The organism is Citreicella sp. C3M06, from assembly GCF_018860705.1.
Classification (GTDB): domain Bacteria; phylum Pseudomonadota; class Alphaproteobacteria; order Rhodobacterales; family Rhodobacteraceae; genus Salipiger.
On the sequence record NZ_JAHKQA010000048.1, the window covers coordinates 56,309 to 113,364 of the forward strand.

Genomic DNA, 57,056 nt, shown 5'->3' on the forward strand with positions numbered 1-57,056 from the left:
GCGCAAGATCATCATCGACGGGGCCGAAATCGAGGTCGACCCCGCCATGACGCTGATCCAGGCCTGCGAAGAAGCCGGGATCGAAGTGCCGCGCTTTTGCTATCACGAGCGCCTGTCGATCGCGGGCAACTGCCGCATGTGCCTTGTCGAGGTGGTGGGCGGACCGCCCAAGCCCGCGGCAAGCTGCGCCATGCAGGTGCGCGATCTGCGCCCCGGCCCGGAAGGCGCGCCGCCGGTGATCAAGACGAACTCGCCGATGGTCAAGAAGGCCCGCGAAGGGGTGATGGAGTTTCTGCTCATCAACCACCCGCTCGACTGCCCGATCTGCGATCAGGGCGGCGAGTGCGATCTTCAGGATCAGGCCGTCGCTTACGGCGTTGATTTCTCGCGCTTCCGCGAGGCGAAGCGGGCGTCGGACGATCTTGATCTTGGGCCGCTGGTCGAAACCCACATGACGCGCTGCATTTCCTGCACCCGCTGCGTGCGCTTCACCACCGAGGTTGCCGGGATTTCCCAGATGGGTCAGACCGGGCGCGGCGAAGATGCCGAGATCACCAGCTACCTGAACCAGACGCTGGATTCCAACATTCAGGGCAACATCATCGATCTGTGCCCGGTGGGCGCGCTGGTGTCCAAACCCTATGCCTTTACCGCCCGCCCGTGGGAGCTCACCAAGACCGAATCCATCGATGTGATGGATGCGCTTGGCTCGAACATCCGCGTCGATACAAAGGGGCGCGAAGTCATGCGCTTCCTGCCGCGCAACCATGATGGCATCAACGAGGAGTGGCTGTCGGACAAGTCGCGTTTCGTCTGGGACGGTCTGCGCCGCCAGCGGCTCGACAAGCCGTATATCCGCAAGAATGGCAAGCTCACCCCGGCGACATGGCCCGAGGCGCTGGCGCTGGTTGCCGACAAGCTCAGAGGCGCGTCCAAGGTGGCTGGCCTTGTCGGCGATCTGGCCCCGGTCGAGGCGATCTATTCGCTGAAGATGCTCCTCGACGGGCTGGGCGGCAGCATTGAATGCCGCACCGATGGCGCAAAGCTGCCTGCCGGCAACCGTTCGGGATATGTCGGCACCGCCAGCATCGAAGATCTTGACCATGCGGCCTTCATCCAGCTGATCGGCACCAACCCGCGCGAGGAAGCGCCGGTGCTCAATGCCCGGATCCGCAAGGCGTGGCTGGCCGGGGCCCGGATCGGGCTGGTCGGCGAGGCGGTCGATCTGACCTATGACTACGCCCATGTCGGCACCGACCGCGCGGCGCTGTCCTCGCTGCTGGACGCGGATCACGGCGCGGTGCTGGACGCACCGTCGGTGGTCATCGTCGGGCAGGGGGCGTTGCAGGAAGCCGATGGCGCGGCGGTTCTGGCTGCGGCGATGCAGCTGGCGAGCGATACGCACAGCAAGCTGATGGTGCTGCACACCGCTGCCAGCCGCGTCGGGGCGCTGGACGTTGGCGCTGTCACCGAGGGCGGCTTGCCTGCCGCCATCGAGGGCGCGGATGTGATCTGGTCGCTGGGCGCGGACGAAGTGGAAATCGCTGGGGGCGCAAGCAGCGACGCGGTCGCGCAGGACGAGGGCGCCTTTGTGATCTATCAGGGCAGCCATGGCGACCGGGGCGCACACCGCGCCGATGTCATCCTGCCGGGCGCGGCCTATACCGAGGAAAACGGCCTGTTCGTGAACACCGAAGGCCGCCCGCAGCTGGCGATGCGCGCCTGTTTCGCGCCGGGTGAGGCCAAGGAAAACTGGGCGATCCTGCGGGCGCTGTCTGCCGAAATCGGCGCGACTCTGCCGTGGGACAGTCTGGCGCAGCTGCGCCAGAAGCTGGTGGCGGAAGTGCCGCATCTTGGCAAGATCGACGAGGTGGCGCAAAACGACTGGACGCCGACCGAGACTGGCAGCCTTGGTGAGGCCTCGTTCCGCTACGCGATCAGGGATCACTGGCTGACCAACCCGATCGCCCGCTCGAGCGTGCTGATGGCAGAGCTGTCGGCGAACCAGAAAGCCCGTTGTAGCGCGCCGCTGGCGGCAGAATGAACCGGATGCGTCTCCTCCCCTTTGCGGCGCTGGTCGTGCTTTCAGGCTGCGAGGCAAGCTCGCGGCAGGAAATGCCGTTCATGCCGCAATATGAGGGGGTCGAGACGCGGCTTCTGGACGGGGATCTGGTAAGTTTCCTCGTGCAAATGCGCGGCGCCCGCGATACCGGCGACGTCGAGGATTATGCGAATTGCGTCGCGGCGCAATACGCGCTTATTCGCGGATATGGATTCGCCCGGCATCTGCGCACGAATGTGGCGCAAGAGGGTGGTCTCTGGCGCGGAGATGCTGTTTACACGATCTCGGCGGCGCTGCCCCGAGGGCTCAAGACCATCGACGCCGAAGTCGTCGCTCTGGCCTGTGCCGAGAACGGAATACCGATGGTGTGAGGGACACTTGATGGCAAATTTCTTTGCAACCCCATTCGGGACATTCGTGATCATCCTCGCCCAGTGCGTGGCCGTGCTGGCATTCGTGATGATCTCGCTGCTGTTCCTGGTCTATGGCGACCGAAAGATCTGGGCCGCCGTGCAGATGCGCCGGGGCCCCAACGTGGTCGGGATCTTCGGGATCCTGCAATCGGTGGCGGACGCGCTCAAGTATGTGCTCAAGGAAGTGGTGATCCCGGCGGGCTCTGACAAGGCCGTGTTCATCATGGCGCCGCTGGTTTCCTTTGTCTGCGCGATGATCGCATGGGCGGTGATCCCGTTCAACGAGGGCTGGGTTCTGGCCGATATCAACGTCGCCATCCTGTATGTCTTCGCGATTTCCTCGCTTGAGGTTTACGGCGTGATCATGGGGGGCTGGGCGTCGAACTCGAAATACCCGTTCCTCGGCTCGCTGCGCTCGGCGGCGCAGATGATCTCTTATGAGGTCAGCATCGGTCTGATCATCATCGGCGTGATCATCTCCACCGGGTCGATGAATTTCAGCGCCATCGTGCAGGCGCAGGACACCGGCTGGGGGTTCTTTGGCTGGTACTGGCTGCCGCATTTTCCGATGGTGTTTTTGTTCTTCATCTCGGCGCTGGCCGAAACCAACCGCCCGCCCTTCGACCTTCCCGAAGCGGAATCCGAACTGGTCGCGGGCTATCAGGTGGAATATTCGGCAACGCCCTTCCTGCTGTTCATGGCGGGCGAATACATCGCCATCTTCCTGATGTGCGCGCTGACCTCGCTGCTGTTCTTCGGCGGCTGGCTGTCGCCGATCCCCGGCCTGCCGGATGGCGTGCTGTGGATGGTCGGCAAGATGGCGTTCTTTTTCTTCCTCTTCGCGATGGTGAAGGCGATCACCCCGCGCTACCGCTACGACCAGCTGATGCGGCTTGGCTGGAAGGTGTTCCTTCCGTTCAGCCTCGTCTGGGTGGTCTTTACCGCATTTGCCGCAAGGTTCGACTGGTTCTGGGGGCTGTTCGCCCGCTGGACGACCGGAGTATAAAGCATGACCCAGATCGATTATGGCCGCGCCGCGAAATACTTCCTGCTGGTGGATTTCATCAAGGGTTTCGGCCTTGGACTGAAGTATTTCTTCGCGCCCAAGCCGACGCTGAACTACCCGCATGAAAAGGGCTATCTCTCGCCCCGGTTCCGCGGCGAACATGCGCTGCGCCGTTATCCCAACGGCGAGGAACGCTGCATCGCCTGCAAGCTGTGCGAGGCGATTTGCCCGGCGCAGGCCATCACCATCGACGCCGAGCCGCGCGACGATGGCTCGCGCCGCACCACGCGCTATGACATCGACATGACGAAATGCATCTACTGCGGCTTCTGTCAGGAAGCCTGCCCGGTGGATGCCATCGTCGAAGGTCCGAATTTCGAGTTTTCCACCGAGACCCGCGAAGAGCTGTTCTACGACAAGACCAAGCTGCTGGAAAACGGCGACCGCTGGGAAGCCGAAATCGCGCGGAACCTTGAACTGGATGCGCCTTACCGATGAGCCAGGGGGAGTTGCAGATGGCGCTGTCTGGCGGGATGCCCGCCATGGTCAACGCGCTCGACGCGGCGATTGAGGTCTGCAAGACCGAGGAGGACGGGGCATGAGCGACGCCAAGACACCATTCGAACTGATGATGCAGCAGGCGCAGGAAATGGCCAAGGCCTTCAACCCTGCACTCGAGAACTTTTCGCCCAAGGGCTATGAAAAGCTCTGGCCGACCATGCCCAAGGACATGATGGAGTTCTGGTTCGGCAAGGGCATGTCGAAAGACGGGCTGGATGCCAAGACCCGGTTGATGCTGACGCTGGCGGGGCTGACCATGCAGGGCGCGCAGGCCGACACCCCGGTGCGCATGACCGTGCGCCACCTGATCGAGGCGGGCGCCACCAAGGACGAGATCGCCGAGACCATCGCGCATATGTCGATGTTTGCCGGCATACCCGCCATGACCCGCGCCATGGAGCTGGCGCGCGAGGTCATGGAAGACACAAAGGATGACGAAGCATGATGGTTTTCGCCTTCTACCTGTTTGCCCTCTGCGCCATCGTGGGCGGGCTGTTCACCGTCATCAGCCGCAACCCGGTGCATTCGGTGCTGTGGTTGATCCTCGCCTTTCTCAGCTCGGCCGGGCTGTTCGTGCTGCTGGGCGCGGAATTCGTGGCGATGCTGCTGGTGATCGTCTACGTCGGCGCGGTGGCGGTGCTGTTCCTGTTCGTGGTGATGATGCTGGACGTCGATTTTGCCGAGCTCAAGGCGGGCATGGCGAAATACATGCCTCTGGCGCTGCTGATCGGCCTCGTGTTCCTGATGGAACTGGGCATGGCCTTTGGCGCGTGGGAAACCAGCGAACTGGCCGCCAGCCAGCTGAGCGCACCGGCACCGGCCGGGGTGCAGAACACCGCCGCGCTGGGGATGCTGGTCTATGACCGCTACTTCCTTGCCTTCCAGCTGTCGGGGCTGATCCTGCTGGTTGCGATGATCGGGGCCATCGTGCTGACGCTGCGCCACCGCAAGGATGTGAAACGCCAGAATGTGCTGGCGCAGATGTACCGCGACCCCGCCAAGGCGATGGAGCTGCGCGACGTGAAACCGGGGCAGGGGCTGTAGGCCCTTACCCGACCTGATTAGCGGGGCGACCCGCACGCAAGACCAATCGCCCCGGGGGAACCGGGGCAGGAAGAGGGACAGCGATGAGCAAAGCCAGCTGGACAGCCATCTTTATCGCGGGCATTCGGCCTGCCGTCCTGAGGACGCAGGCCGGGGAGGGCCGCACATGATCGGGCTCGAGCATTACCTTACCGTTGCGGCGGTGCTGTTTGTGATCGGCATCTTCGGGATCTTCCTGAACCGCAAGAACGTGATCATCCTGCTGATGAGCATCGAATTGATCCTGCTGTCGGTGAACATCAATTTCGTCGCCTTCTCGTCCTATCTGGGCGATCTGGCGGGACAGGTGTTCACGCTGTTCGTCCTGACGGTGGCGGCGGCAGAGGCGGCCATCGGGCTTGCGATCCTCGTCTGCTTCTTCCGCAACCGCGGCAGCATCGCCGTGGAAGACGTCAACGTGATGAAAGGCTGACCCGCCATGGTGACGATCATTCTCTTCGCGCCGCTGGTGGGCGCGCTTCTCGCTGGCTTCGGCTGGAGGCTGATGGGCGAGAAAGCCGCGCAGTGGACCACCACGGGCCTGTTGTTCCTTGCGGCCTTGCTGTCCTGGGTGACCTTCCTCACCCTTGGCGATGCCTACACCGTCACGCTGTTCCGCTTCATTGAATCGGGCACGCTCAGCACCGACTGGGCGATCCGGGTCGACCGGCTGACGGCGATCATGCTGATCGTGGTCACCACGGTCTCGGCGCTCGTGCATCTGTATAGCTTCGGCTACATGGCGCATGACCCGCAGTTCGAGCACACGCCTTACCGGGCGCGCTTTTTCGCGTATCTGTCGCTGTTCACCTTCGCCATGCTGTCACTGGTGACGGCGGACAATCTTGTGCAGATGTTCTTTGGCTGGGAAGGCGTGGGCCTCGCGTCCTATCTGCTGATCGGCTTTTACTACAAGAAGCCAAGCGCCAATGCCGCCGCGATCAAGGCTTTTGTGGTCAACCGGGTTGGCGACTTCGGCTTTGCGCTGGGGATCTTCGGGCTGTTCTACCTGACCGACAGCATCCAGTTCGACACCATCTTCAACGAGGTGCCCCGCATTGCGGAAACCCAGCTGCATTTCCTGTGGCGTGACTGGAACGCCGCGAATCTGCTGGCTTTCCTGCTGTTCATCGGCGCGATGGGCAAATCGGCGCAGCTGTTCCTGCACACATGGCTGCCCGATGCGATGGAAGGTCCGACGCCGGTGTCGGCGCTGATCCACGCGGCCACCATGGTGACGGCGGGGGTTTTCCTTGTCTGCCGCATGTCGCCGCTGATGGAATTCGCACCGCAGGCGACGGCCTTCATCACCTTCCTTGGCGCAACCACGGCATTCTTTGCCGCCACGGTCGGCCTTGTGCAGAATGACATCAAGCGGGTGATCGCCTATTCGACCTGCTCGCAGCTGGGCTACATGTTCGTGGCGGCGGGCGTCGGGGTCTATTCGGTGGCGATGTTCCACCTGCTGACCCACGCTTTCTTCAAGGCGATGCTGTTCCTTGGCGCTGGCTCGGTGATCCACGCCATGCATCACGAGCAGGACATGCGCAACTACGGCGCGCTCAAGCACAAGATCCCGATGACCTATTGGGCGATGATGATCGGCACACTGGCGATCACCGGCGTCGGCATTCCGCTGACCGGCTGGTTCGGCTTTGCTGGCTTCGTGTCCAAGGATGCGATCATCGAAAGCGCATGGGCGGGCACCGGCGGCGGCTATGCCTTCTGGATGCTGGTCGTTGCGGCGCTGTTCACAAGCTTCTACAGCTGGCGGCTGATGTTCCTGACCTTCTTCGGCAAGGCGCGCGGCGACAAGCACACCCATGACCATGCGCATGAATCGCCCAAGGTCATGCTGATCCCGCTGGGGGTTCTGGCGATCGGCGCGGTGTTCTCGGGGATGGTGTTCTACTCGGTGTTTTTCGGCAACCACGACAAGGTGCTGAGCTTCTTTGGAATGCCCGCGCATCACGCCGAAGCCTCTGAAAGCCACGGCGAACCTGTGGTGGACGATCATGCGGCTGACACTGCAACCGAAGACCATGGCACTGCAACGGCAGAGGGCCACGCAGCCACGGGGCTGGAGTATGGTGCGATCTACATGTCGCCCGAGAACAACGTCATGGATGAGGCGCACCACGCCCCGGTCTGGGTCAAGCTCTCGCCCTTTGTAGCCATGGTTATCGGTTTCGCCGTCGCTTACCTGTTCTACATCGTGAACCCGACGCTGCCGCGCCGGCTCGCCGAGAACCAGCGCCCGCTGTACCTGTTCCTGCTGAACAAATGGTATTTCGACGAGGCTTATGACTTCCTCTTCGTCCGGCCGCTGCGGGCGCTTGGGCGGATCTTCTGGAAACGTGGCGATGGCAATGTCATCGACGGCTCGATCAACGGGATCGCCATGGGGATCATACCCTTCTTTACCAAACTGGCGGGGCGCGCACAGTCCGGCTACATCTTCACCTATGCCTTTGCCATGGTGATCGGGATCGCGATCCTGGTGACCTGGATGTCGATCCTCGGAGGGGCCCACTGATGGACAACCTTCTTTCCATCGTTACCTTCCTGCCCGCGCTGGCGGCGCTGATCCTCGCGCTGTTCCTGCGCGGCGCAGACGAGGCGGCGCAGAACAACGCCAAGTGGCTCGCGATGATCGCGACCTCGGCCACCTTCCTGATCTCGCTGTTCATCCTCTTCCAGTTCGACAGCTCGAACACCGGCTTCCAGATGGTCGAGCAGGGCGAGTGGATCATGGGGATGCAGTACAAGATGGGCGTGGATGGCATTTCGGTGCTGTTCGTCATGCTCACCACCTTCATGATGCCGCTGACCATCCTCGCGTCCTGGGGCGTGAAGAGCCGCGTCAAGGAATACATGATCGCCTTCCTGCTGCTGGAAACGCTGATGCTCGGCGTGTTCATGGCGCTGGATCTGGTGCTGTTCTACCTGTTCTTCGAGGCCGGCTTGATCCCGATGTTCCTGATCATCGGCATCTGGGGCGGGGCGAACCGCATCTATGCCTCGTTCAAGTTCTTCCTCTACACCTTCCTCGGCTCGGTGCTGATGCTGGTCGCGATGGTGGCGATGTACGCCGACGCCGGAACCACTGACATCCCGATGCTGCTGGCGCATGAATTCAGCTTTGCCAGCTTTGACGTGCTGGGAATTCACGTCGTCGGCGGCTTGCAGACCATGCTGTGGCTGGCGTTCTTTGCCAGCTTCGCGGTCAAGATGCCGATGTGGCCGGTGCACACCTGGCTGCCCGATGCGCACGTTCAGGCGCCGACCGCCGGGTCGGTGGTGCTGGCGGCGATCCTGCTGAAGATGGGCGGCTATGGCTTCCTGCGCTTTTCGCTGCCGATGTTCCCAATCGGCTCCGAGGTGCTGGCGCCGCTGGTGTTCTGGATGAGCGCCATCGCCATCGTCTACACCTCGCTGGTGGCGCTGGTGCAGGAAGACATGAAGAAGCTGATCGCCTATTCGTCGGTGGCGCATATGGGCTACGTCACCATGGGCATCTTTGCCGCCAACCAGCAGGGCGTCGACGGGGCGATCTTTCAGATGCTCAGCCACGGCTTCATCTCTGGCGCGCTGTTCCTTTGTGTGGGCGTGATCTACGACCGGATGCACACCCGCGAGATCGACGCCTATGGCGGCCTTGTGAACCGGATGCCGGCCTATGCGCTGATCTTCATGTTCTTCACCATGTCCAATGTCGGCCTGCCGGGCACTTCGGGCTTTGTCGGGGAATTCCTGACGCTGATGGGGATCTTTCAGGTCAACACATGGGTGGCGATGGTCGCGGCTTCGGGGGTGATCTTTTCGGCGGCCTATGCGCTGTATCTGTATCGCCGCGTGGTGATGGGCGATCTGATCAAGGAAAGCCTCAAGACCATTCAAGACATGACAACGCGCGAGCGCTGGATCTTTGCGCCGCTCGTGGTCATGACGCTGTGGCTTGGGGTCTACCCGGCGGCGGCGCTGGACATCATCGGGCCCTCGGTTGAGGCGCTTGTCGGAAATTATGAAACGGCCGTGGCGGCCGCCGATCTTGGCGGACCCGCAGTTGCCGAAGCCAATCACTGAGGGGGCGGGACATGATCTCGGCTGATCTGAACACCATCCTACCAGAGATCGTGCTGTCGGTCTTTGCCATGCTCGCCCTGCTGGGCGCGGTCTATACCGGCAAGGACAAGATGGCCTCGCTGTTGGTCTGGGCCAGCGCGGCGCTGCTGCTGGTCATGGCGATCTGGATCGGGGCATCGAACGCCCCGGCACAGGCCGGTTTCGGCGGGATGTTCATCGACGATGCCTTCTCGCGTTTTGCCAAGGTGGTGATCCTGCTCTCCGCCTCGGCGGTGCTGGTGATGTCCGAAGGCTACATGAAGCGCTTTGGCATGTTACGCTTCGAATACCCGGTGCTGGTGCTGCTGTCGGTTGTCGGCATGATGGTGATGGTGTCGTCGGGCGATCTGATCACGCTGTACATGGGGCTCGAACTGCAATCGCTGGCGCTGTATGTGGTCGCGGCGCTGCGCCGCGATAGCGAGCGTTCGACCGAGGCGGGCCTGAAGTATTTCGTGCTGGGCGCGCTGTCGTCGGGCCTGCTGCTGTATGGCGCATCGCTGACCTATGGCTATTCGGGCACCACGCTGTTTTCGGGCATCATTGCTGCGGCGCATGGCGATCACCTGTCGGTGGGCCTGCTGATCGGCCTTGTGATGATGCTGTCGGGGCTTGCCTTCAAGGTGTCGGCGGTGCCGTTCCACATGTGGACGCCGGACGTCTACGAGGGCTCGCCGACCCCGGTCACCGCCTTCTTTGCCACCGCGCCCAAGGTGGCGGCGATGGGGTTGCTGGCGCGGCTGATGTTCGACGCTTTCGGCGGTGTGATCTCTGACTGGAGTCAGGTGATCGCGGTGCTCTCGCTGCTGTCGATGTTCCTTGGTTCGATCGCGGCGATCGGTCAGAAGGACATCAAGCGCCTGATGGCCTATTCGTCGATCACCCATATGGGCTTTGCGCTGATGGGCCTTGCCGCGGGCACCGAGCTGGGCGTGCAGGCGATGCTGGTCTACATGGCGATCTATGTCACCATGAACATCGGCGTCTTTGCCTTCATCCTGTCGCTGAGCCGCGACGGCGCGCCGGTGACCGACATCGACTCGCTGGGCCTGTATTCGAAGAAAGAGCCGGGCCGGGCGCTGGCGATGCTGGTACTGCTGTTCAGCCTTGCGGGGGTGCCGCCGCTGGTGGGCTTCTTTGGCAAGCTTTACGTGCTGCGCGCCGCCTATGATGGCGGGCTGGCATGGCTGGCGGTTGCGGGCGTCATTGCCTCGGTGATCGGGGCGTTCTACTACCTGCGCATCGTCTACCTGATGTATTTCGGCGAAGACCGGACAGACAGCATCGACGCGGGCGGCTCGCCCGTGCTGTGGGGGCTGCTGATGGCGTCGGCGCTGATCATGGTGGTTGGCGTGGTGAACCTGTTCGGGGTCGAGGCGGCGGCGTCGATGGCAGCATCGGTGCTGGTGCGCTGAACGGATTGACCAGAGCAATCAGAAGGGCGGCGCGCCATGCTGTGCGCCGCTCTTTTTGAATGGGGCAAGGGCTGCGCTTGCGCGAAGAAGAAAGGCGGGGCGCTTTGAACTGGCCTGCGGGATATGGTCGGCGGGTGCTGGCCGAAGTCGATAGCACCAACCTCGAGGCGCAACGGCTGGCGGGCACGCTGGCGGGGCCGGAATGGATTTGTGCGCTGCGCCAGACTGCCGGGCGCGGGCGGCGCGGGCGGCCATGGGCAAACCCTGAGGGCAATTTTTCCGCAACGCTGGTTCTGATGCCGCGCGAAGAGCCACGGGTGGTTGCCCTGCGCTCTTTCGTGGCGTCGCTGGCGCTGTTCGATGCCTTTGCGGCGGTCACCGGGCGGGTCGACGGGCTGGCGCTGAAATGGCCCAATGACGTGCTGTTGAACGGCGGTAAGGTGGCGGGCATTCTGCTTGAAGGCATGGGCGGGCGCGGCGCGGCGCATCTGGCCATCGGCATCGGCGTGAACCTTGTCGAGGCGCCCGGCGCGCAGCAGGTCGAACCCGGCGCGCTGCGCCCGGTGTCGCTGTTGTCGGAAACCGGCGTGCGGGTGAGTCAGGAAGAATTCCTCAATCCGCTGGCCAGCGCCTTTGCCGCGCATGAGGCGCGCTTTGTGACCTATGGCTTTGCGCCGATCCGCGAGGCATGGCTGTCCCGCGCCGCGCGTCTGGGCGAGATCATCACCGCGCGCACCGGCACCGCCGAGATCACCGGCACATTCGAAACCGTGGACGAGGCGGGAAATCTCGTGCTGAAAACCGCAGCCGGGCGTCAGGCGATCCCGGCGGCCGACGTCTTTTTCTGAAGGGGGCGCAGATGCTTCTGGCCATCGACTGTGGCAACACCAACACTGTGTTCTCGATCTGGGACGGAACCAAGTTCCTCGCCACGTGGCGCACCTCGACCGAGCATCAGCGCACCGCCGATCAATATTACGTCTGGCTGTCGTCGCTGATGGGCTTTCAGAAGATCGATGCCCAGATCACAGACATGATCATCTCGTCGACGGTGCCACGCGTGGTGTTCAACCTGCGGGTGCTGGCGGATCGCTATTTCAACACGCGGCCCTATGTGGTGGGCAAGCCCGATTGCCGCCTGCCGGTGGCGGTGCGGGTCGATACCGGAACGGCAGTGGGGCCGGACCGGCTTGTCAACACCGTGGCGGGGTATGATCTGTATGGCGGCGATCTGATCGTGGTCGATTTCGGCACGGCCACCACCTTTGACGTGGTTGCCAGCGACGGAGCCTATGTCGGCGGCGTGATCGCGCCGGGGGTGAATCTCAGCCTCGAGGCGCTGCATCTTGCCGCCGCCGCGCTTCCGCATGTGGACATTTCACGCCCACAGAGCGTAGTTGGCACCAACACCGTTGCTTGTATGCAATCGGGTATCTTCTGGGGCTATATCGGCCTCGTCCGTGAAATTTGCGACCGCATCAAGGCCGAACGGGCCCGTCCGATGAAGGTCATATCGACAGGTGGGCTGGCACCTCTTTTCCAGCAATCCGAAGATCTCTTCGACGAGTTTGTGGATGAACTCACGATGCATGGTCTCACAGTCATCCACGCATATAACAAGAGGCAGGAGTCCTCATGACAGATCGTATCATTTACCTCCCATTGGGCGGCGCCGGCGAGATCGGCATGAATTGCTATGTCTACGGCTATGGCAAACCGGGCGAAGAGCGGCTGATCGTCGTTGATCTTGGCGTTGCCTTCCCCGATATGGACACGACACCGGGCGTCGACATCATCTTTGCCGACATCGCATGGCTGGTTGCAAATCGCGACCGTATCGAGGCGGTGTTCATCACCCACGCTCACGAAGACCATATCGGTGCCGTCGGCCATTGCTTTGAAAAGCTTGGGGTGCGGATCTACGCGCGGGCGTTTACCGCCAACCTTGCGCGTCAGAAGCTGGCCGAATACGGGCTTGGCGAAGAAACCGTGAAAACCTGCTCGCCCTGGCCCGAGACCACCAAGGTCGGTCCGTTCGAGGTTGGCTTCCTGCCGATCTCGCATTCGATCCCCGAAAGTTCGGGGCTGGTGATCGACACGCCGCAGGGGCGGGTGATCCATTCGGGCGACTTCAAGCTCGACACCAACCCCATCGTCGGCGAGGCCTTCGACCCGGAACTCTGGGCCGAGGTGGCATCCAAGGGCGTCAAGGCGCTGGTCTGCGACAGTACCAACGTGTTCTCGCCCAACCCCGGCCGGTCTGAATCGGAACTGGGCGACAACATCACCGCGCTGGTGGCCAGCGCGCCGCAGATGATGGTGGCAACCACCTTTGCCTCCAACGTGGCGCGGGTGAAAACGCTGGCCGAGGCGGGCGTGCGGGCCGGGCGCTCGGTCTGCCTGTTGGGCCGGGCGATGCGCCGGATGGTCGAGGCGGCGATCGAAACCGGCGTGCTGACCGATTTCCCCAAGGTGATTCAGGTCGAAGACGCGACCCAGATCCCGCGTGAGAACGTCATGCTGATCGTCACCGGCAGCCAAGGCGAGCGGCGCGCCGCCTCGGCGCAGCTGTCGCGGGGCAAATACAACGGCATCGAGCTCAAGGAAGGGGACATGTTCCTGTTCTCGTCCAAGACCATCCCCGGCAACGAGAAGGGCGTGATTCACATCATGAACAACTTCTCGGAAAAGGGGGTCGACGTGGTGGATGACAGCAACGGGCTGTATCACGTGTCGGGCCACGCCAACCGCCCCGATCTGGAACGCCTGCATGACATCGTGCAGCCGCAGATGGTCATCCCGATGCACGGCGAACATCGCCACCTGCGCGAACACGTCAAGCTGGCGCAAGCCAAGGGCCGCGCCGGGGTTCTGGCGGTGAACGGCATGATGATCGACCTGTCGGGCAACACGCCCACCGTCGCCGAATGGATCGACGCGGGGCGCACCTATCTGGATGGCAGCGTGCAGATCGGCGCCATGGATGGCATCGTGCGCGACCGTATCCGCATGGCGTTGAACGGGCATGTTCTGGTGACGGTGATCCTTGACGAGGATGACGAGCCGCTCGGCGAGCCGTGGTGCGAGCTGATGGGCCTGCCCGAGACCGGGCGGAGCAATGCGCCGCTGAATGAGGTGCTCGAGGAAGACCTCAGCCAGTTCCTTGGCCGTGCCAAGGACAAGGTCCTGAGTGACGATGACAAGCTCGAAGAAGGCATGCGCCGCATCGTGCGCAACACCTCCCAGAACGAGATCGGCAAGAAACCCGAAGTCACCATCGTCATCAGCCGTCTGAGCTAAGTCTGCAACAGGCAGATGCCAGGCAAGGGTGCCGCGCTGCGGCATCGTTGCCTTGGCGGCGGCGTGCATTAGATTGCGTCCCATGAAGGTTGATTCCATGGCACAGCTGCCAGCGCTCGACGAGCTGATTGCCTGCCCCTCTTGCGACGCCCTGTATCTCGAGCGCGACGTCGCGCCGGGGGAAACCGCCTCGTGCCTGCGCTGCCACGCGGTGCTCGAGGCGCCGCGGCGCACGGCGATGACCCGGATCATCATGCTGGCGCTGGCGGCGATCATCCTGATGGTCGCGGCGATCTTCTTTCCGTTTCTCGAACTCGAGGTGGCGGGGCGCGCGCATCGTGCCTCGCTGCTGGATACGGTCCGGGCGTTCTCCAGCGGGTTGACGGCGCCGCTGACCGTGGCAATGGCGGCCCTGATCGTGATCCTGCCGCTGACGCGGTTCGGCGCGATCATCTATACGCTGGCGCCGATGGCCTTTGGCAACCACCCTTGGCCCCATGCGCAAAGCGCCTTTCGCATGGCCGAGGCGCTGCGGCCTTGGGCGATGGCCGAGGTGTTTATCGTCGGCGTCGCGGTGGCGCTGGTCAAGGTGGCAGGGCTGGCGCATCTGAGCCTTGGCCCGGCGTTCTGGGCCTTCGTGGGGCTGGTGATCGTCACCGTCCTGAAAGACAACTTCATGAGCAGGCTGACGGTATGGAAAACGCTGGACACGCGCCGCAAATTCTGACCGCGAAAGCGGCCGGGCTGGTGGGCTGCGTGCAATGCGGGCGCGTCCATCGACCGGGGGTGATGGTCTGTGACCGCTGCGGCGCGGCGATCGCGAGTCGCGACACCACCAGCGTGCAACGGGTCTGGGCGTGGCTTTTCGCCGGGCTGGTGGTCTATGTGCCGGCCAACATCTACCCGATGCTGCGCACCACGGTGCTGGGCAAGACCTCTGAAAGCACCATCTTCGGCGGTGTGGTCGATCTGATGCATCATGGATCCTATGGCATCGCCGCAATCGTCTTTTTTGCCTCGATCATCATTCCTTGCTCGAAATTCGCCGCCATCGCCTTTCTTGCGCTGTCCGTACAGCGCAAGGTGCGGATGTCGGCTGGGGCCCGCCACAAGCTTTACGAAGTGGTGGAATTCGTCGGCCGCTGGTCGATGATCGATGTTTTCGTGGTCGCAATCCTCGCCTCGCTGGTGCAGCTTGACTTTGCGGCCTCCATCAATCCCGGCATCGCGGCGGTCAGCTTTGCGGTGTCGGTTGCCTTTACAATGATCTCGGCAGAAAGCTTCGACTCGCGGCTGATCTGGGACGCAGACGAGGACGAACACCATGGCTGAACCACAACCGGCCGAGATGAAGATCGAAGGGCCGAAGCGCTCGTTCTGGCGCAATCTGTCATTGGCATGGCTGGTGCCCATCGGGGCGCTGGCGGTGACCATGGGGGTGGCGTGGCAAAGCTATGCCGAGCGCGGCACCGTGATCGAGATCCGGTTTGAAAATGCCGCCGGTGTGGTCCCCGAAGAGACCACCATCCATTATCGCGACGTGACCGTCGGGCTGGTGGAAAAGGTCGAATTCACCCCCGATCTCAGCTCGGTCGTGGTCACCGCGACGGTGGATGACGTGGTTGCCAGTGGGCTGACCTCGGATGCGCAGTTCTGGGTGGTGCGCCCCGAGGTCAGTGCGTCGGGCATTTCCGGCCTGTCGACGGTGCTCTCGGGTGTCTATATTGAGGCCGGGTTCGACCCCAAGGCCGAGGGTGACAGTGACGCCGTCCGCACCACCAGTTTCGAGGGGCTCGACTCTGCCCCGCTGGTCAAGCCCGGCATGAGAGGCACCCGCATCGTGCTGCGCGCCAAGAGCGGCTCGCAGCTCTCGGCGGGGGCTCCGATCTTTCATCAGGGTATCGAGGTTGGCCGCATCGAAGAGCCGCGCCTGATCGACAGCGGCAACGGCGTGATCGCCGATGCCTTCATCGACTCGCCCTATGACAAGCGGCTGACCACGGCGACCCGGTTCTGGGATACCTCCGGGTTCAACTTCAGCCTCGGTGCCGGCGGTTTCAATTTCTCGGTCGAAAGCCTTGCGTCGCTGATCCGCGGCGGGGTGAGCTTTGGCACGGTGTTCTCGGGCGGCAGCCCGGTGCCGTCGCGCTACGTGTTCGATCTGTTCGACGATGAGCAATCGGCGCAGGACAGCGTCTATTCCGACCTGACCGACAATGCCGTCACGCTCAGCGCCGCCTTTGATCAATCGGTCAGCGGGCTGAGCGTTGGCTCTCCGGTGACCTATAGCGGGCTGCGGGTCGGGCAGGTGCAGGCGCTTGGGGCCTTCATCGACGACAGCAGCGGCGAGCAGGAGGTCAAGCTGCGTGCTTCGATCAGCATTGATCCGCGCGCCTTTGGGCTGGAAAGCGACACGCCGCAGGAAGACACTTTGGATTTCCTTGGCAACGAGATTGCAGACGGTCTGCGCGCCCGGCTTGCCTCTGAAGGGCTGTTCAGCACCGGGCTGATGATCGAGCTGATCACCGTGCCCAATGCCGAGGCGCCCTTTGCCTTTGATGCGGCGGACCCGCAAATCCCGTCGGTGGAATCCAACATCGCCGATCTGACCACCACGGCGCAGGGGGTTTTCAGCCGTATCGACAACCTGCCGATCGAGGAAATGATCGATCAGATCACCGCCACGCTTGGCTCGATCGAGCGCCTAGTGGGCAACGAGGATCTGCAAAAAGTGCCCGGCTCGGTCAACGGGCTGCTGGCTGATGCGCGCGGCGTCATCGGCTCTGAGGGCATCCAGACCCTGCCCGATGAACTAAGCGCCACGGTCAGCGAATTGCGCGGCATCGCCGAAGAGCTGCGCACCGCCGATCTGGTCGGCACCCTGACGCGCGCGCTCGATAGCGCGGCCAACGCGGCGGATACAGTCAACGCCATGGCAGGGGATCTCGAGGGTGCAACCTCGGAAATCCCGACGCTGGTGGCCGAAGCCCGTGCGCTGGTGCAAAAGGCCAACACGCTGCCGCTGGACAGCTTTGTCGCGCAGGCGACAGAGCTGCTGGACAGCGCCGATGCGCTGATCGACAGCGACGACACCCGCGCGTTGCCCGGCGCCTTGGCGCGGGCTCTGGACGAGGCGCAAGGCGCGCTGGCCGAATTGCGTCAGGGCGGCGTGGTCGAGAACACCAATGCGACGCTGGCCTCGGCGCGTGACGCGGCGGCGGCAATCGAGGAAGCGGCGGGCACGCTTCCGGCGCTGTCGCAGCGCATCGGCACGCTGGTTGCGCAAGCCGAGACCACGCTTGGCGGCTACGAAGCCAATTCGGATTTCAACCGCGAGACCGTCAACGCCCTGCGCGAAGTGCGCCAAGCGGCCGAAGCGCTGACCCGGCTTTCAAGACAGATCGAGCGCAACCCCAACTCCCTGCTTTTCGGACGGTGACACATATGCTTCGCTATATCCCCCTTGTGCTGGCGCTGGCCGCCTGCGGAACCGACCAGCGCTATCTGATCGACGCGCCCGAAGTCGCGGGCTCTGCCCGGGTGCGGGTTGCCACGCTTGAAGTGCGAGAGGTGTCGCTTCCGTCTTATGCCGAGGCCTCCGAGATCCTGCTTGAAAGCGCCGATGGCGGGCTGACCCCGGTCAAGAACGCGGTCTGGGCCGACGATCCTGTGCGCGCGGTGACGCTGGCGATTGCCGAGCAGGTCAACGCGCGCTCCTCGGCCACCGCCGCGCCGGAACCGTGGCCGCTGGACGAAGACGCGCAGGCGGCGGTGTCTGTCACCGTGGCCAAGCTGGTGGCGCAGGCCAACGGCAGCCTGCGGATGAGCGGGCAATACGCGATCTCGTCCTATGATCGGATCGTGGCGGAACGCATCGTGCCGTTCAGCATCGTTCAGCCGCTGGCATCGACCGGCCCCAATGACATCGCCGTCGCGACAGGCGCCGCAGTGTCAGAGCTGTCGTCGGACATCATCGCGACGCTAGGCCGCTAGGGCGGCTCAGCCGCGGCTGTCGGGAAGCGAGATATTGGCGACCTGCTCGGCGATCGGATCGGTCGTGAGCGGGTGCCGCTCGTCTTCGTAATCGGTGGTGTCGGTCACCTTTTCCCAACGCCCGCGACGGTAGACTTCAAGCGCGCCGAACTGCGCCTTGTAGCCCATCTTGCTCGATCCGGGCACCCAGTAGCCAAGGTAGACATAGGGCAGCCCCGCCTCGCGCGCGATGGCGATGTGATCGAGGATCATCCATGTGCCAAGGCTCCTTTTCTGCAGGTCGGGTTCGTAGAACGAATAGACCATCGACACACCGTCATCCAGAACGTCGGTCAGGCAGACGGCCTTGAGCGGGCCGTCCTCGCCATGGGTGTATTCCACGACGCGGCTGCGGATCGGCGTTTCCTCGATCATCGCGGCAAATTCAAAGATATCCATGTCGGCCATGCCGCCATCGGCGTGCCGCGCGTCGAGATAGCGGCGGAACAGCGCATATTGATCCTCGGTCGCCCAGGGACTGGAGGCGCGGCGATGCAGAGTGTCGTTGCGCTTTAGCGTGCGGCGCTGGCTTTTGGTCGGCTCGAATTGCCGCACGTCGATCCGTGCCGACAGGCAGGCGCTGCAATCGGAACAGGAGGGCCGGTACAGAACGTTCTGCGACCGTCGAAACCCCTGTTTCGACAGGCTGTCGTTCAGTTTCTCTGCCGTATCGCCCTGCAATGCCGTGAACAGCTTACGTTCCATCCGACCAGACAGGTACGGACAGGGTTGCGGGGCCGTGACGTAGAACTGAGGCGCGAGCGGTAGAGAATGGCGCATGGGCGTTCCGTTTCAGATTCCGTTACGGACGGTAGCAACGAATCGCAAGACCGCCAAGCCCCCGAAAAGGGGTGCTTGCGGACCCGGCATTGCTACGGCTTACTGTTATCGAAAGTCCTGAACGGATGATTTGCAAGCCCCGAGTTTGCTTTCTCACGGGGCTTTGCAGCCTGTCCGGCTTATGCACGCTTGTTGAGCGCGACGGTGCCAAGCACGAGGTCGGTCAGGCCCTGACCACGTTCGGTCGCGATCATGCAGACGATCGAGATCAGTTGCAGCGGCGCGATGGAGACCGAAACCGTATAGCCGACGGTGTGCATCAGCGCCTGCCCGAAATCGAGCCGCTCGCCGCGCCAGTCGCGAAATTCGATCGCCATGACGCGCATGCCCCATGTGGCAGAGCCGTTTGCGATGGTGGCCACCCGGTAGCCGAAGCTGATCACCATCCAGATCGCAAAAAAGATAAACGCCCCGAGAAACGCGGTGAACAGCAGCGCCACAAGCACCAGCGCCGCGACGATGATCGTATCGATCACCCAGGCCAGCCCGCGCTTGATTGCAACGCTGTCGTAAAACCCGCGCTGGGTCACCGGGTCGGGAAGGTGGGAGCGGCGGCTGTCGGCGTACATCTGCGGTCTATCCCTCTTTGTCGGAAAGAACATGGCCCCTGTGGTGGGGCCATGCAAGGTTGGCAATCAGGCGTCTTGCGCACTGTCTTCTCGTGCGGCGCGGGCCTTGCCGGCGCGGTCGTCCATGAACTGGTCGAACTCGGCCTTGTCACGGGCTTCACGCAGACGCTGAAGGAAATCCTCGAAGCTTTTCTGCTCGTCTTCGAGACGCCGCAGCGTGTCTTCCTTGTAGGCGTCAAAGGCGGCGTTGCCCGACGAGCGCATGGCGCTCATGCCAGAGGAATAGCGCGCGGCGTAGCGGCTGGCGTGGCGGGATTTGCGGCAGGCAGAGGAGAACATGCGATTGCTCCAGATCATGTAGGCAAGAAGAAACAGGCCGATTGGCCAGAAGAAGATGAAGCCGAGCACCATGGCGACGATCCAAGCGGGCTTGCCGCGGTCGTCCAGCCAGGCCTCGGAGCGGCGCAGCCAGCCGGGGTTCCGGCTTTGGGCGGCGTATTCCTGTGCGGCGGCGGTCATGGGCGTTATCCTTTGTCTCTTGGCGTTGATGTGAATGCCTTTCACATGACTAGAGATCGGGATGCCGGGGCCTGCTTGCAAGGGGCTATGTGAATGTTTTTTACATTTACTTTTTGATGCGTTTTAAATCAGTGGCTTAGAAGGGAATGGGCCGCTGTTCCTCGATCGCTTCCATGGCGAAATAGGATGTCACCGTCTCCAGTTCGATCTCTTCGATCAGGCGTTTGTAGACCAGATCATAGCTGTTCATGTCATGGGTGATGATCTTGAGAAGATAGTCGTAATCGCCGCCGATGCGGAAAAAATCGATGACATCGGGAATGGTCGAGACATGGCTGCGAAAGCGTTTCAGCCAATCTGCCGAATGGTGCCGCGTCTTGATCATCACGAAGACAACCAGCCCCGCGCCAAGCTGCGCGCGATCCAGCACCACGGTATGGTTGCGGATCACCCCGGCGGCGTCCAGCGCCTTGAGCCGGCGCCAGCAGGCATTTTGCGACAGGCCGACGCGGTCGGACAGGGCGCGTTGCGACTGCGATGCGTCGCGTTGCAGCTCCGCAAGGATGCGGCGGTCTATATGATCTATCTTTAATGTCATTGTGTGGTCATACGATAGAATAATCCGAGTGTTAAGGGGTCAAATAGGGGAAGTTTTTTGATTATGCTGTGGCATGATGTGCCGAACAGCAGATTTGCAGGACACCACGCCATGGCCCCCCTCGACGACTTCGCCCATTCGCTTGACCGCCCGGATCTACCGGAGTGGCTGCAGGCCGGGCTGATCGGAGACAACGCCACCATCGACGGCCCGTTCGGACCCAAGCCGTTGATCTATGCCGATTATGTCGCTTCTGGCCGGGCGCTGGCGCAGGTCGAGGATTTCATCCGCGACCGCGTGCTGCCCTATTACGCCAACAGCCACACGCAGGCATCCTATTGCGGCGCGTTCACCACGAAACTGCGCGAGGCGGCGCGGGCGCAGATTGCCGATATGGTTGGCGCCGGGGCGGGCTATAGCGTCGTCTTTGCCGGTGCCGGGTCGACGGCGGGGCTCAACCGCTTGGTGATGCTGCTGGATCTTGCCGGAATCGCGGCGCGCGGCGGGCGGCCGGTTGTGCTTGTCGGCCCCTATGAACATCATTCCAACCTGCTGCCGTGGCGCGAAAGCGGCGCCGAGGTGATCGAGATCGCCGAAGCTGCGCAAGGCGGGCTCGACATGGCCGACCTCGAGGCGCAGCTTCGCGCCGCGCAGGGGGCCGAGATCATCGTCGGCACCTTCACCGCCGCATCCAATGTCACCGGCATTGTCACCGATACCGATGCCGTGACGCGGATGCTCAAGCGCCATGGTGCGCTGGCGATCTGGGATTATGGCTGCGCGGGGCCCTATACCCGGATGGACATGGCGCAGGGCAGCGATGCCCAGAAAGACGCCATCGTGTTGTCGCCGCACAAGTTTCCCGGCGGGCCGGGGGCGTCGGGGCTGATGATCCTGCGCGATGCCATCGCGCGCCGCTCAACGCCGACCTTGCCCGGCGGCGGCACGGTCAGCTTCGTCTCGCCTTGGGGGCATCGCTATTCGTCCAGCCTTGCTGACCGCGAGGAAGGCGGCACGCCCAATGTTCTGGGCGATCTCCGCGCCTGCCTTGCGATGATGGTCAAACAGGCGCTCGGGCAGGATTGGCTCGATACCCGTCAGGCCGCGCTGCGGGCCAAGGCCGAAGCGGTCTGGACAGGCAATCCGCATCTTGAACTGCTCGGGCAGCCGGGTGCGCAGGCGTTGCCGATCTTCTCGTTCCGGGTGCGCGACGGGCAGGGCGGGCTGGTGCATCACCAGTTCTTCACGCGGCTGCTGAGCGACGTCTACGGCATTCAGGCGCGTGGTGGTTGTGCCTGTGCGGGGTCCTACGCGCATCGGTTGCTGGGGCTGGGGAAAGCCGAGTCCGAGGAGACCTTCGCCCGGCTCGAACGCGGCGAGGAGACGGCCAAACCCGGCTGGGTCCGGCTCAACCTTTCGGCATTGATGAGCGATGCCAAGGTTGAAATTATCATCGCAGCGGTAGACAAGCTGGCACGCGAGGCCAACTCTTACGAGGCCTCTTATACCGCCGACCGGGCCACCGCCCGATTTGCGCCCGTGCCAGCTGAAAGCCTTGCCTCGTGAACCAAAATCCCATCGCCAACCGCACCTTCCGCACCCTTTTTGCAGCGCAGATCTGTTCGATCCTCGGGGTCGGTTTGCTGACGGTGGCGCTGTCGCTTGCGGCGTGGCGGATCGGCGGCGCCGAGGCTGGCGGCAAAGTGCTTGGCCTGCTGCTGGCGCTGAAGATGGTGGCCTATGTCGGGCTTGCGCCCTTTGCCGAGACGCTGCTGGCCCGCGTGCCGCGCAAGACGGCGATGGCGGGGCTAGATTTCGGGCGGATGCTGCTGCTGCTGCCGATGGTCTTTGTCACTGCCACATGGCAGATCGCGGCGCTGGCTTTTTTCTTTTTCGTGCTGGCCTCGGGGTTCACCCCGCTGTTCCAGTCGGTGATCCCCGACGTGCTGCCGGATGAGGCGCAATATACCCGTGCCTTGGCATGGTCGCGCATCGCCTACACGGCGGAATCGGTGCTTAGCCCGGTGATCGCGGCGGTGGTGCTGAAGATGGTCGCGCCGCAGGCGCTGTTCGTTTGCGCGGCGCTGTCCTTTGCCTGTTCGGTACTCTTCCTGATGCTGACGCGATTTCCCGAGAAGGGCACCATTTCGCGCAAGGGGCCGTTCATCCGGCGCGCGCTGCGCGGCATGGTGATCTATGCCAAGACCCCCCGGCTGCGCGGGCTGATCCTGCTCTCGCTTGGGTTGTCGTTCAGCATGGCCTGGGTTCTGGTCAACACCGTGGTCTATGCGGGCGAGCGTCTTGGCGATGCGGATGGGTTCTATCCGGTCCTGATGGCGGGCTATGGCTTTGGCGCGGCGCTTGGCGCGGTTCTGGTGCCGCGCCTGTTGCGCCATGTCACCGAGCGGCGCGCGATTGCCGCCGGGGTGCTGGGCTTTGCCGGGCTGGGTGCGGTGTTCGCGCTGCTGCCAGCGCTGCCGATGGCGGGGCTGCTGCTGGTCTGGGGCGGCTTTGGCCTGGCCTCGTCTCTGGCGCTGACGCCGGGCGGGCTGGTGATCACCCGCTCTGCCGCGCGCGAGGACCGCGCCGCGGTGTTCGCCGCGCAATTCTCGCTTAGCCACGCGGGCTGGCTGATCGCCTATCCGCTGGCGGGCAGTTTGGCGGCGCAGGCCGGGCTGGAATATGCGCTGTTGGTGCTGGCGGGGCTGTCGGTGTTGACATCCGTTATCGCGCTGTGCATCTGGCCGGCCCATGATCCGATCTCGCGCGCCCACGCGCACCCCGACCTGCCCGCCGATCACCCGCATCTGTCGGGGGGATCAAAGCGCCATGAACACGCCTATCACATAGACGATCTGCATCCATCTTGGGCAAAAGCTCACGTTTGATGCTGAAACGCGACAGGGTTTTACTGTAGGAAGATTCGTATGCAAACGAACGATACATATTCCATTGACGGGCAGGGGCTGGACGCGCTCGAGGCCCGCCTTCATGAAGATCTCGAATTTCTGTGCTATCCCGGCAAGGATTGGGTGCCCGCGCAGGACGGGGTGAGCGACGTTGTCATCATCGGCGGCGGCATGTGCGGCATGGTCGCCTGGCTCAACCTGACCGCGGGCGGCATCCGCCGCATCCGCGTGCTGGATCGCAACCCCGAAGGCTACGAGGGGCCGTGGCTCAACTATGCACGGATGCGCACGCTGCGCTCTCCGAAAACGCTGACCGGCCCGGCGGGCGGGCATGGTGCGCTGACCTTTCAGGCGTGGTTCCGCGCCCAGTTCGGCACGCAGGCATGGGAGACGCTCGACAAGATCCCGCGTCCGCAATGGATGGAGTACCTGCGCTGGTATCGCCGCGCGCTCGGCGTGCCGGTGGAAAACGGCGTGTCGGTGGAAAAGGTCGAACCGCAGGGCGATCTGCTGAAGCTGACGCTGGCGGATGGCGACGAAATCCTGTGCCGCAAGCTGGTGTTTGCCACCGGTCGCGACGGCACCGGCGGGCCGAACATTCCCGGGTTTGTCGAGGGCATCGACCGCCGCTACTGGGCGCATAGCGCCGATGCCATCGATTTCGAGGCGCTGCGCGGCAAGCGCGTTGCGGTGATCGGGGTCGGGGCATCCGCCGTCGACAACGCCGCCGAGGCGTTGGAACATGGCGCCGCCGAGGTCCGCCACCTGATCCGCCGCAAGACCATGCCGACGGTCAACAAGATGATGGGCATCGGCTCGTTCGGGTTCACCGCTGGCTTTGGCGAGCTGCCCGATGAATGGCGCTGGCGCTTCATGCAGTACAGCTTGTCGACGCAGACCCCGTCTCCGCATGGTTCGACGCTGCGGGTCAGTTGCCACGACAACGCCTATTTCCATTTCGGCAAGGCGACTGTGCGGGTCGAGGATCTTGGCACCGAGATCAAGATCCATTTTGCCGATGGCACGGCGCATGTCTGCGATTTCCTGATCCTTGGCACCGGATTTGTCATCGACCCGATGGCGCGAACCGAATTCGGACCGGTCGCGGGCGAGATCCTGCTGTGGCGTGACGTCTACACGCCGCCCGAAGACGAACAGAGCCGCGATCTGGGCAATTTCCCCTATCTGAACAGCGATTTCACCTTTCGCGAAAAGTCCGAAGGCGCGGTGCCGTGGTTGCGCCATGTCTATTGCTTCAACTACGGCGCGTCGGCGTCGCTCGGCAAGGTGTCGGGCGATATTCCGGGCGTCTCCGAAGGCGCGTCATGGCTTGCGAAATCCATGGCGGCGACGCTTTATTCCGAAGACCTTTCAACACATTGGCAGGCGATGCTAGACTACGAGACGCCCGAGCTCGACGGGTCCGAATGGACAGAGAGCGAGCTGCCGCAGACAACGAAGGAGAAGGTCGCGTGAGCATTTTCCAGACCACGGCCCTTGCCGCTGCCGGGATCGACACCGGCGCAGCAGCCGATGCCGCACAGACCCGTGCCAACATCATGAACGCCACGCAAGCCGCTGAAGATGCAGTGATTGCTCCGCTTTACACCGGTGCGTTCAGCCATGAGCTGCGCGCCGCACTGGCCGCGCGCATCGCTGCGGCGGGCGGGGTGCCGGAACTGGCAGAGCGCTACCTTGCCAAGGCCGGCGACATGGCCGCGCTGGCCGATCCGGCGTCCGATGGCGGCGATCTTGCCCATATCATCGCCTTTGTCGACAGGGCGGCCAATGCCACCAAGGACATCGCCGCCAGCGATATCTCTGACCTGCAAGCCGCGGGCGTCGCCGATGCGGATATCGTGCGCTTGTGCGAGCTGGTCGCCTTTACCGCCTATCAGCTGCGCGTCGTTGCGGGGCTCAAGCTGATGAAAGGGGCCGCCGCATGAGCCGCATCATCCATAAATTCACCCGCACCGTTCCAACCTGGCAGCCGCGCGTCACCCCTGTGAACCTTGCGCAGGCAACGCCTGAGCAGCTCGAGGCGCTGTCGGTCACCCCGTCCAACACCAAGGTGTCGGATTACGTGCTGACGCTGGCGCATGATGTCGAAAGCCTCAAGGTGCGCTCGCCGCTGTTCAATGCGATCATGTATGACGCGGGTGGCATGAGCCGGGCCGAGCGCGAGCTGGGCGCCATTGGCGCAAGCATGGTCAACCGCTGCATCTATTGCGCCGCCGTGCACGCCGATCGCCACGCCAAGCTGGAAAAGGACACCGCCGTAACCGACGAGCTGTTCACCAAGGGCGAAAAGGCCGATCTTTCAGAGCGCAACCGGGCGATTTTCGACTTTGCCCGCAAGCTGTCCGAAGCGCCGGTCGCGGCCACGCCCGAAGACATGGCCACGCTGAAAGAGGCCGGGCTGAGCGAGGAAGAGATCCTCGATCTGATCCTGTCCACCGCGCTGTTCGGCTGGGCAAACCGGCTGATGCATGTGCTGGGCGATCCGGTGCGCGAAGAGGTGAGCGCATGAGCAAGGTTGGTATCGCAGGCGCGGGGTCCATCGCCTTTGGCTCGGCGGCATTGCTGCATGTCAACGGCCATGATCCGATGCTGTGGTCGCCCTCGGGCGCCTCGACCGAGGGGCTGACTGAGCTGACCGCCACCGGCGCCATCGAGACCCGGTTCACCCCGCGCATCGCCGCCAGTGCGCAGGCGCTGTGCGAGGCAAACGATGCGCTGCTGGTCGCGCTGCCGGGCTATGGCCACAAGGCGGTGTTCGACGCGCTTGCCCCGCATATCCGCGACGGCCAGCATGTGATCATCAGCAGCCACGCCAGCCTTGGCGCGATCTATCTGGCGCAGCTGCTGGAGGCGCGCGGCATCTCGGCACCTATCACCGCATGGGGCACCACCGCCGTCACCGGGCGACGTGAGGGGATGACCGCGAAGGTCAACACCGTGCGCAAGAAGGTCGATCTGTGCACCGTGCCCGAAACCCGCGGCGATTGCGCCCGGGCGGTCTGCACCGGGCTGTTCGGCGATGTCTTTGTGCCGCGCGACGGGCTGCTGGCGATCACGCTCAGCAACCTCAACCCGCAGAACCACCTTGGCATTGCGCTTGGCAACATCACCCGGATGGAGCGCGGCGAGACATGGTCGCAGGGCCAGAACGTAACGCCCAAGGTCGGCGCGCTGCTAGAGGCGCTCGATCTTGAACGCCTTGCCATTGCACAGGCGCTGGGGCTGCAGACCAAGACCATCTTTGAACATTTCGCGGCCAGCTTCCACGTCCCCGAAGCCAGCATCAGCGAGATGAACCAGCAGATGCACGCGCAGGGCAATGGCGGCACCGGTCCGGCCACCGCCGACAGCCGCTATGTCACCGAAGACGTGCCCTACGGGCTGGTTCCGACGGCGGTTCTGGGGCGTCTGGTGGGCCAGCCCGCCACGCTGCACGAGGCGGGCACGCAGATCTTTGGCGCGATGTATGGCCGCGATTTCACCGCCGAGAACGAGATCCTTAACGCGCTGAACCTCAGCGCGTACACTCTGGAAGACCTGCAACAGGCCGCCCGTACCGGCCTGCTGCGCAAAACGCCGCAAACGGCATAACAGCAAAAACGATACGGACCACACAGGGAAACCGACATGACAAAGCTCATCCTCAATCGCCGCAAGCTTCTGACCACCGCCGCCGCCGGTGGCGCGCTGCTCGCCAGCCCCGCCTACCTGCGCCGCGCCCACGCGCAAGCCGGCGGCGAGGTCAACATCTGGACCTACAACGATTTCGTCCCCGCTGCCTTCAAAGAGCAGTTTGAGGCCGAGACCGGCATCAAGGTCAACGTCCGCCTCGTCGATGACCAGGGCAAGCAGTTCAGCCTGCTCGCCGCCGAAGCGCCCAACCCCACCGTCGACATCATGACCGTCGCGGGCCACCGCTTCCTGCAATTCATCGACAGCGACCTGCTGGCGCCGCTCGACACTGACCGCCTGTCCAACTGGGGCAACATCAACCCCACCTTCAGCGAATCCGACTGGGCGACCATTCAGGGCAACAAGTGGGGCGCGCCGATCCTGTCGGGCATGGAGGTGCTGTCCTACAACACCGACCTCGTCTCGGCAGAAGAGGCACAGAGCTGGCAGACCCTGTTCAGCGATCAATATGCCGGCCAGACCGCCTATGTGATCCAGGACATGATGTCGATCGTCATGCTGATGATGGGCTATGACGGCAACATGGTTGAATACCTTGACGATCCGGAAAAGGCCGCCGCCATCGTCGAAGAGGCCAAGCTGTTCCTGATCGACAACAAGGACAAGGTCCGCAAGTACTATGACGGCGGTGCCGAAGTGCAGCAGATGTTCGTCAACCAGGATATCGCACTGGCCCAGACCTGGAACGGTCCGGGGGCAGCGCTGATCAACGATGGCTTCCCGCTCGCCATGTCGATCCCGCAGGAAGGATCCTACGGCTTTGTCTACACGTTCAACGTCGCCAACAACGCGCCGAACATGGACAATGCCTATACGTTCCTCAACGCGATCCTTGCCTCGCCCGAAGTTGGCGCGGCGATGACCAAGGCCTCGGGCTTCATCTCGACCTACAAGGGCGCGAGCGAATACCTGACCGACCTTGAGAAGAAATCGACCTCTTTCCCCGACGAGCAGCTGGCGAACCTGCAGTTCTTCCGCGCCGAGGCGAACGACATGAAATATGGCCTCCTCGACCCGGCGGTCGAGGCGATCAAGGCAGCCTGATCCCTCACGGACCCTGCCGCCAAGCCCGTCCGGCCCCGTGCCGGACGGGCGTTCTGAAACCCTTGATTGAGGGCACTTTCCATGACCTATGAGGCCACCGCGCGCAAGGATAGCGCCGCGCCTGCGTCGGAGCGCACCTTCTGGGGCCGGCTGTCCGGCTGGGGCCCCTATATGGCGCTTGCCACGTTTGTGACCGCCTCGCCGCGCCGGCAGTTCCTGCTGCTGGCGATCTTTCCGGTGCTCTGGGTGCTGACACAGCATGTCGGACCAATGTTGCAGATGCTGCGGGTGTCGCTGACCGATGCCTATCCGGTTGCGCCGGGCGTCGAGCAGCACCTGACCATCGAACACTACCTGAAGTTCTTTCAGGACCAGCTGTTCTGGCAACCGTTTTTTCGCACCCTCAGCTTTGCCACGGTGTTCACCTTCTGCACGCTGCTGCTGACCTATCCGGTGGCGTATTTCCTTGCGCGCCATGTCTCGCCCAAGAACCGCATGCTGCTGCTGCTGCTGCTGCTGATCCCGTTCTGGGTCGGCGAGATCGTCCGCACATTCGCCATCATGATCCTGCTGGGCAACACCGGCGCGGTGAACCTTGTGCTGAAATGGCTTGGGCTGATCGACCGGCCGATTCCGTTCATGTACACCAGCTTTTCCATGGGGGTGGGCATTGTCTACCTGACGGCGCTGTACATGCTGTTGCCGCTGTATTCGGCGCTGGAAAAACTGCCCAAAAGCTATAACGAGGCCGCCGCCGATCTTGGCGCGGGCGCCTGGACACGCTTTCGCCGTGTGACCCTGCCGCTGACCCTCGAAGGCATCTCGTCGGGCTGCACGCTGGTGTTCCTGATCTCGACCGGCTTTTATGCAACGCCGGTGCTGCTGGGCGGCCCGTCGACCACCGTCTTTGCCGAAACCATCGGCGGCTTTTTCCACGTGGCGGGCGATCAATGGCCCACCGGCGCGGCCTTTGCGATCATCATGTTCGTCGCGGCGCTGCTGCTGACCGCCTCTTTCCAGAAGATCATGACCTTGCTGCGCAAGGGAGACACGCGATGACCCGTCACAACCGCATTCTGCTAAGCTGCGTCTACTGGGCCTTTGTCGCCTATGTGTTCATCCCGCTGATCCTGATGGTGATGATGGGGTTCAAGGACAGCAAGTTCATCGGCTTTCCGATCAAGAGCTGGACGCTGGATTGGTACACCGGCGTCATGGGCGATGCCGAAACCCTCACCGCCTTTGGCTATTCGGTGGCGATTGCCGTGCTCTCGACCGTGGTGTCGATCCTTGTTGGCACATGGATCGCGGTGCTGCTCGAAGGGCGCAGCTTCTGGGGGCGCGCGGCGATCTTTGGCATGACGGTGCTGCCGGCGCTGATCCCCGGCATCATCTCGGCCATCGCGTTTCGCATCTATGCGCGGCTGCTGGGGATCGAGCCGGGCATGGGCGCGATCATCTGGTCGCACGCGGTCCACAACGTGCCCTTCGTGGTGCTGGTGGTGATGGCGCGGCTCTCGACCTTGCCGAAAAGCCAGATCGAGGCGGCGCGCGACCTTGGCGCCGACCCGCTGATCGCCTTCCTGCGCATCACCTTTCCCTATCTTGTGCCCGCCATCATGGGCGCCAGCATCTTCTGCCTTTTGCTCAGCTTCGATGATTTCGTCCGCTCGTTCTTCCTGGGTGGCTACGAGCCGACCCTTCCGGTGCTGATCTTCGCCAAGCTGAAATCGGGGATGTCCCCGGAAATCAATGCAATCGCGACCGTTGCGCTGATCCTGACCGCCCTCATCGGCGTCTGGGCAGAACGCTTCACCCGCCGTATGAACAAGGACTGAGCCATGGCTGACCCTCTCGTTCGCCTCGACAAAATCACCAAGCGCTTCGGCGACACCACCGCGCTGTCGGAACTGAACCTCGATATCGCACAGGGCGAATTCGTCACCTTCCTTGGCCCGTCGGGCTGCGGCAAGTCGACGACGCTGCGCATTCTCGGCGGCTTCGAAGCGCCGTCCTCGGGCCGCGTGCTGCTGCGCGGCGACGACGTGACCAAGCGCCCGCCTGAAAAGCGCAACGTCAACATGGTGTTTCAGGATTACGCGCTGTTTCCGCATATGACGGTGCGCCAGAACATCGGCTTCGGTCTGGAACTGAAAGGCCTTGGCAAGGCGCAGATCCGGGCGCGTCAGGACGAGATCATGGCGTTTCTCGAACTGGACTCCTATGGTGATCGCTACCCGGCGCAGCTGTCGGGTGGTCAGCGTCAGCGGGTGGCTCTGGCGCGGGCATTGGCGCCCGATCCGGCGCTGCTGCTGCTTGACGAGCCGCTCGGCGCGCTTGATGCCAAGCTGCGCGGGCAGGTGCAGCAAGAGCTGAAATCGATCCAGCGCCGCACCAACAAGACCTTCTTCTTCGTCACCCACGATCAGGAAGAAGCCCTGACCATGTCTGATCGCATCGTGGTGATGAACAAGGGCAAGGTCGAACAGGACGGCACCCCCGAAGAGCTGTATTTCCATCCGGCGAGCCGCTTTGTCGCCGAGTTCATCGGCGAGACCAACCTGCTGAACGGCGAAATGCGCGGCACCGACGGCGGCGCCGTGGTGATGGACTGGTTCGGCCAGACCCTGCGCGGTCACGCGCCGGGCGGCGTGCCGATGACGGGCGCGCCGATCACCGCCTCGGTTCGGCTTGAACGGCTTGGCTTTCACGCCACGCGTCCGGATTGCACCAATGCCGTGCAGGGCAAGGTCGTCGGCAAGACCTTCCTTGGCAGCCGGATGGCGCTTGATCTGATGGTCGAACAGGCGCAGGGCGCGACTCTGCGCGCCTATGTCGATGCGGACACCGGCCAGTCGGTCGGCGAGGCGCCGGTCTGGATCGGCTGGGATGAATCCAGCATGGCCGTGCTGCGCGACTGAGCCAGCGCCAGACGCGACATCGCAAAAGGGGTGGGCATCGCTGCCCGCCCCGCTTCTGTTTCAGAACAAGGGCGCGATCAGCCCTCGGCACGATCCCGACGCATTTTATCTAGATATTCCACCAGATCCGACAGCAGGCGCATTTCTTCCTCTGGGCCTGAAAAGCGCACCCCGACCCGGTATCCATCCGCCCAGCGTTTGGTGATGCTGAAGATACCAGCCCCGGGGATGATCAGCTTGTCGAGCGATTCATCGCGCCTGTAAGGGGGGTCTTTGAAACGCAGCTGTGCCCCGGAAATCGAAATGTCGATCGTGCGGCAGCGCATTTGCGAACCACGATCGAATTCGACGATAACGTCGATGCCGCAGGCGATTCGCAGGACGGCACGTCGATTCCGAGAGGGGCGTTGATCATTCTGCATGAGAGGAATTTCGCCGATATCCTTTTAGGATTTCTTACCGGAGAGTCTCGAATGCGATCTTCTCAAAGGGGGTAGGCTCTGTTGAGTGCGCCTTACGGGCTTGTTTCAAACCATCCCCACAGACGCGAAAGGCCCGGATCCTGCTGGATCCGGGCCTTTATGGCAAGATGCGGGTGCGTTCAGCTGGCGCGGCGTTGATCAAAGCTCAGCGCGATGAATTCCGGCATGTGATCGCCCATTCCGACCACATTTGAATCGCGGTCCGATCCACGACCACCGCGGTCTGACCGGCTGCGCACAGGGGCCTTTTCAGGCCGCTCTGCCCGTTCGGGACGTTCCGCGCGCTCAGGACGCTCGGCCCGCTCGGGGCGTTCCGCCCGCTCGGCCCGTTCTGGCCGCTCGGTGCGTTCCGTGCGGCGCGAGCGGGTGGTCTTTTTCTCGGGCGCGGCAGCCTCGGGAGCGGCGTCTTCAGGTGCCGTTCCGGTGAAGCCGGGAAGCTCGACGCGGGTGATCTCTTTTTGGAGCAATTTCTCGACAGCCTCGAAGTTCTTTTCGTCGCGGCCCGACACGATGGTCAGGGCCTTGCCAAGACGCCCGGCGCGACCGGTTCGGCCGATACGGTGCACGTAATCCTCGGGGTGGCCGGGGACATCGAAGTTGAAGACATGGCTCACCGAAGGCACGTCAAGCCCGCGTGCGGCGACATCCGATGCGATCAGCAGACGGATCGAGCCGTCGCGGAAGCCGTCAAGCGTGCGGGTGCGCTGGCTCTGGTCAAGATCGCCGTGGATCGGCTCGGCGTTATAGCCATGCGTCTTGAGCGATTTCGCCACGATGTCCACGTCAACCTTGCGGTTGCAGAAGATGATCGCGTTGGTGCAGGCCTCGCCTTCGCGGTCGATCAGGCTGCGCAGCACCGCGCGCTTTTCCGATCCTTCACGATCGCGACGCGATGCCTTGAAGATCACCGCACCCTGTTCGATGGTCTCGGAGGCACTGGCCTGACGGGCAACCTCGATCCGCTCGGGGTTGGACAGGAAGGTGTTGGTGATGCGCTCGATCTCGGGGGCCATGGTGGCCGAGAAGAACAGCGTCTGACGGGTGAAGGGCGTGAGCGAGAAGATGCGTTCGATGTCAGGGATGAACCCCATGTCGAGCATCCGGTCGGCCTCGTCCACCACCATGACCTTGACGTCGGTGAGGATCAGTTTGCCGCGCTCGAAATGATCGAGCAGGCGGCCCGGCGTGGCGATCAGCACATCGACACCCTTGTCGATCAGCTGCTCCTGCTCCTTGAACGAGACGCCGCCGATCAGCAGCGCCTTGGTCAGCTTGACATACTTGGCATAGGTGTCGAAGTTTTCGGCCACCTGCGCGGCCAGCTCACGGGTCGGGCACAGCACAAGGCTGCGCGGCATCCGGGCGCGGGCGCGGCCACGGGCCAGCGAGGTGATCATCGGCAGGGTGAAACTGGCGGTCTTGCCGGTTCCGGTCTGCGCGATTCCCAGCACGTCGCGCCCTTCGAGAGCATGGGGAATCGCCCCTGCCTGAATCGGCGTCGGGGTTTCATAGCCCGCTTCTTCGATGGCTTTGAGAACCTTGGGGTTCAGGTTTAGATCGCTGAATTTCGTCATGTGTGTCCGATTTTGGGTGCGGACAACAGAACTTTGGCCCGCGCGTCTGATATGGGAACGAGCCCGGTTGGCCCTGCCTGAGCGGCAATCGCGTTGCCGTTGACGCGGCTTTTACCGGAATCACCGGGCAAAGGTCAATCAGAGCGTTGATTTGCGCTGAAAAGCGTGGGGTTGCGGTGCCACCTTTGCAGGATATGGGCGGATGTCTTGCGATTTCGTGACCGAGTCTTTGATCGAGTCCGATCTGGATTCGCCTAAGCTGCGTCCGGAAAGTGCCGGGCGCGCAGCTGCGACAGGCCCATTCGGTGGCGTCGCAGCAGGCCCAGCCCGTCGAGACGCGTCAGCAGCTCGGGGCGGGCGGTGCAGACTTCGGTATGAAACCGGCGCAGGGCGTCCTCGCCGCCGCTTTGTTCGATCAGGGCGAAAAGATCGTGCAGGCTTAGCGCGCCCTGAGTGCGCGCCTGCGGCTTCAGCTCTGATCGGTACGAACCCTGCGCCAGACGGAAGCGATAGAGCGACAGGAAATGCGCCCAGTCGCCGGCGTGGAAATGGCCCAGCTCGGTGTCGGCAAGGCGAACCATGCCGGGGTTGTCGATATCGCCCAGCGTGACGTTGTGAATGCGGATCTGAAGCCCCGGCGTGCCAGCGCGAAACAGCAGCTTGCCGGCAACATGGCTGAGGAACCCGCCGGACAGATGCGCCCCCCATGTGGGAAAACAGGCCTGCGCCGCCTCCTTACGGGCGCGCTGGTCCTGTGGGCAGGCCTTGAACAGCGTCTCGGGCCCGTCCGAAACCAGCGCCTCGATCGGGCGAACCCTTGCGCAGAGGCAGTCAGGGGGCAGGGCGGCAAGCTGCTCCGGTAGCGGGCGGGCGGGCAGCAGGAATTCATCGGTGTCGATATGGGCGAGCCAGTCGACCTCGGGCTTGCGATTGTTGGCGTGGCGGGCGTTGGCGCCTTGCCGGGCCTGGTGCTTGACCGGGCGGCGGCCGCGCTTGGCCCACCACGCCTCGTCTGTGCGAAACACCCGCAGCTTGGGGTGGGCAGACAGCACCGCCTGTGCCTCGGGCATGTCCTCGTCAAGATAGAGGTACACCCGCCGCGCCCCAAGCTCGAGATGCCATGCGGCGAAATCCAGAATGCGCGGCAGCGGTGCGTTGGTGGTGGTGACGGTGCCCCATGTGACGCTCATGGCAGCGCGCCGAACACACGCCGGACGGCGGCGTCCGGGTCAAAGACATGGCTCACCAGCATCCCATGCGCCGCAAGCCGGGCGCGCAGATCGGGGGAGTCGGCGCAGACCTCGTCGAACAGCAGGCGCAGGCCGTCTTCGCCTTCCTCTTTGGCAAGGAAGGACAGCAGCTCGGCCTGACCCATCTCGACCCGCTCGGAGCGCGCCCGGTACGAGCCTTGGCTCTGGCGAAAGGCCAGATGGTCGCGAAACTGCGCCCAGCTGGGCGCGTGCAGATGGGCCAGATCGATGCCGCCCAGCCGGGCGCGGTTCGATGCATCCTCGCCGCGATATTTCAGCGTGTGGATGCCAAGCCGGGTGTCCTTGATGCCGGGGCGGGCAAAGACCTTGCCCGAGGTATGGCTGAGGAAGCCGCCATACAGATGCATCCCGAAGGTCGGGTAGATATCTTGCAGCACCGCCTTGGGCTGGCCCGCGTGGTAATGGCTGCGCTTGAAATGCTGCGGCAGGCCGTGATCGGGGGCCAGCGCTTCGATCGGGGCCATGCGGGCGAGGGCATTGGCGGGCGAGACCTTGGCAAGCTGCGCGGCGACGGGGCTGCCTGTCAGCAGGAATTCATCGACATCGATATGGCCAAGCCAGTCGAGCCGCCCCGCGCTGGCGCGCAGGCTGCGGGTGGCGTTGTGGGCCTGCCGGAGCTGGTGCTGATCGGGGCGGGGTTTTCCGGTGGCCTGCCACCAGCTTTCATCGCAGCAGATAACCTTGATCGTCGGATGCCGCGCCAGAAACGCGGCGCTCTGCGCATCGGGGGCGTCAAGGTAGAGATGCAGCGCCTGCGCGCCCAGCTCGATATGATGCGCGGCAAAGCGCGCCATCTGCAACAGCTCACCGCGCTGCGTGCTCACCAGCCCCCAGCGCAGGGTGCCAGCCGTCACCCCCGCAGCGGTGGCGGGCACCGGCGCGGCGTTGGGGGCAGCCTTTGACGGCAGCTGCTTTTCCTTGCGCCGCCGCATGGTCTGAAAGCGGCGAAATAGCGTGCGCTCGTCATGGATCAGCAGGTCGAGCAGGTGATGGGCGAGGGGGCGGATCACCGCGTCGCCCTCGGCCTCGCGCCAGAGCCGCCCGATCATGTTGACGTCGAGCCCGCCGTTGACGATGGCATATGGCGCCATCTGCATCGGCAGCGCGCCGTCCGCCTTACGATCCAAGGCAAAGGGCGTATCAGCCTTGCGCCCGGAATAGAGCCGTTCGGATTCGTAGAGCTTCATGGTGCCAAACAGCACCGTCAGCGCCAGCCCGACAGAGCGTTGCACCGAGGTTGCGCCATGATCGCCAAAGGTGGTGATCGCAGACACCAGCCAGCGCTGATCTAGATTGGCCAGCAGATGCGCGCCCTGTTCCTGCCAGAGCCGCTGGAACAACGCGGGCAGATGGGGGGGATGTTCGCGTTTGCGCAGATGCGCGATGAGCAGCCCGTTGAGAAACACCAGCTCGCTCTGCCCGGCCAGCTCGGAGCGCAGATCGTGGCGCTTGCGGTGATAGGAAGAGCGCCAAGGCTTGGCTTCCTGCGGGTCTGACTCGGGGTCGGCGACGATCTGCGTGGCCAGCGGCGCCAGATCCAGATCGAGCGGGGGCGGGGCTTCGCCGGGTGCATAGTCTATGGCATCGCGCCGCCCCTCCATCTGGGACAGCACGGCGTTGATGCCGCCGGGCCAGGTCGGACGTCTTGAGGTGTCGCTCATGGTCTGAGTTCCGGCGCGGCGCAGCGGCACTGGCAGATGCGCGGTGTCATGGCGGTGATGCCGGGCCCATCAGCCCGGCGTGATGTCGCCGATCATGCCGGGACAGCTGCGCTTGGCTGCCACGCCGCCGGCAAGGTGACCGTTCAGGATCAGGTGCCATGTCGGCGCGTATCCCGGTGCCTGCGCGCGCGAATAGGCACAACCCTCGGGCGAGATCCAGATTTGCCCGGCGGGGCCGGACGCAGGCATCGGCTGGGCGCGCTGGTTGCCTTGGCTCGACAGCGCCGGGCTATCTGCATGCGCCAGCGGGGCGGCAACAAGGACGATCGCGGCAAGCGCGGCGGTAAGGGGCGTGGGAAGGGACATCTGCAAAGGCCTGTGGTTGAGTCTGGGTTTGACCAAGGATGCACCGAGAAGATGAACCTTGCCTATAAATTTCTAATGCTCAGGGCTTTGTTGCGCCAGAGGTGAGGCTTGGCAAGCGCGCCGCTTTGAGGCACAGCAGGATCATGAGCACCACGTCCTTTACCCTGTCTGCCACTTGCGGCAAGGCGCGCACCGGCGTCATCGATACGCCGCGCGGCCAGATCCGTACCCCTGCCTTTATGCCGGTCGGCACCGCCGCCACCGTCAAGGCGATGCTGCCCGAGCAGGTCCGCGCCACCGGCGCCGATATCCTGCTGGGCAATACCTATCACCTGATGCTGCGCCCCGGCGCCGAGCGGGTGGCGAAACTGGGCGGGCTGCACCGCTTCATGAACTGGGATCGCCCGATCCTGACCGACTCGGGCGGCTTTCAGGTGATGTCGCTGGCATCCTTGCGCAAGCTCACCGAAGAGGGCGTGAGCTTCGCCAGCCATGTCGATGGCTCGCGCCACATGCTCAGCCCCGAGCGCTCAATGGAGATTCAGAAGCTGCTCGGCTCTGACATCGTCATGGCCTTTGATGAATGCCCGGCGCTGCCCGCCGACCGCGCCCGCCTTGAGCAGAGTATGCAGCTGTCGATGCGATGGGCGCAGCGTTCGCGCGATGCGTTTGGCGACCGGCCGGGGCACATGCTGTTCGGCATCCAGCAGGGCGGGCTCGAAGAAGACCTGCGCGGGCAAAGCGCCGAAGCGCTGCGCGCCATTGGCTTTGACGGTTACGCCGTGGGCGGGCTGGCCGTGGGCGAGGGGCAGGAGGCGATGTTTGGTTGTCTCGATTTCGCGCCCGACCAGTTGCCGGTGGACAAGCCACGCTACCTGATGGGGGTTGGCAAGCCCGATGATATCGTCGGCGCGGTCAAGCGCGGCATCGACATGATGGATTGCGTGCTGCCAACCCGCTCTGGCCGCACCGGGCAGGCCTGGACCCGGCACGGCGTGGTCAACATCAAGAACGCACGCCATGCCGAGGATCCGCGCCCGCTGGACGAGGCCTGTACCTGTCCGTGCTGCACCGGCTATTCGCGCGCCTACCTGCATCACGTCTATCGCTCGCACGAGATGATCGCCGGTATGCTGCTGACATGGCACAACCTGCATTATTTCCAGCAGATCATGCAGGGTATGCGCGATGCCATCGCTGCGGGCAGCTTTGACGCGTGGGAGGCGGCGTTTCACGCGGGCCGCGCCGAGGGCGATATCGAACGCCTGTAACTGTGCCGCCGTGCGGACATGCGCACGCCCTTGTGCGCTGATGCATGGCGGGCGGGCGTTGCCGATTGCCAGAGCGTGCCTACCTTCGAGCGACATCAACGGCCCGGCTTGGGCCGACGTTCGATCTAACGGAGACTATACCCGATGTCCGAAACACTTTTCACGCCGATCAAGGCCGGCGCCATCCAGATGGCGAACCGCATCGCCATGGCTCCGCTGACCCGCAATCGCGCCGATGACGACACCGGATGCGTCAACACTCTGCACGTGGAATATTATCGTCAGCGCGCCGGGGCGGGGCTGATCATCACCGAGGCCACGCAGATCTCGCCGGTGGGCAAGGGCTATATCCAGACCCCCGGCATCCACACCGAGGCGCAGGCCGCCGCCTGGCGCACCGTGACCGATGCGGTTCACGAAGCGGGCGGCAAGATCGTTGTGCAGCTGTGGCATGTGGGGCGGATCTCGCACACTTCTCTGCAACCGGGCGGGGCCGCGCCGGTCGCGCCGTCGGCGATTGCCGCCGGGGGCAAGACCTTTACCAAGGCGGGATTCGAGGAAACCTCGGTGCCGCGCGCGCTTGAGGCAGACGAGATCGCCGCGACCATCGCCGATTACCGCGAGGCGGCGCGCCTTGCGATGGTGGCGGGCTTTGACGGGGTCGAGGTGCACGCGGCCAACGGCTATCTGATCGACCAGTTTCTCAAGACCGGCGCCAACACCCGCACCGACGACTGGGGCGGCCCGATCGAGAACCGGGCGAAATTCCTGTTCGACGTGCTGGATGCGGTGACCGATGAAATCGGCGGTTCGCGCACCGGGCTGCGGCTGTCGCCGTTCTCGCCCGCCAATGGCATCAGCGATGAAGATCCGCAGGCGGATTTCGAATATGTGGTGCCCAAGCTGAACGCTTATGGCCTTGCTTATCTGCACATGGTCGAAGGCGCCACCGGCGGGCCGCGGGCGCTGGCCGAGGGCGAAAGCATCACCGCATTGCGCGCCCTGTTCGATGGTCTTTACATGGCCAACAATGGCTATGACCGGCAGATGGCGCAGGACGCCGTGACCTCGGGCGCGGCCGATCTGGTGGCCTTTGGACGGCCGTTCATCGCGAATCCCGATCTGGTCGATCGACTGCAACGCGGCGCACCGCTGAACACTGGCGATCAGGCAAGCTATTACGGCGGCGGGGCGAGCGGGTTCACCGATTACCCGACGCTCGAGGACGAGGCTGCCTGAGTTTTAATGAAACCCGCGCGGCCCGGAAAAGCAAAGCTTGCTCCGGGCCGCGTTTCTGTGCATGAGGCGGATCTGCCAATCGCCTCGTAAAGGATTCGGACCATGGATTACAGCAAATCCGGCGGCTCTAAGCCAAGCAAGAACGCCCCCCGGTTCGATCCGACCCGGGGCACGCCCAAGGGCAAGGACGCGCAGGGCGGCAAGGCCAGCAAGGCCGAGCTTCTGGCACGCATGAAAGCCGCCTCCGAGGCCCGCAAGACCGAGCCCGGTACAGACGGCTAAGCGCCGCGCCGTCAGGTGTCGGCGGCAGGCTGCACACCAGCCTCGCCGCCCATCCGTGACGGCAGCGCGCGTCGCAGCAGTGCGATCAGCGTGCGGAACACCACCAGCCCCAGCAGCAGCGCCACGACAATCACCGTGATGCGCCCCTCGGGGGTGAAGGGTGCGATCCAGACCAGCATCGCCAGCGCGAAAAGCACCGACAGGATCGTCGCGGGGGTCAGCGCGATCAGTTTCTCAAGCATTTTCCGTCTCCTCCTTGCCGGCCCGCAGCAGCCATTCGACGCCCTGACGGATCGCCGGCCCATTGGTGTCGGCGGCATTGCGCAGGGTGCGCCGCAGGCGTTCATGCCAGGGCAGCCCCAGCCAATAATCTTCGCGCCGTTCGATCTGTCGCACCCAGCGGGCAAAGGCCTCGCGCGCGGCGGAAGGGTTGGTCACATCGCTCAGGTCTGCCAGCAGCGGTTTCGCCTGCGGGGTGCCACGGGTCTCGCCGGGGGCCCATGCAATCAGGAACGGCCCGGCAGTGGCTGGCAGCTCAAACCCCTCTGAGCGCTCTGCCAAGCTGCGGTGCCGCAAGGCTTCGGACAGCCCGTAGAACGGCACGGCGGTCTCGCATTTCTCTGTATCGGGCGCGGTGTTTGCGGTGCTGGCAGAAAAAGTGCTTTGAACCGGCCAGATCGTCACGACCTCTTGCACGTCCAGCTCCGGGTCGCGGAACAGGTTGCTGGTATGTGGGATGGAATTGACGAAGGCCTGACAGAACATGCGGCCTCGGACCGCCAGATCGCCCTGTGGCCGGGTGGTAAAGATCAAAATCCCATAGGCGAGAAAGCCGTGCGGCGGGATCTCGTTCGGCCCGGCAAACAGATAGCTGGCGCTGATCACCGTGGCCCTCTGGGCCGCTTCCGTTGTCGGCTCGCCTGCGGGGACAGGCACCATTATGGGTTCCATATCTGGGCCGGGAAATTCGGACGCGCTTAGGGTGGTGATGCCTTGGGTCTTTTCACGCGCGCTGCTGGCGCTGGTGGCTTGGGTCTCGCTAGGCATGATGAGCAGCTGCTCTTCAAGCGCCTCAACGTCAGCACCGCTGGCCGCAGGTCGCGGCGGAAGCGCTGATTTGATCTCGGCCATGCGCGGCGATCCATCAAGGGCTGCCATGAACAGCACCCCCCCGGCAATCGCCAGACCAGCCAGAGAGAAAACAAGCTTTGGTCCAATGACGGGTTTCATCGGCCTCTCCTGAATAACGAAATTGATACAAATATGACGCAACCATAACATGTATCCCCTCAGATCCAAAGTCATGCTTGGATCGCCCTGCAGGGCAAAGGCCGCTTGCACCCCGCGGCGCGCACAGTCATTCTGGCGTGAACCCGGGCCGCAGTTGAATTCTCGATGGGGCGGCCCCAAATAACGCAGTGTTAAGGGGATGGCGGTAGCTGCCGATAGACCGGGGCCGGCCCATCCTGCCAATCAAAGGAATGCTCATGCAACAGGCACTCAATTCTTCTTATCCTGTGCTGCCGCTGCGGGATATTGTCGTGTTCCCGCACATGATCGTGCCGCTGTTCGTCGGGCGCGAGAAATCCGTGAAGGCACTCGAAGAGGTCATGGCCGACGACAAGCAGATCCTGCTTGCCGCCCAGATCGACCCTGCGGTCGACGACCCCGAGGAATCCGGCATCTACCGCGCGGGCGTCCTTGCCAACGTGTTGCAATTGCTCAAGCTGCCCGACGGCACCGTCAAGGTGCTGGTTGAGGGGCAAAGCCGCGTCAAGATCACCGAATACCTGCCCAACGAGAGTTTCTTCGAGGCCAAGGCCGAATACGTGCACGAGATGCCGGGCGATCCGGCCTCCATCGAGGCGCTGCTGCGCACCGTGTCCGAGGAATTCGAACGCTACGCCAAGGCCAAGAAGAACATCCCCGAAGAGGCGCTGTCCGCCGTGTCGGAAACCCGCGAGCCGGCAAAGCTGGCCGATCTGGTGTCCGGCCATCTTGGCATCGAGGTCGACCAGAAGCAGGATCTGCTGGAAACGCTGCCGGTGTCCGAGCGGCTGGAAAAGGTCTACGGCCTGATGCAGGGCGAGCTGTCGGTGCTGCAAGTCGAGAAAAAGATCAAGACCCGCGTCAAGTCGCAGATGGAGAAGACCCAGCGCGAGTACTATTTGAATGAGCAGATGAAGGCCATTCAGAAGGAGCTTGGCGACGGCGAGGATGGCCAGAACGAGGTCGCCGAGCTGGAGGCGCGCATCGCCGAAACCAAGCTGTCCGACGAGGCCCGCGAAAAAGCCGAGGGCGAGCTGAAGAAGCTGCGCAACATGTCGCCCATGTCTGCCGAGGCGACGGTGGTGCGCAATTATCTCGACTGGATGCTGTCGATCCCGTGGGGCACCAAATCCCGCGTGAAAAAGGATCTTGGCCGCGCGCAGGAGATCCTCGATCACGACCACTACAGCCTTGAAAAGGTCAAGGAACGCATCGTCGAATATCTCGCCGTGCAGGCGCGCTCTCAAAAGCTGCGCGGACCGATCCTGTGCCTTGTCGGGCCTCCGGGCGTCGGCAAGACCAGCCTTGGCAAGTCGATGGCCAAGGCCACCGGGCGCGAGTTCATCCGAATCTCGCTTGGCGGTGTGCGCGATGAATCCGAGATCCGCGGCCACCGCCGCACCTACATCGGTTCGATGCCGGGCAAGATCATTCAGGCGCTGAAGAAGGCGAAAACCACCAATCCGCTCATCCTGCTCGACGAGATCGACAAGATGGGGCAGGATTTCCGTGGCGATCCGGCCTCGGCGATGCTTGAAGTGCTCGATCCCGAGCAGAACAGCACCTTCGTCGATCACTATCTCGAGGTGGAATACGACCTGAGCAACGTGATGTTCGTCACCACGTCGAACAGCTACAACATGCCCGGGCCGCTGCTCGACCGGATGGAGATCATTCCGCTGTCGGGCTACACCGAGGACGAGAAGCTTGAAATCGCCAAGCGTCACCTTCTGGATAAAGAGGTGAAGGCGCATGGTCTGAAGAAGGGCGAATTCTCGGTCTCCGATGGCGCGCTGACCGACATCATCCGCTACTACACCCGCGAGGCGGGGGTGCGGAACCTTGAACGCGAAATCGCGCGGCTGGCGCGGAAATCCGTGACCAAGATCGTCAAGAAGGAAGCCGAGCGGGTCGATGTAAGCTCTGACAACATCGACGAATTCCTTGGTGTGAAAAAGTTCCGCTATGGTCTCGCCGAAGATGAGAACCAGGTCGGGGTGGTGACCGGGCTTGCCTATACCTCGGTCGGCGGCGATCTGCTGCACATCGAGGCGCTGAAGCTGCCCGGCAAAGGCCGGATGAAGACCACCGGCAAACTTGGCGACGTGATGAAGGAAAGCATCGAGGCGGCGTCTTCGTATACCCGCTCCATCGCGCCGCAGATCGGGGTCAAGCCGCCGCGCTTTGACAAGATGGACATCCACGTGCACGTGCCCGATGGCGCGACGCCCAAGGATGGCCCGTCGGCGGGTCTGGCGATGGTGACGGCGATCGTGTCGGTGCTGACCGGGCTTCCGGTGCGCAAGGACATCGCGATGACCGGCGAAGTGACGCTGCGGGGCAATGCCTCGGCCATCGGCGGGCTGAAGGAAAAGCTGCTGGCGGCGCTGCGCGGCGGGATCAAGACCGTTCTCATCCCTGAAGAGAACGAAAAGGATCTGGCCGAACTGCCCGACAACGTGAAGCAAGGGCTGGAAATCATCCCGGTCAAGCACGTCTCCGAGGTGCTGAAGATCGCGCTGGTGGGCACGCCAGAGCCGATCGAATGGGATGAAGAGGCCGAAGAGGCCGCGGCGGCGCTTGCCGCCAAGGCCGAGGACAAGGCAACCGGGGCTGTCGCACACTAAGGGCGAGGCTCCAGAAAACACCAAGGGCGCCGCATGAGGATGCGGCGCCCTTTTTTCTTGTCGTGGACCGGGTTGATCAATACCCCAGAGCGCAACCATCCTTGCGGGTGTCGCTGCCGCTGGTCAGGAATCCGGTTTCAGGCGTGATGCGGATGGCTTGGCTGCCGCCAATCGGGCTGCTTTGCAGCGACAGCTTGTGCCCGCGCGCCTCAAGGCTGTCGCGGGCCTCTTGCGACACGCCCGGCTCGATCTGAAGCTCCCCGCCAAAGGCAAAGCTGCGCGGGGCATCCATAGCTTCTTGCAGCGATTGTCCAAGATCAAGCACGCCTGACAGAAAGGCTGCATGGCCCGCCGCCTGATACTGGCCACCCATCACGCCGAACGGCATGACAGCGGCGCCGTCCTTGCACAGCATCCCCGGAATGATCGTGTGCATCGGGCGTTTCATCGGCGCGATGGCATTCGGGTGCCCCTCGATCAGCCGGAAGCTGGCGCCGCGCGAATGGAACAGCACGCCGGTGTTGGGATCGAGCCGGGTCGAGCCAAAGCCATGGAAGATCGAGTTGATGAAGCTCAGCGCGTTGCCGTCGCCGTCGACGACGCAAAGGTAGATGGTATCGCGATGCTCGGGCTCGTCCCACAACGCCGGGGGCAGGGCGCGGGTCATGTCGATGCGCGCGGCCAGTGCGTCGACCACCTCGTCGGACAGCAGCTGCTCGACCACGCCGGGGCAATCAGCGGGATCGGCGATCAGCGCGTCGCGGTGATGATAGGCCAGCTTGGTCGCCTCGGCGTGCAGGTGGATGCGGTCTGCCTCGGACAGCCCGTCGCCCATGTCGAATTTCGACAGGATGCGCAGAATCAGAAGCGCCGCAAGCCCCTGACCGTTGGGCGGGCATTCCACCACATCGTGGCCGCCATAAGGCGTCGAGATCGGATCGACCCAGATCGCCGCGTCCTTGCCAGCGTGGAAATCTTCCTCGGTGTGAAGCCCGCCGAGGCTGCGCAGATGGGCCACCATGCTGGCTGCGGTGTCGCCTTCGTAAAAGCCGGCAGCGCCTTTCTCGGCGATTTCGCGTAAGCGGGCGCCCAGCAGCGGCTGGGCATGGCGCTGGCCGACCTTCGGTGCGGCGCCGCCGGGCAGGAACAGCGCGCTTGCATGCGGGTCCTGCGCCACGAGCGAGGCCACACCCGCCCAATCCATGGCGACGCGCGGCGTCACCGGATAGCCGTCTTCGGCGTAGTGGATGGCGCTGGCAAAGAGCTGCTCCAGTGGCAGCGAACCATGCGCCTCATGCAGCGCGCACCATGCCGAGATCGCGCCCGGCACCGTCACCGCGTGCGGGCTGGTTTGCGGAATCTCATCGCTCAGACCGGCGGCTTGCAGCGCTGAAACCGTTGCCGCCGCAGGCGCGCGGCCAGAGCCGTTCAGCGCCGTCACCTTGCCGCCCTTCGGAGCGTATAGCGCAAAGCAATCGCCGCCGATGCCGGTCATCAGCGGATCGACAACGCATTGCACGGCCACCGCCGCGATCGCAGCATCCACGGCATTGCCGCCTGCGGTCAGTATCTTGAGCCCGGCGGCGGTTGCCAGCGGATGCGACGTGGCGATCATCGCCTCTGTCGCGATCGGGGCGGGGCGGCGGGCTGAGAAGAAATCGAAATCCATGCGTCCTCCTGTTGAATGGCCGACGGGGTCCGTGAGTGGTGTGAGCTGTTCCCCTGCGGCCTGCCCACACAGCGCCCCGTCCCGATCGCTGTCAGATATGGATTCAATTCCATTCGACATGTATACATATGTAGGATTCGCCGCCACCGATCAACGAAAGACAGCACCCTTGGGCCATCGCGCTGCAGAAATATTGCTCGAAACCTTGGAGTCCGAGATCGTATCGGGGGCGCTGCCGCCGGGTGCGCCGTTGTCGGAACTGGCGCTGGCGGAACGATTCGGCGTCTCGCGCACCCCGGTGCGAGAAGCGCTACTAGAGCTCGAACGCGCCGGGCTGGCCGAACGCGGGGCGCGGCGGGCGTTCTTTGTGCGCGCTCTGGGGGCGGAGGAGCTCGCCGATCTGTTCGAAGCTTCGGGCGAGGTGGAAAGCGCGCTTGCCGCGCTGGCAGCACATCGCATGACCGAGATCGAGCGTCAGGCGCTGATCGCTCTGGCCGAGGCGCCTGCGGCCAGCGCCGCCGACTATTCCGACCTGAACCGGCGTTTCCACGATGCCATCAAATCCGGGGCGCGCAACGCGACGCTGGCCCAGTTGCTGGGCGGGCTCGACCTGCGCACCAGCGCATGGCGCGCCGCCAATTTTCACGAGGCCGAAGAGCGGCAGACAACATCGCGGGCCGAACACCTGAAGATCGCGACGGCCATCGCGCAAGCCGACGCCGAGCGGACCCGCAGCCTGATGCGGCGCCACGTGGCGCAATCCCATAGCGTGCTGGCGGAGATTCTTGCCCGCCGCGGCAGATGACAAGGAGAGACGGGGAATGGATGTAGCTTTGTTGCTGGAGCTTTTGCTCTTTCTGGTGGTGATCGGGGGGCTGGCCGGGGTTCTGGCCGGCCTGCTTGGGGTCGGGGGCGGCATCGTGCTGGTGCCAGCGTTTTTCTTTGCGTTTCAGGTGATGGGCTATGACGGCCCGCAACTGATGCAGGTCTGCCTTGCGACATCGCTGGCGACAATCATCGTGACCTCGATACGTTCGGTGGCCAGCCACAATCGCAAGGGCGCGGTGGATTGGGAGATCCTGAAGGGCTGGGCACCGGGGATCGTGGTCGGTGCGATCGTCGGGGTGTTGGCGGCTTCGGCGTTGCGCTCGACCACGTTGCAGATGATCTTTGGCGGGCTGGCTTTGGTCATCGGCCTGTACATGGCCTTTGGACGCTCAAGCTGGCGGCTGGCAGAACAGATGCCCTCGGGCGGGCGGCAATACCTGTATTCGCCGCTGGTCGGCTTCTTGTCGGTGTTGATGGGAATCGGCGGCGGCAGCTTTGGCGTGCCGCTGATGAGCCTGCACGGAATGGCGATCCACCGGGCCGTTGCCACGGCGGCGGGGTTCGGCCTTGCGATCGCGCTGCCCTCGGGGGTGGGGTTCCTGTTTCTGGAGATCGCCGCCGAGTCGCGCCCGCCGCTGACCATCGGCGCGGTGAACCTGCCGGGGTTCCTTGTGGTGATCGCGATGACCATGCTGACCGCGCCGTTGGGGGTCAAGCTGGCCCATTCCACAGATGCGGCAAAGCTCAAGCGGATCTTTGGGGGGTTCCTGATCCTTGTTGCGCTGAACATGCTGCGCAAGGCGCTGATGGGCTGATCGGAAGACAGAGGGGCCAAAAGAAAACGCCGGGCACAAGGCCCGGCGTTTTTGTCTGATGACGGTGGCGGGCCTTAGCTGGCGGGCACGTCGGGGGTGCCGGCGCCGGCCGGTTTCGGGGCACCGGTCTTGCCGCGGGTCGACAGCGGGTCGTCCTGACGTTGCACCGAGCCTTCGAAATGCGCGCCGCTTTCGATGGCGATGGTCTTGTGGATGATGTCGCCTTCGACACGGGCGGTGGCGGTCAGGCGAACCTTGAGGCCGCGGACCCGGCCAACGATGCGCCCGTTGATCACCACGTCATCGGCGACGACTTCGCCCTTGATGGTGGCAGACTCGCCGATGGTCAGAAGATGCGCGCGAATGTCGCCTTCGACGGTGCCTTCGACATTGATGTCGCCGGTGGTGCGCAGGTTGCCAGTGATGTGCAGATCACTCGAAAGCACCGATGCCGGGGGTTTGGCCTTGGGCGGCGCCGAGGGCTTGAATTCCGGGTTCGGCGAGCGCGAGGCGTCGGACATGGGCGCCGGTTTGGGCGCGTCGTCGGCCTTGGGTCCGGGCTCGTTGATCTTGCTCTTAGAAAACATCGTTTGCAGCCTTGATGTAGATCATGGGATTTATCGGTTCGCCTCCGACGCGGACTTCGTAGTGAAGATGCGTTCCAGTGGACCGTCCGGTATTTCCCATATCACCGATGCGATCGCCGCGCGATACCTTTTGGCCGACCTTCACGCGGATTTTCGACATGTGCCCGTAGCGGGTCTCTATTCCGAACTCGTGCTTGATTTTCACCAGACGTCCGTATCCCGATTGCCAACCGGCCCAGGTGACGACGCCGTCGGCGGTGCTGTAAATCGCGGTGCCGTGCGGCGCGGCAAAATCGGTGCCCGCGTGCAGGCGACCCCAGCGATAGCCAAAGCCCGAGGTAAAGCGGAACGGATCCTTGAGCGGCACCGCGAACGGCGCTTTCTGCGCGGCGATGCGATACATGTTCAGCCGGTCCATTTCGCCAAGGATCTGGTTGGCGCGGGCGGTATCGGCCGAAGGGGCCTCGCCGCGGGTCGAAAAGGTCAGCGGGGTCAGCGGGCCGCCCTGACCGGAATAGCCCTTGCGCACCTCCTTGATGATGCGGTCGGGGTCCATGCCGGCGGCGGTGAACATCTTGTCGAGCGGCTTGACCGAGATGGTCATCGCCTCTTCGAGCTGGCGGAAAATGCGGTCGTTCTTTTCTTCCATGACGCGCATGTCGGTGGCCATCTTGTCGGCGCGCACCAGCGCGTCCTGCGCGTCGGCGATGACCTGATCGCGCTCTTCGGCGGTGCGGGCCAGCGCTTCGGACAGCAGGTCGAGCGAGCCGTCGGCGTCGCTGCTGCCCGCCATCAGGGTGCCGCCGCCCTCGATCTGCGCTTTCAATGCGGCAAGCTGGTCGCCGACCTCTTCGCGCTCCATCATGGTGTCGCGCAGCGTGGTCTGGATGACGTCGATGCCGGTTTCAAGCTCGCGGCGGCGGGTCTCGGAGTCGAGCAGGCGGCTCTGCATCGACGACACCTGCGCCAGCGCGGTGTTGAAACGATTCTGGGCGGCGAGGGCTTCGGCGGCGCGGGAGTCGCGTTCGCTCGAAAGCTCGTTGAGGCGGCGCTGATAGGTAAGCTGGTCGCGACGCGCCTGTTCGCGGAAGTTCCCGGCGCTGATGCTGTCCATCAGCAGGATGGCGGTGGCGATGATCGCCCAGGACACAAGCAGCGCCCCGCCAAGATATGCCACGGCCTGCGTTTCCGGACGCAGGCGGATGAAGCGTGTGTCAGTGTCGGATTTGAGGAAAAGCCGTCGTTCCGGAAAGAAGCGCTCCATCAGCGCATGGGTTCTGATCGCGAGACGCGTTCGCACCTGTCCGTCCTTTTTTCCGTCCCTGTCAAACGTGGCGCGCTTCCCCGAAAGCCGGCCTCGTGCCAAGGGGCTTAAAGGCCGTGTCGCCCGCGTGCAACATGTTTGGGCGTTGCTGCAGCGCAGAGCCGCGAAACCTTGCGAATCCGGCAAAAATCCGCCGATGCCAAGGGCTTCGCGTCAACCCGCATGAGTTATTTCTGGGCTAGGCCGTCAGCGAGGGGCCAGTAGAAGTCTGGCGGAAGTCCGGCTTCGGCGCGTTTTTCATCGTTGAAAGGGGGCTTCAGCGCCCCGTGGAAATAGCGGCGCACGAGGGCATGGAACTGCTCGCGCGGGTCTATTTCGTGACGGCCACAGAGGAAGTTGAACCATTTCGAGCCATAGGCGACATGGCCGACTTCCTCGGCGTAAATGGTCTCCAGCGCGGCGACGACGCTGTCCATGTTGGCGCGTTTGAACAGCGTGATCATGCCGGGGGTGACATCAAGGCCGCGCGCCTCGAGCACCATCGGCACCACGGCGAGCCGGCCCATCAGATCCTCGGCCGTGTCTTCGGCGGCGCGCCACATGCCGGCATGGGCGGGCAGGGCACCGTAAGAGCTTTCAAGCTCTTCAAGGCAGTCGCACATCAGGTTGAAATGCTTGGATTCCTCATCGGCGGCCCGGACCCAGTCATCGTAGAACCCAAGCGGAAAGGGCACGTCGGTAAAGCGGGCGATAAGGTCCCAGTGCAGATCGACGGCGTTCAGCTCGATATGCGCCACGGCGTGCAGCAGCGCGATGCGCCCCTGCGGCGAGCCGGGCTTGCGCTTGGGCACATCGCGCGGGTCCAGCAACTCGGGCCGCTCCGGGCGGGCCGGGCGCGGGGGCGGCGATGCCTGTCCGATCGGCAAGGGGGCCTCGGCGTCGCGCGCGGCAAACCACGCGGCGGCATGGGCGCGGGACTTGGCGGTTTTCTCGCGCCCGTCGGCGGTGGTGAGCACATCCACCGCCATGTCGCTCAGCGTCATCATCTGCGTTCGGCCTTTCGTTTCAGTGCCTGACCATCCTGCATCGAAGAATGGTCGATCTGCTCAGAGCGCCCGCGCCGCGTCGAGCACCTCGGCCGCGTGGCCCGGTACCTTCACCTTGCGCCATGCCTTGGCGATGCGCCCCTCGCCGTCCACGAGAAAGGTGCTGCGCTCGATCCCCATGAAGGTCTTGCCGTACATCTTCTTCTCGGTCCATACGCCGTAATCTTCGCAGACCTGCGAAGCTTCATCGGACAGCAACGGCACGGTCAGCGCCTTCTTGGCCATGAATTTGTCATGGCTGGCAAGGCTGTCCTTCGAGATGCCAAAGACCTTGACCCCGGCGGCCTCGAACTCGGCGAGCAGCGCCGAGAAATCCTGGTTCTCAACCGTGCAACCCGAGGTGTCGTCGCGCGGGTAGAAGAACAGCACCACCGGCGCGGGGCGCAGGGCGGACAAGGTGACCTCGTCGCCGCCAGTGACGGGCAGGGTGAAATCGGGGGCCATTTCGGCGTCGGGCTGGGTCATGACGGGCGCTCCGGCTAAGGTGTTTCGCAATCGGTGTGATTGCATGTAGAACGCATCGAAGCGAATGGAAAACGAAACAGGGCACGTGGCAGGCGTATCAGGCAGAATAAAGCGCCAGCGTGGGCGCCGCGAACGCTACGCGCGGCGTGCGGGCTGGGGCTTGGCGGTTGTCGCGATCCTCGCCCTGCTTGGCTATGCGCTTGTGTCACGGCCGCTGTCGGCGCCGGACTGGTTGCGCGCCCGGATCGAAGAACGCATCGCGCAGGCGGTTCCGGGCCTGAGGGTCGATTTCGGCGACCTGCGTTTGCGCATCGATGCCGGCGGATCGGCCCGTATCGGCGCCTCTGACGTGGTCTTTCGCTCGGATAGCGCCGGCGAGATCGGCTCGCTTGGCAATCTGGAAATCGGGCTTGACCCATGGCCCTTGCTGCATGGCGACGTTCGGCTTGGGGCCGTGCATCTGTCTGGTGCGCTGTTGACGCTGCGCCGGGGGCTCGATGGGCGCATCGGCTTTGCGCTCGACGATTTGTTCGCGCCCAGCGGGCCATCGCCAGACCTTCCCGCCGCCCTTGCCGCTTTTGATGGCGCGCTTGGCGATGCGCGGCTGGCGCAGTTGCGGCGCATCGACGCCGAGGCGGTGACGCTGCGCTATGAGGACGCCCTGACCGACCGGATCTGGATCGCCGATGGCGGGCGCATCAGCGTCGAGCGCAACGGCGATGATCTGACCCTGACCTCGCTTGTCTCGCTGTTGGGCGACGGCGACGGCGTGGCCACGGTCGCCGCAACGATCGAGCGCCGCATCGGCGAGGCCGGCGCCAGCTTTGGCTTCAACCTGTCCAATCTTCCGGCGCAGGATATCGCCAGCCAGACCCCGGCGCTGGCCTTTCTTGGGGGGTTGCGCGCGCCAATCTCGGGGGCGCTGCGCGGATCGCTGCGGGCGGATTCAACGCTTGGGGCGCTGTCGGCGACCTTGCAGATCGGCAAGGGTGTGCTTCAGCCAAACGGCGCGGCGACGCCGATCCCGTTTGACAGCGCGCGGACCTATCTGTCCTTCGATCCGGCCAACGGGCAGCTGAAATTCGATGAGATTTCGGTACAAAGCGGCGTCGTTCGCGGGCTTGCGGATGGCACGGCCACGCTTGATCCGGGCGGCGCCATGACCGGGCAGTTGCGCATCAGCCGGATCGAGGCCGATCCGGGGGATCTGTTCGAAGCCCCGCTGAAGCTGGCCGGTGCGGAAATCGACTGGCGCCTGACACTTGATCCGTTCCGCTTTGAACTGGGCCGTCTGCGCAGCACCGATCCCGATCTGCCGCTGCGCCTGTCCGGCGCGGTGTCGGCGGAACCCGGCGGCTGGCAGCTTTCGGTCGATGGCACGCTGGATCATCTGCGGCTTGACCAGCTTTTGCAGCTCTGGCCCGACCGGCCCGCGGACAAGCCGCGCGACTGGGTGGCAAAGAACGTGAAGGCTGGCCGGCTCGAACATGGCATCTTTGCGCTGCGCATCGCGCCCGATACGCCGCCGCATCTGTTTATCGATGCGCGGCTCAAAGAGGTCGCGCTGACCTACGCGCGCACTCTGCCCGCTCTGACCGGCGCCGACGCGCAGCTGACCATCGACGGAACGCGGCTTGCGGTGGCGCTGGAACGGGGCATCGCCACCCCGCCCGAAGGCGGCGCGCTGCAAGGCGCGGGCACGCGCTATGTCATCCCGGATATGAAGGCCAAGCCAGCGACTGGCGAGCTGACCCTACATGCCAGCGGCCCGCTGACCGCGGCCCTGTCCTATATCGACAGCCCCGGAATGGCGTTCATGAGCAAGGCGGGAAAGCCGGTCGATCTGGGGCAGGGGCAGGCCGAGGTCACCGGGTTCATCACCCATCCGCTGGTGCCCAAACCGCCACGCGAAGACATCACCGTCAACGTTCAGGGCGTGGTGCGCGGCTTTGACAGCACCAATGTCATCCCCGGCCGCCGCCTGACATCAGAGCAGCTGGCAATCGATGTCACCGATGAGCGGCTGGTGATCTCGGGCAAGGCGGCGTTTGACGGCGTGCCCTTCGATGGCAACTGGACCCAGCCGCTGGCGCCGGGCTCGCCGTCGCGCGTCGACGGGCAGGTGATGTTGTCAGACGCGTCGGCGCGGGCGCTGGGGCTGGCGCTGGCACCCGGCACCATCAGCGGGCAGGGCCCTGCGACGCTGGGCATCGATCTGGTGCGCGGTCAGGCGCCGCGCTATGCGCTTGGCTCGGATCTGGCGGGCATCGGGCTGTCGATTCCGCAGATCGGCTGGCGGCTGGGCGCTGCGCAGACCGGGCGGCTTGAGGTGACGGGAACGCTGGGCCAGCCGGTGACGGTCGAGCGGCTGGCGCTGTCGGGCGCCGGGCTGGATGCGGCGGGAACGGTGACGCTCAGCCGCGCTGGACAGTTCGAACGGCTCGACCTGCCACGGCTGAGGGTCGGCAACTGGCTCAGCAGTTCGGCGCGCATCGACGCGCGCGGACAGGGCTCTGCCCCGGCAATTGCGCTTAGCGGCGGCACGCTGGACCTGCGCAGCGCCGCCTTTGGCGGAGGTGGCAGCGGCAGTGGCAGCAGCGCGAGCGGCCCGGTGAGCGTGACGTTTGATCGGCTTCAGGTCAGCGACGAGATTTTCCTTGATGGGTTCAATGGCAGCTTTCGCCCGGTCAGCGGCGGGCTTGCGGGCAGTTTCGAGGCGCGCGTCGGCGGCACCGCCGCCATCAAGGGCGCGCTCGAACCCCGCAACGGCGGCAATGCCATCCGCATCACCAGCCGCGATGCGGGCGATGTGCTCGCCGGCGCGGGGATCTTTCGCAGCGTCAAGGATGGCACTTTCGATCTGACGCTGATCCCGGTCAGTGGCCGGGCCGGAGAATACGATGGCACTCTGCAGATCAACGAGGCCCGGCTTCAGAATGCGCCCGGCATCGCGGGGCTGCTGGATGCGATCTCGGTCGTGGGGTTGATCGACGAGCTGAACGGCGCCGGGCTGTATTTCACCGAGGTCGAGGCGCGGTTTCGCCTGACCCCCCGGCAGGTCATCCTGCAACGATCAAGCGCGGTCGGCCCGTCGATGGGGATATCGATGGATGGCTATTACGACCTTGCGAACCGGCGCATGGACATGCAGGGAGTGCTTTCGCCGATCTATGTGCTCAACGCGATCGGGCGGCTGTTCGCCCGCAAGGGCGAGGGGTTGATCGGCTTCAATTTCAACCTGCGCGGGGCGGTCGGCTCCCCCGATGTCTCGGTGAACCCGCTGTCGGCCTTCACGCCCGGCATGTTCCGCGACATCTTCCGCCGCCCGCCCCCTGACCTGCGGCAATGAGAGACCCCGATGAACCTGTCCGATTTCGATTTCACCCTGCCCGAAGAGCTGATCGCCACGCGCCCGGCCTCTCCCCGTTCCTCGGCGCGGCTGCTGGTGGCGCAGGGCGATGAAATCAGCGACGGCGTGGTGCGCGACCTGACAGACTGGCTGCGCCCCGGCGACCGGCTGGTGCTGAATGACACCCGTGTCATCCCGGCGCGGCTGTTTGGCTGGCGCGAGCGGGACGGCGCGCAGGGGCGCACCCGCGCCCAGATCGACCTGACGCTGCTGGAACCGCGCGCCGATGGTTGCTGGGCGGCGCTGGTCAAGCCATTGAAAAAGCTGCGCGAGGGCGAGACGGTGGTGTTCTCTGACGCGCTGTCGGCCGAGCTGATCGCGCGCGAGGACGGGCAGGGGCTGTTCCGCTTCAACCTTGCGGGCGAAGATTTTGATGCGGCGCTCGAAGAGGCGGGCGCGATGCCGCTGCCGCCCTATATTGCCGCCAAGCGCCCCGCCGATGCCCGCGACAAGAGCGATTACCAGACCGTCTGGGCCGAGCGCAGCGGCGCTGTTGCGGCGCCCACGGCCTCGTTGCATTTCGATGCGCCGCTGCTGGACGCGCTGGCGGCGAAGGGCGTGCAGTTCACCCATGTCACGCTGCATGTGGGCGCGGGCACCTTCCTGCCGGTCAAGGTCGATGACGTGACCACCCACAAGATGCACGGCGAATGGGGCGAGGTGACGCCGCAGGCCGCCGTCGAGATCGCTGCCACCAAGGCAAATGGCGGCCGGGTGATCCCGGTCGGCACCACCGCGTTGCGCCTGATCGAGACCGCCGCCCGCGACACCGGCGCCATCGCGCCATGGACCGGGGTCACCGATATCTTCATCTATCCGGGCTTTGCCTTCCGGGTCACCGACGCGCTGATGACCAATTTCCACCTGCCGAAGTCGACGCTGATGATGCTGGTCTCGGCGTTGATGGGGCAGGAACGGGTGCGGCGGATCTATGCGCATGCCATCGCCGAACGCTATCGGTTCTTTTCCTACGGGGATGCCTCGCTGCTATTGCCGTGAAGTCCTGTACAGACCTTCGGCTTCATTTGGCCTTCGGGGTTGTGTGGCAGGCCCTTTGCATGGCACGGGCAGGGAACCAGTGATCGAATCCACAACCCGGCGAGGCGCATCATGTTCGAAGTCCTGAGACACTCCTGGCCGCTGCTTCTGGGCATGTTGCTGCTGATGCTTGGCAATGGCCTTCAGGGCTCTTTGCTGGGTGTGCGCGGCGCTGGCGCCGGGTTTTCCGCCTTTGAAATGTCGGTGGTCATGTCGGCGTATTTTGTCGGCTTCCTTGTGGCCTCGCGGCTGACGCCGGGGATGATCCGCCGGGTCGGGCATGTGCGGGTGTTTGCGGCGCTGGGGTCGTTCATCTCGGCGGTGATGATCCTGTATCCGGCGTTTCCGCATCCGGTCACATGGACCATCGAGCGCATGGTGATCGGTTTTTGCTATTGCGGCGTGTACGTTACGGCGGAAAGCTGGCTCAACCACTCGTCGTCGAATGAACATCGCGGACAGGCGCTGTCGCTCTACATGATCATGCAGATGCTGGGCATCATCGCCGCGCAAGGGGTGCTGCTGGTCCCGGATCCGTCGGGCTTTTTGCTGTTTGTGATCCCGTCGGTGCTGGTGTCGATCGCCTTCGCGCCGATCCTTTTGACGGTGTCTCCGACCCCGGCCTTTGACACCACGCGCCGCATGACCCTGCGCGAGCTTTACGGCGTCTCTCCGCTGGGGGTTACGGGAATGTTGCTGCTGGGCGGCGTGTTCTCGGCGCAGTTCGGCATGGCGGCGGTGTTTGCCGCCGAAGCGGGGCTGAAACTGACGCAGATCTCGATGTTCGTCGCCTCGTTCTATGTTGGCGCGCTGTTCACGCAATATCCGCTGGGCTGGCTGTCAGACAGGATGGATCGCCGTCAACTGACGGCGGCAGTGGCGCTGGTGGGCGGGCTTGCCGCCTTGCTGGCAACCTTTGTACCGGATCAGTTCACCATCCTGCTGGTGGCTGCGTTTATCTCAGGGGGCACCGCCAACCCGCTGTATTCGCTGCTGATTGCCTATACCAACGATTTCCTGCCGCGTGAAAGCATGGCCTCCGCCTCGGCCGGTCTGTTGTTCGTCAACGGCGTGGGCGCCATTGCCGGCCCCATCGCGACCGGCTTTGCCATTCAGAGGTTCGGGCCGGGAGGGTATTTCGGCATCATCGCGATCCTGATGCTGAGCCTGACGCTCTATGCCGCTTGGCGTATGACCCGCCGCGCAGCGCCCAAGGTGTCCGAGACCAGCTCTTATACCGCGGTTCTACCCTCGGCGACGCCGGTTGCGATGGAAGTGGCGCAGGAGGTGGCGATCACCGCCGCCGAGGCCTCCGATGCCGACAGGCCCATGCAGGACTAAGATGCCGCGACGCGGCATCACCGCAAACCGGTGGAATGTCGCAATTGACAGAAATCGTGACTTTCGATCTTGGGCGCAGCCCATGTAACCTTTGTGTGATGCACATGAGGGTGGGTCACTATAAGGAGCGAGATCAATGAAGGGGCCCGAAGAAATTCTGGCGTTCTGGCTTGATGAAGTCGGTGCCAGCAAATGGTACGCGCAGGACGCGGCGCTTGATGACCGCATCCGCGATGAGTTCCAGGAAACCTGGGAGGCCGCCATGGAGGGCCGTTTTGGCCTGTGGCTGACCTATCCCAGTGGCGCGCTGGCCTATATCGTGCTGCTCGACCAGTTCTCGCGGAACATGTTCCGGGGCGATGCGCGCGCCTTTTCGGCAGACGAGGTGGCGCTGGCCGCCGCCAAACAGGCGATCTGGCGGGGCTGGGATCTCAAGATCGAAGAACCGGCGCGGCAGTTCTTCTATCTGCCGCTGATGCATTCGGAAAACCTGTGCGATCAGGATCGCTGCATCCGCCTGATGAAAGAGCGCATGCCAGAGAGCGGCGCGTCGAACCTGCTGCATGCGCGGGCCCACCGTGAGGTGATCCGTGACTTTGGCCGCTTTCCCACCCGCAACGTGGCCCTGTCGCGCGCGACCACCGCGTCTGAACGCGATTTTGTCGAACGTGGTGGCTATGGCGAAACCCTGCGCAAGCTGTCCGCCGAAGCGGCCTGATCCAGCGCTGCAAGGCTGAACAGGCTCGTCCGGGCGTTCCGGGCCGGCCGTTTTATCGGGCTGTTCGCGTTGCACCGGGACGCGAAATTGCCTGCGTCCCTTGCTTTGCGTTGAACCGTTTCCGCAAATGGTTTAATACCAAACCAATTTCACACGGCAGGAGAGAGCCATGGCTTCGCAAAGCTTCGACATGATCGTCATTGGTGCCGGACCCGGGGGCTATGTTGCCGCCATCCGCGGCGCGCAGCTCGGGCTTAAGGTGGCCGTTGTCGAGCGCGAGCACATGGGGGGCATCTGCCTCAACTGGGGCTGCATCCCGACCAAGGCGCTGCTGCGCTCGTCCGAGATCTATCATTTCATGCACCGCGCCAAGGAATACGGCCTGTCGGCGGAAAAGATCGGCTTTGATCTCGACGCGGTGGTGAAGCGTTCGCGCGGGGTGGCCAAGCAGCTCAACTCCGGCGTGTCGCACCTGCTCAAGAAGAACAAGGTGACGGCGATCATGGGCGAGGCGACCATCGCCGCCAAGGGCAAGGTCACCGTCAAGACCGACAAGGGCAGCGAAGAGCTCACCGGCAAGGCCATCGTCATCGCCACCGGCGCGCGCGCCCGCGAGCTGCCCGGCCTTGAGGCCGACGGCGATCTGGTCTGGACCTACAAGCA

General features: G+C 63.9%; 54 protein-coding genes (2 of these 54 running past the window's edge). 38 read left to right on the top strand and 16 right to left on the bottom strand.

Annotated elements, in window-relative coordinates; translation table 11 throughout:
- The 17 genes from nuoG to KO516_RS12020 form a co-directional block, all read left to right on the top strand.
- On the top strand, positions 1-2,044 hold the 3' portion of the coding sequence (gene nuoG / locus KO516_RS11940) for an NADH-quinone oxidoreductase subunit NuoG (protein ID WP_216004015.1). Its footprint begins 11 nt before the window's first position; 2,044 of the gene's 2,055 nt are visible here — the last part of the coding sequence; its start codon lies beyond the left edge, outside the window; it ends in the stop codon at positions 2,042-2,044.
- Positions 2,041-2,433, top strand: coding sequence for a hypothetical protein (locus KO516_RS11945; RefSeq protein ID WP_216004016.1), 393 nt, complete (start codon positions 2,041-2,043; stop codon positions 2,431-2,433). The genes nuoG and KO516_RS11945 overlap by 4 nt, the downstream gene beginning before the upstream one ends.
- A 10-nt stretch (positions 2,434-2,443) precedes the next feature.
- The gene (nuoH, locus tag KO516_RS11950; protein ID WP_216004017.1) at positions 2,444-3,481 is read left to right on the top strand and encodes an NADH-quinone oxidoreductase subunit NuoH; all 1,038 of its coding nucleotides are present in this window, start codon (positions 2,444-2,446) and stop codon (positions 3,479-3,481) included.
- 3 nt (positions 3,482-3,484) lie between these two features.
- Entirely contained in the window at positions 3,485-3,979 is a 495-nt protein-coding gene (gene nuoI, locus KO516_RS11955) for an NADH-quinone oxidoreductase subunit NuoI (protein ID WP_216004018.1), read from the top strand.
- A 100-nt stretch (positions 3,980-4,079) separates the two neighbouring features.
- A complete protein-coding gene (locus KO516_RS11960; protein ID WP_216004019.1) occupies positions 4,080-4,487 on the top strand; it encodes a carboxymuconolactone decarboxylase family protein in 408 nt (135 codons plus the stop codon).
- Positions 4,484-5,086, top strand: a complete 603-nt coding sequence (locus KO516_RS11965; protein ID WP_216004020.1) for an NADH-quinone oxidoreductase subunit J — start codon at positions 4,484-4,486, stop codon at positions 5,084-5,086. Before KO516_RS11960 ends, KO516_RS11965 begins: the two co-directional genes overlap by 4 nt.
- A gap of 166 nt (positions 5,087-5,252) precedes the next feature.
- Positions 5,253-5,558, top strand: coding sequence for an NADH-quinone oxidoreductase subunit NuoK (nuoK, locus tag KO516_RS11970; RefSeq protein ID WP_216004021.1), 306 nt, complete (start codon positions 5,253-5,255; stop codon positions 5,556-5,558).
- Between the two features lie 6 nt (positions 5,559-5,564).
- The gene (nuoL, locus tag KO516_RS11975; protein ID WP_216004022.1) at positions 5,565-7,661 is read left to right on the top strand and encodes an NADH-quinone oxidoreductase subunit L; all 2,097 of its coding nucleotides are present in this window, start codon (positions 5,565-5,567) and stop codon (positions 7,659-7,661) included.
- The gene (locus KO516_RS11980; protein WP_216004023.1) at positions 7,661-9,211 is read left to right on the top strand and encodes an NADH-quinone oxidoreductase subunit M; all 1,551 of its coding nucleotides are present in this window, start codon (positions 7,661-7,663) and stop codon (positions 9,209-9,211) included. The genes nuoL and KO516_RS11980 overlap by 1 nt, the downstream gene beginning before the upstream one ends.
- Positions 9,212-9,222: 11 nt before the next feature.
- A complete protein-coding gene (nuoN, locus tag KO516_RS11985) occupies positions 9,223-10,665 on the top strand; it encodes an NADH-quinone oxidoreductase subunit NuoN (RefSeq protein WP_216004024.1) in 1,443 nt (480 codons plus the stop codon).
- Positions 10,666-10,724: 59 nt separating this feature from the next.
- Positions 10,725-11,513, top strand: coding sequence for a biotin--[acetyl-CoA-carboxylase] ligase (locus KO516_RS11990; protein ID WP_216004025.1), 789 nt, complete (start codon positions 10,725-10,727; stop codon positions 11,511-11,513).
- Positions 11,514-11,524: 11 nt separating this feature from the next.
- A complete protein-coding gene (locus KO516_RS11995; protein WP_216004026.1) occupies positions 11,525-12,304 on the top strand; it encodes a type III pantothenate kinase in 780 nt (259 codons plus the stop codon).
- Positions 12,301-13,965 carry a ribonuclease J gene (locus KO516_RS12000; RefSeq protein ID WP_216004027.1) on the top strand — a complete coding sequence of 555 codons (1,665 nt, stop codon included), beginning with the start codon at positions 12,301-12,303 and terminating at the stop codon, positions 13,963-13,965. The genes KO516_RS11995 and KO516_RS12000 overlap by 4 nt, the downstream gene beginning before the upstream one ends.
- An 82-nt stretch (positions 13,966-14,047) precedes the next feature.
- A complete protein-coding gene (locus KO516_RS12005; protein ID WP_216004028.1) occupies positions 14,048-14,692 on the top strand; it encodes a paraquat-inducible protein A in 645 nt (214 codons plus the stop codon).
- Positions 14,659-15,297, top strand: a complete 639-nt coding sequence (locus KO516_RS12010; RefSeq protein ID WP_216004029.1) for a paraquat-inducible protein A — start codon at positions 14,659-14,661, stop codon at positions 15,295-15,297. The genes KO516_RS12005 and KO516_RS12010 overlap by 34 nt, the downstream gene beginning before the upstream one ends.
- Positions 15,290-17,404 carry an MlaD family protein gene (locus KO516_RS12015; RefSeq protein WP_216004030.1) on the top strand — a complete coding sequence of 705 codons (2,115 nt, stop codon included), beginning with the start codon at positions 15,290-15,292 and terminating at the stop codon, positions 17,402-17,404. Before KO516_RS12010 ends, KO516_RS12015 begins: the two co-directional genes overlap by 8 nt.
- 5 nt (positions 17,405-17,409) lie before the next feature.
- Positions 17,410-17,958 carry a membrane integrity-associated transporter subunit PqiC gene (locus KO516_RS12020; protein WP_216004031.1) on the top strand — a complete coding sequence of 183 codons (549 nt, stop codon included), beginning with the start codon at positions 17,410-17,412 and terminating at the stop codon, positions 17,956-17,958.
- A gap of 6 nt (positions 17,959-17,964) precedes the next feature.
- Here the strand turns inward: KO516_RS12020 and KO516_RS12025 are convergent, their stop codons facing one another.
- The 4 genes from KO516_RS12025 to KO516_RS12040 form a co-directional block, all read right to left on the bottom strand.
- On the bottom strand, positions 17,965-18,777 hold the full coding sequence (locus KO516_RS12025) for an arginyltransferase (RefSeq protein ID WP_216004032.1): 813 nt from the start codon (positions 18,775-18,777) through the stop codon (positions 17,965-17,967).
- A gap of 179 nt (positions 18,778-18,956) precedes the next feature.
- Positions 18,957-19,406: an RDD family protein gene (locus KO516_RS12030; RefSeq protein WP_216004033.1), complete on the bottom strand. Its 450-nt coding sequence runs from the start codon at positions 19,404-19,406 to the stop codon at positions 18,957-18,959.
- Positions 19,407-19,472: 66 nt separating this feature from the next.
- On the bottom strand, positions 19,473-19,925 hold the full coding sequence (locus KO516_RS12035; protein WP_216004034.1) for a DUF2852 domain-containing protein: 453 nt from the start codon (positions 19,923-19,925) through the stop codon (positions 19,473-19,475).
- A 136-nt stretch (positions 19,926-20,061) separates the two neighbouring features.
- Positions 20,062-20,523, bottom strand: coding sequence for an Lrp/AsnC family transcriptional regulator (locus KO516_RS12040; protein ID WP_216004035.1), 462 nt, complete (start codon positions 20,521-20,523; stop codon positions 20,062-20,064).
- A gap of 111 nt (positions 20,524-20,634) precedes the next feature.
- Here KO516_RS12040 and KO516_RS12045 point away from each other — a divergent pair, with 111 nt between their 5' ends.
- The 10 genes from KO516_RS12045 (at position 20,635) to KO516_RS12090 (ending at position 31,111) form a co-directional block, all read left to right on the top strand.
- On the top strand, positions 20,635-22,089 hold the full coding sequence (locus tag KO516_RS12045) for an aminotransferase class V-fold PLP-dependent enzyme (RefSeq protein ID WP_216004036.1): 1,455 nt from the start codon (positions 20,635-20,637) through the stop codon (positions 22,087-22,089).
- Complete coding sequence (locus KO516_RS12050; RefSeq protein ID WP_216004037.1) at positions 22,086-23,411, top strand: MFS transporter; 1,326 nt, start codon at positions 22,086-22,088, stop codon at positions 23,409-23,411. Before KO516_RS12045 ends, KO516_RS12050 begins: the two co-directional genes overlap by 4 nt.
- A 39-nt stretch (positions 23,412-23,450) precedes the next feature.
- A complete protein-coding gene (locus KO516_RS12055; RefSeq protein ID WP_216004038.1) occupies positions 23,451-24,908 on the top strand; it encodes an NAD(P)-binding domain-containing protein in 1,458 nt (485 codons plus the stop codon).
- Complete coding sequence (locus tag KO516_RS12060; RefSeq protein ID WP_216004039.1) at positions 24,905-25,378, top strand: hypothetical protein; 474 nt, start codon at positions 24,905-24,907, stop codon at positions 25,376-25,378. The genes KO516_RS12055 and KO516_RS12060 overlap by 4 nt, the downstream gene beginning before the upstream one ends.
- Positions 25,375-25,962 (top strand): peroxidase-related enzyme, encoded by a 588-nt coding sequence (locus tag KO516_RS12065; RefSeq protein WP_216004040.1) that lies wholly within the window; start codon positions 25,375-25,377, stop codon positions 25,960-25,962. The genes KO516_RS12060 and KO516_RS12065 overlap by 4 nt, the downstream gene beginning before the upstream one ends.
- Entirely contained in the window at positions 25,959-27,044 is a 1,086-nt protein-coding gene (locus KO516_RS12070) for an NAD/NADP-dependent octopine/nopaline dehydrogenase family protein (protein ID WP_216004041.1), read from the top strand. Before KO516_RS12065 ends, KO516_RS12070 begins: the two co-directional genes overlap by 4 nt.
- A 36-nt stretch (positions 27,045-27,080) precedes the next feature.
- Positions 27,081-28,190 (top strand): PotD/PotF family extracellular solute-binding protein, encoded by a 1,110-nt coding sequence (locus KO516_RS12075; protein ID WP_216004042.1) that lies wholly within the window; start codon positions 27,081-27,083, stop codon positions 28,188-28,190.
- 81 nt (positions 28,191-28,271) lie between these two features.
- Entirely contained in the window at positions 28,272-29,249 is a 978-nt protein-coding gene (locus tag KO516_RS12080) for an ABC transporter permease (RefSeq protein WP_216004043.1), read from the top strand.
- Entirely contained in the window at positions 29,246-30,028 is a 783-nt protein-coding gene (locus tag KO516_RS12085) for an ABC transporter permease (protein WP_216004044.1), read from the top strand. Before KO516_RS12080 ends, KO516_RS12085 begins: the two co-directional genes overlap by 4 nt.
- Before the next feature lie 3 nt (positions 30,029-30,031).
- The gene (locus tag KO516_RS12090; protein WP_216004045.1) at positions 30,032-31,111 is read left to right on the top strand and encodes an ABC transporter ATP-binding protein; all 1,080 of its coding nucleotides are present in this window, start codon (positions 30,032-30,034) and stop codon (positions 31,109-31,111) included.
- A gap of 77 nt (positions 31,112-31,188) precedes the next feature.
- Here KO516_RS12090 and KO516_RS12095 read toward each other — a convergent pair whose 3' ends face one another.
- From KO516_RS12095 to KO516_RS12115, 5 genes are all read right to left on the bottom strand, one after another.
- Positions 31,189-31,533 carry a PilZ domain-containing protein gene (locus KO516_RS12095; RefSeq protein WP_216004046.1) on the bottom strand — a complete coding sequence of 115 codons (345 nt, stop codon included), beginning with the start codon at positions 31,531-31,533 and terminating at the stop codon, positions 31,189-31,191.
- A 179-nt stretch (positions 31,534-31,712) separates the two neighbouring features.
- Positions 31,713-33,167: a DEAD/DEAH box helicase gene (locus tag KO516_RS12100; protein ID WP_216004047.1), complete on the bottom strand. Its 1,455-nt coding sequence runs from the start codon at positions 33,165-33,167 to the stop codon at positions 31,713-31,715.
- A 254-nt stretch (positions 33,168-33,421) separates the two neighbouring features.
- Complete coding sequence (locus KO516_RS12105) at positions 33,422-34,357, bottom strand: glycosyltransferase family 2 protein (RefSeq protein WP_216004048.1); 936 nt, start codon at positions 34,355-34,357, stop codon at positions 33,422-33,424.
- Complete coding sequence (locus KO516_RS12110; protein WP_216004049.1) at positions 34,354-36,099, bottom strand: glycosyltransferase family 2 protein; 1,746 nt, start codon at positions 36,097-36,099, stop codon at positions 34,354-34,356. Before KO516_RS12110 ends, KO516_RS12105 begins: the two co-directional genes overlap by 4 nt.
- Positions 36,100-36,168: 69 nt before the next feature.
- The gene (locus tag KO516_RS12115) at positions 36,169-36,465 is read right to left on the bottom strand and encodes a hypothetical protein (protein WP_216004050.1); all 297 of its coding nucleotides are present in this window, start codon (positions 36,463-36,465) and stop codon (positions 36,169-36,171) included.
- Between the two features lie 143 nt (positions 36,466-36,608).
- On the opposite strand from KO516_RS12115, the gene tgt reads away from it, so the two are divergent.
- From tgt to KO516_RS12130, 3 genes are all read left to right on the top strand, one after another.
- Positions 36,609-37,736 carry a tRNA guanosine(34) transglycosylase Tgt gene (tgt, locus tag KO516_RS12120; protein ID WP_216004051.1) on the top strand — a complete coding sequence of 376 codons (1,128 nt, stop codon included), beginning with the start codon at positions 36,609-36,611 and terminating at the stop codon, positions 37,734-37,736.
- 144 nt (positions 37,737-37,880) lie between these two features.
- Positions 37,881-38,975 carry an alkene reductase gene (locus KO516_RS12125; RefSeq protein ID WP_216004052.1) on the top strand — a complete coding sequence of 365 codons (1,095 nt, stop codon included), beginning with the start codon at positions 37,881-37,883 and terminating at the stop codon, positions 38,973-38,975.
- A gap of 102 nt (positions 38,976-39,077) precedes the next feature.
- Entirely contained in the window at positions 39,078-39,257 is a 180-nt protein-coding gene (locus KO516_RS12130) for a hypothetical protein (protein ID WP_216004053.1), read from the top strand.
- Between the two features lie 11 nt (positions 39,258-39,268).
- Here the strand turns inward: KO516_RS12130 and KO516_RS12135 are convergent, their stop codons facing one another.
- Both KO516_RS12135 and KO516_RS12140 read right to left on the bottom strand, forming a co-directional pair.
- Positions 39,269-39,499, bottom strand: coding sequence for a hypothetical protein (locus tag KO516_RS12135; protein ID WP_216004054.1), 231 nt, complete (start codon positions 39,497-39,499; stop codon positions 39,269-39,271).
- Positions 39,492-40,487 (bottom strand): hypothetical protein, encoded by a 996-nt coding sequence (locus KO516_RS12140; protein WP_216004055.1) that lies wholly within the window; start codon positions 40,485-40,487, stop codon positions 39,492-39,494. Before KO516_RS12140 ends, KO516_RS12135 begins: the two co-directional genes overlap by 8 nt.
- A gap of 257 nt (positions 40,488-40,744) precedes the next feature.
- Here KO516_RS12140 and lon point away from each other — a divergent pair, with 257 nt between their 5' ends.
- Positions 40,745-43,153 (top strand): endopeptidase La, encoded by a 2,409-nt coding sequence (gene lon, locus KO516_RS12145; protein ID WP_216004056.1) that lies wholly within the window; start codon positions 40,745-40,747, stop codon positions 43,151-43,153.
- A 76-nt stretch (positions 43,154-43,229) separates the two neighbouring features.
- Here lon and KO516_RS12150 read toward each other — a convergent pair whose 3' ends face one another.
- The gene (locus KO516_RS12150; RefSeq protein ID WP_216004057.1) at positions 43,230-44,822 is read right to left on the bottom strand and encodes a gamma-glutamyltransferase family protein; all 1,593 of its coding nucleotides are present in this window, start codon (positions 44,820-44,822) and stop codon (positions 43,230-43,232) included.
- Between the two features lie 169 nt (positions 44,823-44,991).
- On the opposite strand from KO516_RS12150, the gene KO516_RS12155 reads away from it, so the two are divergent.
- Complete coding sequence (locus KO516_RS12155) at positions 44,992-45,627, top strand: GntR family transcriptional regulator (RefSeq protein WP_252737562.1); 636 nt, start codon at positions 44,992-44,994, stop codon at positions 45,625-45,627.
- 16 nt (positions 45,628-45,643) lie between these two features.
- Positions 45,644-46,465 carry a sulfite exporter TauE/SafE family protein gene (locus KO516_RS12160; RefSeq protein ID WP_216004059.1) on the top strand — a complete coding sequence of 274 codons (822 nt, stop codon included), beginning with the start codon at positions 45,644-45,646 and terminating at the stop codon, positions 46,463-46,465.
- Between the two features lie 74 nt (positions 46,466-46,539).
- Here KO516_RS12160 and KO516_RS12165 read toward each other — a convergent pair whose 3' ends face one another.
- From KO516_RS12165 to KO516_RS12180, 4 genes are all read right to left on the bottom strand, one after another.
- Entirely contained in the window at positions 46,540-47,052 is a 513-nt protein-coding gene (locus KO516_RS12165; protein ID WP_216004060.1) for a polymer-forming cytoskeletal protein, read from the bottom strand.
- Positions 47,042-48,352, bottom strand: coding sequence for a M23 family metallopeptidase (locus KO516_RS12170; RefSeq protein ID WP_216004061.1), 1,311 nt, complete (start codon positions 48,350-48,352; stop codon positions 47,042-47,044). The genes KO516_RS12165 and KO516_RS12170 overlap by 11 nt, the downstream gene beginning before the upstream one ends.
- A gap of 191 nt (positions 48,353-48,543) precedes the next feature.
- Complete coding sequence (locus KO516_RS12175; protein WP_216004062.1) at positions 48,544-49,362, bottom strand: ferritin-like domain-containing protein; 819 nt, start codon at positions 49,360-49,362, stop codon at positions 48,544-48,546.
- Positions 49,363-49,422: 60 nt separating this feature from the next.
- Positions 49,423-49,887, bottom strand: coding sequence for a peroxiredoxin (locus KO516_RS12180; RefSeq protein ID WP_216004063.1), 465 nt, complete (start codon positions 49,885-49,887; stop codon positions 49,423-49,425).
- A 160-nt stretch (positions 49,888-50,047) separates the two neighbouring features.
- On the opposite strand from KO516_RS12180, the gene KO516_RS12185 reads away from it, so the two are divergent.
- From KO516_RS12185 to lpdA, 5 genes are all read left to right on the top strand, one after another.
- Positions 50,048-53,236, top strand: a complete 3,189-nt coding sequence (locus tag KO516_RS12185) for an AsmA-like C-terminal region-containing protein (protein ID WP_252737563.1) — start codon at positions 50,048-50,050, stop codon at positions 53,234-53,236.
- 9 nt (positions 53,237-53,245) lie between these two features.
- The gene (gene queA, locus KO516_RS12190) at positions 53,246-54,295 is read left to right on the top strand and encodes a tRNA preQ1(34) S-adenosylmethionine ribosyltransferase-isomerase QueA (protein ID WP_216004065.1); all 1,050 of its coding nucleotides are present in this window, start codon (positions 53,246-53,248) and stop codon (positions 54,293-54,295) included.
- 111 nt (positions 54,296-54,406) lie between these two features.
- Complete coding sequence (locus KO516_RS12195; RefSeq protein ID WP_216004066.1) at positions 54,407-55,675, top strand: MFS transporter; 1,269 nt, start codon at positions 54,407-54,409, stop codon at positions 55,673-55,675.
- Between the two features lie 136 nt (positions 55,676-55,811).
- A complete protein-coding gene (locus KO516_RS12200; RefSeq protein WP_216004067.1) occupies positions 55,812-56,393 on the top strand; it encodes a DUF924 family protein in 582 nt (193 codons plus the stop codon).
- A gap of 169 nt (positions 56,394-56,562) precedes the next feature.
- A protein-coding gene (gene lpdA / locus KO516_RS12205; protein ID WP_216004068.1) for a dihydrolipoyl dehydrogenase crosses the window boundary here: on the top strand, positions 56,563-57,056 show its beginning. The gene runs 901 nt beyond the window's last position; only the first 494 of its 1,395 coding nucleotides appear in the window; its start codon is at positions 56,563-56,565; its stop codon lies beyond the right edge, outside the window.

Bases quoted from the DNA above. Each gene is read 5' to 3' on its own strand.
- KO516_RS12150 (WP_216004057.1), bottom strand. From the start codon at position 44,822: ATGGATTTCGATTTCTTCTCAGCCCGCCGCCCCGCCCCGATCGCGACA.
- KO516_RS12015 (WP_216004030.1), top strand. From the start codon at position 15,290: ATGGCTGAACCACAACCGGCCGAGATGAAGATCGAAGGGCCGAAGCGC.
- KO516_RS12005 (WP_216004028.1), top strand. From the start codon at position 14,048: ATGAAGGTTGATTCCATGGCACAGCTGCCAGCGCTCGACGAGCTGATT.
- KO516_RS12085 (WP_216004044.1), top strand. From the start codon at position 29,246: ATGACCCGTCACAACCGCATTCTGCTAAGCTGCGTCTACTGGGCCTTT.
- KO516_RS12140 (WP_216004055.1), bottom strand. From the start codon at position 40,487: ATGAAACCCGTCATTGGACCAAAGCTTGTTTTCTCTCTGGCTGGTCTG.
- KO516_RS12000 (WP_216004027.1), top strand. From the start codon at position 12,301: ATGACAGATCGTATCATTTACCTCCCATTGGGCGGCGCCGGCGAGATC.
- KO516_RS12195 (WP_216004066.1), top strand. From the start codon at position 54,407: ATGTTCGAAGTCCTGAGACACTCCTGGCCGCTGCTTCTGGGCATGTTG.
- tgt (WP_216004051.1), top strand. From the start codon at position 36,609: ATGAGCACCACGTCCTTTACCCTGTCTGCCACTTGCGGCAAGGCGCGC.
- nuoH (WP_216004017.1), top strand. From the start codon at position 2,444: ATGGCAAATTTCTTTGCAACCCCATTCGGGACATTCGTGATCATCCTC.
- KO516_RS12125 (WP_216004052.1), top strand. From the start codon at position 37,881: ATGTCCGAAACACTTTTCACGCCGATCAAGGCCGGCGCCATCCAGATG.
- nuoN (WP_216004024.1), top strand. From the start codon at position 9,223: ATGATCTCGGCTGATCTGAACACCATCCTACCAGAGATCGTGCTGTCG.
- KO516_RS12040 (WP_216004035.1), bottom strand. From the start codon at position 20,523: ATGACATTAAAGATAGATCATATAGACCGCCGCATCCTTGCGGAGCTG.
- KO516_RS12115 (WP_216004050.1), bottom strand. From the start codon at position 36,465: ATGTCCCTTCCCACGCCCCTTACCGCCGCGCTTGCCGCGATCGTCCTT.
- KO516_RS12065 (WP_216004040.1), top strand. From the start codon at position 25,375: ATGAGCCGCATCATCCATAAATTCACCCGCACCGTTCCAACCTGGCAG.
- KO516_RS11960 (WP_216004019.1), top strand. From the start codon at position 4,080: ATGAGCGACGCCAAGACACCATTCGAACTGATGATGCAGCAGGCGCAG.
- KO516_RS12105 (WP_216004048.1), bottom strand. From the start codon at position 34,357: ATGAGCGTCACATGGGGCACCGTCACCACCACCAACGCACCGCTGCCG.
- KO516_RS12070 (WP_216004041.1), top strand. From the start codon at position 25,959: ATGAGCAAGGTTGGTATCGCAGGCGCGGGGTCCATCGCCTTTGGCTCG.
- KO516_RS12180 (WP_216004063.1), bottom strand. From the start codon at position 49,887: ATGACCCAGCCCGACGCCGAAATGGCCCCCGATTTCACCCTGCCCGTC.
- KO516_RS12175 (WP_216004062.1), bottom strand. From the start codon at position 49,362: ATGATGACGCTGAGCGACATGGCGGTGGATGTGCTCACCACCGCCGAC.
- KO516_RS12130 (WP_216004053.1), top strand. From the start codon at position 39,078: ATGGATTACAGCAAATCCGGCGGCTCTAAGCCAAGCAAGAACGCCCCC.
- KO516_RS12095 (WP_216004046.1), bottom strand. From the start codon at position 31,533: ATGCAGAATGATCAACGCCCCTCTCGGAATCGACGTGCCGTCCTGCGA.
- KO516_RS12165 (WP_216004060.1), bottom strand. From the start codon at position 47,052: ATGTTTTCTAAGAGCAAGATCAACGAGCCCGGACCCAAGGCCGACGAC.
- KO516_RS12200 (WP_216004067.1), top strand. From the start codon at position 55,812: ATGAAGGGGCCCGAAGAAATTCTGGCGTTCTGGCTTGATGAAGTCGGT.
- nuoI (WP_216004018.1), top strand. From the start codon at position 3,485: ATGACCCAGATCGATTATGGCCGCGCCGCGAAATACTTCCTGCTGGTG.
- KO516_RS12035 (WP_216004034.1), bottom strand. From the start codon at position 19,925: ATGACCGCCGCCGCACAGGAATACGCCGCCCAAAGCCGGAACCCCGGC.
- KO516_RS12030 (WP_216004033.1), bottom strand. From the start codon at position 19,406: ATGTACGCCGACAGCCGCCGCTCCCACCTTCCCGACCCGGTGACCCAG.
- KO516_RS12100 (WP_216004047.1), bottom strand. From the start codon at position 33,167: ATGACGAAATTCAGCGATCTAAACCTGAACCCCAAGGTTCTCAAAGCC.
- KO516_RS12075 (WP_216004042.1), top strand. From the start codon at position 27,081: ATGACAAAGCTCATCCTCAATCGCCGCAAGCTTCTGACCACCGCCGCC.
- KO516_RS11995 (WP_216004026.1), top strand. From the start codon at position 11,525: ATGCTTCTGGCCATCGACTGTGGCAACACCAACACTGTGTTCTCGATC.
- KO516_RS12025 (WP_216004032.1), bottom strand. From the start codon at position 18,777: ATGCGCCATTCTCTACCGCTCGCGCCTCAGTTCTACGTCACGGCCCCG.
- KO516_RS11945 (WP_216004016.1), top strand. From the start codon at position 2,041: ATGAACCGGATGCGTCTCCTCCCCTTTGCGGCGCTGGTCGTGCTTTCA.
- KO516_RS12080 (WP_216004043.1), top strand. From the start codon at position 28,272: ATGACCTATGAGGCCACCGCGCGCAAGGATAGCGCCGCGCCTGCGTCG.
- KO516_RS12045 (WP_216004036.1), top strand. From the start codon at position 20,635: ATGGCCCCCCTCGACGACTTCGCCCATTCGCTTGACCGCCCGGATCTA.
- KO516_RS12055 (WP_216004038.1), top strand. From the start codon at position 23,451: ATGCAAACGAACGATACATATTCCATTGACGGGCAGGGGCTGGACGCG.
- KO516_RS12090 (WP_216004045.1), top strand. From the start codon at position 30,032: ATGGCTGACCCTCTCGTTCGCCTCGACAAAATCACCAAGCGCTTCGGC.
- nuoK (WP_216004021.1), top strand. From the start codon at position 5,253: ATGATCGGGCTCGAGCATTACCTTACCGTTGCGGCGGTGCTGTTTGTG.
- nuoL (WP_216004022.1), top strand. From the start codon at position 5,565: ATGGTGACGATCATTCTCTTCGCGCCGCTGGTGGGCGCGCTTCTCGCT.
- KO516_RS12160 (WP_216004059.1), top strand. From the start codon at position 45,644: ATGGATGTAGCTTTGTTGCTGGAGCTTTTGCTCTTTCTGGTGGTGATC.
- KO516_RS11965 (WP_216004020.1), top strand. From the start codon at position 4,484: ATGATGGTTTTCGCCTTCTACCTGTTTGCCCTCTGCGCCATCGTGGGC.
- lon (WP_216004056.1), top strand. From the start codon at position 40,745: ATGCAACAGGCACTCAATTCTTCTTATCCTGTGCTGCCGCTGCGGGAT.
- KO516_RS12110 (WP_216004049.1), bottom strand. From the start codon at position 36,099: ATGAGCGACACCTCAAGACGTCCGACCTGGCCCGGCGGCATCAACGCC.
- KO516_RS12135 (WP_216004054.1), bottom strand. From the start codon at position 39,499: ATGCTTGAGAAACTGATCGCGCTGACCCCCGCGACGATCCTGTCGGTG.
- KO516_RS12010 (WP_216004029.1), top strand. From the start codon at position 14,659: ATGGAAAACGCTGGACACGCGCCGCAAATTCTGACCGCGAAAGCGGCC.
- KO516_RS11990 (WP_216004025.1), top strand. From the start codon at position 10,725: ATGGGGCAAGGGCTGCGCTTGCGCGAAGAAGAAAGGCGGGGCGCTTTG.
- KO516_RS12020 (WP_216004031.1), top strand. From the start codon at position 17,410: ATGCTTCGCTATATCCCCCTTGTGCTGGCGCTGGCCGCCTGCGGAACC.
- queA (WP_216004065.1), top strand. From the start codon at position 53,246: ATGAACCTGTCCGATTTCGATTTCACCCTGCCCGAAGAGCTGATCGCC.
- KO516_RS11980 (WP_216004023.1), top strand. From the start codon at position 7,661: ATGGACAACCTTCTTTCCATCGTTACCTTCCTGCCCGCGCTGGCGGCG.